The sequence below is a fragment of the Marinifilum breve genome, assembly GCF_003202155.1.
Lineage (GTDB): Bacteria > Bacteroidota > Bacteroidia > Bacteroidales > Marinifilaceae > Marinifilum > Marinifilum breve.
In genome coordinates this window covers 1-57,671 of the sequence record NZ_QFLI01000011.1, presented here as the reverse complement: position 1 = coordinate 57,671, position 57,671 = coordinate 1, and the positions used below count along the sequence as shown (strand labels likewise).

General features: G+C 36.2%; 44 protein-coding genes and 2 riboswitches (1 of these 46 running past the window's edge). Of the genes, 30 read left to right on the top strand and 14 right to left on the bottom strand.

Going from position 1 to position 57,671, the window contains the following annotated elements:
- The 3 genes in view from DF185_RS19470 to DF185_RS19460 are tightly spaced (at most 49 nt apart) and all read left to right on the top strand, a layout consistent with a single transcriptional unit that may run on beyond the window.
- On the top strand, window positions 1-5 hold the final stretch of the coding sequence (locus DF185_RS19470; RefSeq protein WP_110362782.1) for a universal stress protein. 832 nt of this gene lie to the left of the window's left edge; the window shows 5 of its 837 coding nt (coding positions 833-837); its start codon lies beyond the left edge, outside the window; its stop codon occupies window positions 3-5.
- 49 nt (window positions 6-54) lie between these two features.
- Window positions 55-534, top strand: coding sequence for a hypothetical protein (locus tag DF185_RS19465; RefSeq protein ID WP_133250096.1), 480 nt, complete (start codon window positions 55-57; stop codon window positions 532-534).
- Between the two features lie 37 nt (window positions 535-571).
- Window positions 572-2,473 (top strand): amidophosphoribosyltransferase, encoded by a 1,902-nt coding sequence (locus DF185_RS19460; protein WP_110362777.1) that lies wholly within the window; start codon window positions 572-574, stop codon window positions 2,471-2,473.
- A gap of 65 nt (window positions 2,474-2,538) precedes the next feature.
- Here the strand turns inward: DF185_RS19460 and glsB are convergent, their stop codons facing one another.
- A complete protein-coding gene (glsB, locus tag DF185_RS19455; protein ID WP_110362775.1) occupies window positions 2,539-3,519 on the bottom strand; it encodes a glycine N(alpha)-acyltransferase GlsB in 981 nt (326 codons plus the stop codon).
- Between the two features lie 126 nt (window positions 3,520-3,645).
- Window positions 3,646-4,476 (bottom strand): lyso-glycine lipid O-acyltransferase GlsA, encoded by an 831-nt coding sequence (gene glsA / locus DF185_RS19450; RefSeq protein WP_110362773.1) that lies wholly within the window; start codon window positions 4,474-4,476, stop codon window positions 3,646-3,648.
- 207 nt (window positions 4,477-4,683) lie between these two features.
- On the opposite strand from glsA, the gene mraZ reads away from it, so the two are divergent.
- From mraZ to DF185_RS19375, 15 genes are all read left to right on the top strand, one after another.
- Complete coding sequence (gene mraZ / locus DF185_RS19445) at window positions 4,684-5,148, top strand: division/cell wall cluster transcriptional repressor MraZ (RefSeq protein ID WP_110362771.1); 465 nt, start codon at window positions 4,684-4,686, stop codon at window positions 5,146-5,148.
- Between the two features lie 64 nt (window positions 5,149-5,212).
- Window positions 5,213-6,118, top strand: coding sequence for a 16S rRNA (cytosine(1402)-N(4))-methyltransferase RsmH (gene rsmH / locus DF185_RS19440; protein ID WP_110362769.1), 906 nt, complete (start codon window positions 5,213-5,215; stop codon window positions 6,116-6,118).
- Between the two features lies 1 nt (window position 6,119).
- A complete protein-coding gene (locus tag DF185_RS19435) occupies window positions 6,120-6,500 on the top strand; it encodes an FtsL-like putative cell division protein (protein ID WP_110362767.1) in 381 nt (126 codons plus the stop codon).
- On the top strand, window positions 6,500-8,617 hold the full coding sequence (locus tag DF185_RS19430) for a PASTA domain-containing penicillin-binding protein (protein WP_110362765.1): 2,118 nt from the start codon (window positions 6,500-6,502) through the stop codon (window positions 8,615-8,617). Before DF185_RS19435 ends, DF185_RS19430 begins: the two co-directional genes overlap by 1 nt.
- Window positions 8,618-8,627: 10 nt before the next feature.
- Entirely contained in the window at window positions 8,628-10,085 is a 1,458-nt protein-coding gene (locus DF185_RS19425) for a UDP-N-acetylmuramoyl-L-alanyl-D-glutamate--2,6-diaminopimelate ligase (RefSeq protein WP_165836079.1), read from the top strand.
- A gap of 2 nt (window positions 10,086-10,087) precedes the next feature.
- Window positions 10,088-11,341 (top strand): phospho-N-acetylmuramoyl-pentapeptide-transferase, encoded by a 1,254-nt coding sequence (gene mraY, locus DF185_RS19420; protein WP_110362763.1) that lies wholly within the window; start codon window positions 10,088-10,090, stop codon window positions 11,339-11,341.
- A gap of 5 nt (window positions 11,342-11,346) precedes the next feature.
- Window positions 11,347-12,684, top strand: coding sequence for a UDP-N-acetylmuramoyl-L-alanine--D-glutamate ligase (murD, locus tag DF185_RS19415; protein ID WP_110363054.1), 1,338 nt, complete (start codon window positions 11,347-11,349; stop codon window positions 12,682-12,684).
- A 15-nt stretch (window positions 12,685-12,699) separates the two neighbouring features.
- On the top strand, window positions 12,700-13,890 hold the full coding sequence (locus DF185_RS19410) for an FtsW/RodA/SpoVE family cell cycle protein (protein ID WP_243421803.1): 1,191 nt from the start codon (window positions 12,700-12,702) through the stop codon (window positions 13,888-13,890).
- Window positions 13,874-14,974 (top strand): undecaprenyldiphospho-muramoylpentapeptide beta-N-acetylglucosaminyltransferase, encoded by a 1,101-nt coding sequence (gene murG / locus DF185_RS19405; RefSeq protein ID WP_110362761.1) that lies wholly within the window; start codon window positions 13,874-13,876, stop codon window positions 14,972-14,974. The genes DF185_RS19410 and murG overlap by 17 nt, the downstream gene beginning before the upstream one ends.
- A gap of 1 nt (window position 14,975) precedes the next feature.
- Window positions 14,976-16,340, top strand: coding sequence for a UDP-N-acetylmuramate--L-alanine ligase (gene murC / locus DF185_RS19400; protein WP_110362759.1), 1,365 nt, complete (start codon window positions 14,976-14,978; stop codon window positions 16,338-16,340).
- A 4-nt stretch (window positions 16,341-16,344) separates the two neighbouring features.
- Window positions 16,345-17,076 carry a cell division protein FtsQ/DivIB gene (locus tag DF185_RS19395; RefSeq protein ID WP_133250095.1) on the top strand — a complete coding sequence of 244 codons (732 nt, stop codon included), beginning with the start codon at window positions 16,345-16,347 and terminating at the stop codon, window positions 17,074-17,076.
- Between the two features lies 1 nt (window position 17,077).
- A complete protein-coding gene (gene ftsA / locus DF185_RS19390) occupies window positions 17,078-18,340 on the top strand; it encodes a cell division protein FtsA (protein ID WP_110362755.1) in 1,263 nt (420 codons plus the stop codon).
- A 32-nt stretch (window positions 18,341-18,372) separates the two neighbouring features.
- Window positions 18,373-19,680, top strand: a complete 1,308-nt coding sequence (gene ftsZ / locus DF185_RS19385; RefSeq protein ID WP_110362753.1) for a cell division protein FtsZ — start codon at window positions 18,373-18,375, stop codon at window positions 19,678-19,680.
- 54 nt (window positions 19,681-19,734) lie between these two features.
- Complete coding sequence (ftsZ, locus tag DF185_RS19380) at window positions 19,735-20,958, top strand: cell division protein FtsZ (protein ID WP_110362751.1); 1,224 nt, start codon at window positions 19,735-19,737, stop codon at window positions 20,956-20,958.
- A 25-nt stretch (window positions 20,959-20,983) separates the two neighbouring features.
- Entirely contained in the window at window positions 20,984-21,430 is a 447-nt protein-coding gene (locus DF185_RS19375; protein ID WP_110362749.1) for a GatB/YqeY domain-containing protein, read from the top strand.
- 322 nt (window positions 21,431-21,752) lie between these two features.
- On the opposite strand, the gene DF185_RS19370 is transcribed toward DF185_RS19375, so the two are convergent.
- The 5 genes from DF185_RS19370 to DF185_RS19350 all read right to left on the bottom strand — a co-directional run bounded on the left by DF185_RS19370 (window position 21,753) and on the right by DF185_RS19350 (window position 28,531).
- Window positions 21,753-23,876, bottom strand: coding sequence for a peptidylprolyl isomerase (locus DF185_RS19370; RefSeq protein WP_110362747.1), 2,124 nt, complete (start codon window positions 23,874-23,876; stop codon window positions 21,753-21,755).
- A gap of 235 nt (window positions 23,877-24,111) precedes the next feature.
- On the bottom strand, window positions 24,112-25,371 hold the full coding sequence (locus DF185_RS19365) for a hemolysin family protein (RefSeq protein ID WP_110362745.1): 1,260 nt from the start codon (window positions 25,369-25,371) through the stop codon (window positions 24,112-24,114).
- 247 nt (window positions 25,372-25,618) lie between these two features.
- Window positions 25,619-26,203 carry an LPS export ABC transporter periplasmic protein LptC gene (gene lptC / locus DF185_RS19360; RefSeq protein ID WP_110362743.1) on the bottom strand — a complete coding sequence of 195 codons (585 nt, stop codon included), beginning with the start codon at window positions 26,201-26,203 and terminating at the stop codon, window positions 25,619-25,621.
- Window positions 26,196-27,533 (bottom strand): tetratricopeptide repeat protein, encoded by a 1,338-nt coding sequence (locus DF185_RS19355; protein WP_110362741.1) that lies wholly within the window; start codon window positions 27,531-27,533, stop codon window positions 26,196-26,198. The genes lptC and DF185_RS19355 overlap by 8 nt, the downstream gene beginning before the upstream one ends.
- 254 nt (window positions 27,534-27,787) lie before the next feature.
- Window positions 27,788-28,531, bottom strand: coding sequence for a type III pantothenate kinase (locus DF185_RS19350; protein ID WP_165836078.1), 744 nt, complete (start codon window positions 28,529-28,531; stop codon window positions 27,788-27,790).
- A 206-nt stretch (window positions 28,532-28,737) separates the two neighbouring features.
- Between DF185_RS19350 and DF185_RS19345 the strand changes: the two genes are divergently transcribed.
- The gene (locus tag DF185_RS19345) at window positions 28,738-30,204 is read left to right on the top strand and encodes a PAS domain S-box protein (RefSeq protein WP_110362737.1); all 1,467 of its coding nucleotides are present in this window, start codon (window positions 28,738-28,740) and stop codon (window positions 30,202-30,204) included.
- Window positions 30,205-30,270: 66 nt separating this feature from the next.
- On the opposite strand, the gene mfd is transcribed toward DF185_RS19345, so the two are convergent.
- Window positions 30,271-33,621, bottom strand: a complete 3,351-nt coding sequence (gene mfd, locus DF185_RS19340; protein ID WP_110362735.1) for a transcription-repair coupling factor — start codon at window positions 33,619-33,621, stop codon at window positions 30,271-30,273.
- A 344-nt stretch (window positions 33,622-33,965) separates the two neighbouring features.
- Window positions 33,966-34,158: riboswitch (cobalamin riboswitch) on the top strand.
- Between the two features lie 123 nt (window positions 34,159-34,281).
- On the opposite strand from mfd, the gene DF185_RS19335 reads away from it, so the two are divergent.
- Window positions 34,282-35,610 (top strand): DUF5074 domain-containing protein, encoded by a 1,329-nt coding sequence (locus tag DF185_RS19335; protein ID WP_110362733.1) that lies wholly within the window; start codon window positions 34,282-34,284, stop codon window positions 35,608-35,610.
- Window positions 35,611-35,684: 74 nt separating this feature from the next.
- Here DF185_RS19335 and DF185_RS19330 read toward each other — a convergent pair whose 3' ends face one another.
- Complete coding sequence (locus DF185_RS19330) at window positions 35,685-36,257, bottom strand: hypothetical protein (RefSeq protein WP_133250094.1); 573 nt, start codon at window positions 36,255-36,257, stop codon at window positions 35,685-35,687.
- 458 nt (window positions 36,258-36,715) lie between these two features.
- Between DF185_RS19330 and DF185_RS19325 the strand changes: the two genes are divergently transcribed.
- A complete protein-coding gene (locus DF185_RS19325; RefSeq protein ID WP_133250093.1) occupies window positions 36,716-37,381 on the top strand; it encodes a hypothetical protein in 666 nt (221 codons plus the stop codon).
- A gap of 487 nt (window positions 37,382-37,868) precedes the next feature.
- On the opposite strand, the gene fbp is transcribed toward DF185_RS19325, so the two are convergent.
- Window positions 37,869-38,891, bottom strand: a complete 1,023-nt coding sequence (fbp, locus tag DF185_RS19315; protein WP_110362725.1) for a class 1 fructose-bisphosphatase — start codon at window positions 38,889-38,891, stop codon at window positions 37,869-37,871.
- Between the two features lie 289 nt (window positions 38,892-39,180).
- On the opposite strand from fbp, the gene DF185_RS19310 reads away from it, so the two are divergent.
- The 9 genes from DF185_RS19310 to DF185_RS19270 all read left to right on the top strand — a co-directional run bounded on the left by DF185_RS19310 (window position 39,181) and on the right by DF185_RS19270 (window position 52,700).
- On the top strand, window positions 39,181-40,437 hold the full coding sequence (locus DF185_RS19310) for an aspartate kinase (RefSeq protein ID WP_110362723.1): 1,257 nt from the start codon (window positions 39,181-39,183) through the stop codon (window positions 40,435-40,437).
- 326 nt (window positions 40,438-40,763) lie between these two features.
- Window positions 40,764-40,876: riboswitch (SAM riboswitch) on the top strand.
- A 472-nt stretch (window positions 40,877-41,348) separates the two neighbouring features.
- Window positions 41,349-42,668 carry an O-acetylhomoserine aminocarboxypropyltransferase/cysteine synthase family protein gene (locus DF185_RS19305; RefSeq protein ID WP_110362721.1) on the top strand — a complete coding sequence of 440 codons (1,320 nt, stop codon included), beginning with the start codon at window positions 41,349-41,351 and terminating at the stop codon, window positions 42,666-42,668.
- A 282-nt stretch (window positions 42,669-42,950) separates the two neighbouring features.
- Window positions 42,951-43,985, top strand: coding sequence for a homoserine O-acetyltransferase family protein (locus tag DF185_RS19300; protein WP_110362719.1), 1,035 nt, complete (start codon window positions 42,951-42,953; stop codon window positions 43,983-43,985).
- Window positions 43,975-45,165, top strand: coding sequence for a homoserine dehydrogenase (locus DF185_RS19295; protein WP_110362717.1), 1,191 nt, complete (start codon window positions 43,975-43,977; stop codon window positions 45,163-45,165). The genes DF185_RS19300 and DF185_RS19295 overlap by 11 nt, the downstream gene beginning before the upstream one ends.
- A 100-nt stretch (window positions 45,166-45,265) precedes the next feature.
- Window positions 45,266-46,525, top strand: coding sequence for an aspartate kinase (locus DF185_RS19290; RefSeq protein WP_110362715.1), 1,260 nt, complete (start codon window positions 45,266-45,268; stop codon window positions 46,523-46,525).
- A 39-nt stretch (window positions 46,526-46,564) separates the two neighbouring features.
- Window positions 46,565-50,233, top strand: coding sequence for a methionine synthase (metH, locus tag DF185_RS19285; protein WP_110362713.1), 3,669 nt, complete (start codon window positions 46,565-46,567; stop codon window positions 50,231-50,233).
- A 64-nt stretch (window positions 50,234-50,297) separates the two neighbouring features.
- Complete coding sequence (metF, locus tag DF185_RS19280) at window positions 50,298-51,257, top strand: methylenetetrahydrofolate reductase [NAD(P)H] (protein WP_110362711.1); 960 nt, start codon at window positions 50,298-50,300, stop codon at window positions 51,255-51,257.
- A 119-nt stretch (window positions 51,258-51,376) separates the two neighbouring features.
- Window positions 51,377-51,916, top strand: a complete 540-nt coding sequence (locus DF185_RS19275) for a hypothetical protein (RefSeq protein WP_133250092.1) — start codon at window positions 51,377-51,379, stop codon at window positions 51,914-51,916.
- A 145-nt stretch (window positions 51,917-52,061) separates the two neighbouring features.
- Window positions 52,062-52,700, top strand: coding sequence for a hypothetical protein (locus tag DF185_RS19270; protein WP_110362707.1), 639 nt, complete (start codon window positions 52,062-52,064; stop codon window positions 52,698-52,700).
- A 50-nt stretch (window positions 52,701-52,750) separates the two neighbouring features.
- Here the strand turns inward: DF185_RS19270 and DF185_RS19265 are convergent, their stop codons facing one another.
- The 4 genes from DF185_RS19265 to DF185_RS19250 all read right to left on the bottom strand — a co-directional run bounded on the left by DF185_RS19265 (window position 52,751) and on the right by DF185_RS19250 (window position 57,095).
- Window positions 52,751-53,692, bottom strand: a complete 942-nt coding sequence (locus tag DF185_RS19265) for a 2-hydroxyacid dehydrogenase (RefSeq protein WP_110362705.1) — start codon at window positions 53,690-53,692, stop codon at window positions 52,751-52,753.
- 792 nt (window positions 53,693-54,484) lie between these two features.
- Window positions 54,485-54,973 carry a hypothetical protein gene (locus DF185_RS19260; RefSeq protein ID WP_110362703.1) on the bottom strand — a complete coding sequence of 163 codons (489 nt, stop codon included), beginning with the start codon at window positions 54,971-54,973 and terminating at the stop codon, window positions 54,485-54,487.
- Window positions 54,974-54,994: 21 nt separating this feature from the next.
- Window positions 54,995-56,335: a dihydroorotase gene (locus tag DF185_RS19255; protein ID WP_110362701.1), complete on the bottom strand. Its 1,341-nt coding sequence runs from the start codon at window positions 56,333-56,335 to the stop codon at window positions 54,995-54,997.
- Window positions 56,336-56,366: 31 nt separating this feature from the next.
- Window positions 56,367-57,095, bottom strand: coding sequence for a polyprenol monophosphomannose synthase (locus DF185_RS19250; protein WP_243421802.1), 729 nt, complete (start codon window positions 57,093-57,095; stop codon window positions 56,367-56,369).
- Between the last annotated feature and the right edge of the window lie 576 nt (window positions 57,096-57,671).

Sequence of the window (57,671 nt, the reverse complement as noted above, 5' to 3'; positions counted from 1 at the left end):
AATAGGCAATTGGTTATAGATGTAAAAGCTATTTATAATTTTTAAATATACATTATGAAGTATTGTTGGTTTATAGCAATTTTTGTTTTCATGTTGATTGGAGGTTCTGCGAATGCTCAGAATTATGAAATTATTGAAACGAAGAATGATTCAATTGGTACAGTTAATATTCTTCAGGATGAACGAATTGATCAATTGCTTGCAACCGATAGTATTATTAATTCTCAGAAACAGAGTTTCACAGGATATAGAATTCAGATATTTTTTGGAGGGAGTACCGATAGAGAAAAAGCTTTCCAAATAAAAGATGAGTTTTTGGAATTGTTTCCAGAAGAAAGAGCTTATGTAGTGTATACTGCTCCTGATTTTAGAGTTCGTGTAGGTAACTTTAGAACGAAGCTTGAATCGATAGAGTTGTATAAAGCCTGTACTGAATTCTATCCAAATTGTTATCCGGTAAAAACCGAGATAATGTTTTCAGAAATGGAACCATTGAAAGAAGAAGAGCTAATTGTTGATGACAATATAGAATAGCAAAATACATACTAAATAACCATTTAAGAATAAAAGAATGAGTGACCAATTAAAGCATGAGTGCGGGATAGCAATGATCCGACTGCTTAAACCTCTTGAATACTACAAGGAAAAATATGGATCTTGGCAATATGGTATTCAAAAGCTTTATTTGTTGATGGAAAAACAACACAATAGAGGACAAGAAGGTGCAGGTGTTGTTGGTTTGAAGTTAGATCAAACTCCTGGAGAAAAGTACATTTCCAGAGAAAGATCGTGTGGAAACCAACCTATTAAAGAAGTTTTCGAAAACATTTATGGAAGATTGCGTGAAGGAGAAAAGAATAATCCTGAAAGCTTTAAAGATTCTGTGTGGGCAAAGGAAAACTTACCATTTGCAGGTGAATTGTATTTGGGGCATTTGAGATACGGAACTTTCGGGCGTAACAGTATTGATTTTGTTCATCCTGTTATGCGTGAAAACAACTGGAAGTCGAGAAATTTAGTGTTGGCAGGGAATTTTAACCTAACCAATGTTGATGAACTTTTTAATCTTTTGGTTGATTTGGGACAGCATCCTAAAGATTATACTGATACAGTTACAATCTTAGAAAAAGTTGGTCACTATCTGGATGAAGAAAATCAAATGTTGTTCCGTCAGTATAAAAATGATGGATATTCAAATAGAGAGATTTCACCTTTAATTGAGGAGAGTATTGATATTCAAAAAATTCTTTCAAGTGCAAGTAGATCCTGGGATGGAGGTTATGCAGTTGGAGGTATGTTTGGTCATGGCGATTCATTTGTAATGCGCGATCCATGGGGAATTCGTCCAGCATTTTATTATCAGGATGATGAAGTTGTTGTTGTTGCCTCGGAAAGACCAGTAATTCAAACAACATTTAATGTTCGTGCCAATACCATAAAAGAAATTGCTCCTGGTAATGCGGTTATCATCAAGAAAGATGGTAAGATAGAAGAGGTTCCGGTTCGTGTGCCTCAGAAAAGAAGATCTTGTTCATTCGAAAGAATTTATTTCTCGAGAGGTAGCGATAAGGATATCTATTTGGAAAGAAAGAAATTAGGTCAATTGTTGACTCCTGCTATTCTTGATTCGGTAGATCATGACATTAAGAATACAGTATTTTCTTTTATTCCAAATACTGCTGAAACTGCCTTTTATGGTATGATGGAAGGAGTTCGTCAGAAGTTAATGGAAGAGAAAAAAGAGCAAATTCACGACTTAAATGGCAGTTGGACAGAGGAGAAATTGCAAGAGATTATTTCTGTAGAACCTCGTGTTGAGAAGATTGCAATTAAGGATGTTAAACTTAGGACTTTCATTACCAACGACGAAGGAAGAGATGATTTGGTAGGTCATGTTTATGATGTTACTTATGGTGTTGTAAAGAATCAGGAAGATAATCTTGTTGTGATTGATGACTCTATTGTTCGTGGTACTACACTTAAGAAAAGTATTTTAAGAATTTTAGATCGCTTACATCCTAAAAAGATTGTTATTGTTTCTTCGGCTCCACAAATTCGTTACCCAGACTGTTATGGTATAGATATGACAAGAATGGGTGAATTTATTGCCTTTAACGCAACCATTGCTATGCTTAAAGAGCGTGGAATAGAACATATTATTGAGGAGACTTACAAAAAGTGTAAAGCTCAGGAAAATCTTCCAAAAGAAGAGATTGTGAATTACGTAAAGGAAATTTACAAGCCTTTTACTGCGGAGGAAATTTCAGCGAAAATTGCAGAATTACTTACACCGGAAGGTATTGAAGCTGAAGTACAGATTGTGTATCAATCAATTGAAAATCTTCATGAAGCTTGTCCTGAGAATAATGGTGACTGGTATTTTACTGGAAACTATCCAACTCCAGGAGGAAACAAAGTTGTGAATACTTCATTCATTAACTACGTGGAAGGAAACGATAAGAGATCTTATTAATAAGAAAAAATAGAAAAGAAAAGCCGATCAAATCGATCGGCTTTTTTATTTTATAACACTTGGTTTTATTTTTTCTTGAAGATATTCAGATTTGGTTTCTTAGGTAATTTGATCTTTAGAAACGATAAATATGACGATGTGTGTCTGTCTATCTTCTGATCGTAAACATCTGCAATCGTAATCATGATTCCTGTTTCTTCAACATCGCCAAAGTGTGTGTTCACTGCAGTGCCAAAGCATTTCATTGTTGGTGATAAACCCATGTAAGCATTGATAAGCGGAGGAATGTTTTCCCCGTTTTTTCTTACATTTTGTGATAAGATTTTATAATTCTCATCGAAAGTTTCACCGCAAAAATCTTTCGCCAATTGCTCTTCATTCATGTTTGTTTGAAGTGGAGTGGTTGGCCATGCCAATTTTTCTACATCATTAAACATCTTGTTCATGAAATATAAAATGTGATTCCTTGCATCTCTATTGTAATCAGGATACATGGTAACCTTACCAAAGAAATATTTAATTTCAGGATAATCAACAATTAAAGCACCAAGTCCATCCCATAAATTATCTAAAGCATACAAGCTTTTTCTTCCTTTTTTTATTGATTGATAATCTGGCTGAACAAAAGAACGGCCAAGCTCAATCATGTGTGGCATATAATTCTTTTTAAAATCATCTGAGAAGTTAAAAAGTCTCGATGTTGCCAAATAGATATCTCCATTTTCATCAACAGGAGCTTCGCTACACAAAATATAACGATAACCACCTAAAATTTCTTTGGCTTTAGGATCCCAAACAATTAATTGGTGATATGGTTTTTCATCAATGTCGAATTTGTCGATATCAAGTTCTTTCCCGGTTCCACCACCAGCTTTTCTAAAAGTAATTTCTCTTAGTCGACCAACTTCTTTCATTAAGTTTGGCGAATCATGATGAGTAAAGCAATAGATTTCATTAGACCCCTTGTTGGTCTTGCGCACAAATCTCTCTTCTGTTAGCTCTTTTTCAAGCTCTTTTCTTGGTACAGGGGGTATAATTTCTTTCATTTTAAAGTGGTATTAATCCTAAGTAGGATGGTTTTATTTTTGGTTCTAATGGGCAACGAAATTAATCACTAATCGAAACAAATAATATTAATGTTATTTAATTTTTGATAAAAGTAATATTCGTTTTTAGTGGTCTGCAAGTTTGTAAGATTCTCTTTTTATTTTTTCGGCCCACTTATCATACGATAAGCTCTTATCAAAAGTTTTATAAGAAACAGGCTTTCCAATTCTGACAGTAAAGGTTTTTCCTCTTTGCTTAAATAGTTCGTTTGGCAAATATAACATTTCCAAATTAGATTTTAATCCAAAGAATTTTCTCAAATTGGCTAAATTGTAGAAAAAGTTAGAGTTTCTGCCATCCATGTGTATGGGTACAATATCTCTTTTGTGCTTTATTGCTTTTGCAATAAAACTTTTCTTCCATTCCAGATCTTCAATTTTTCCTTTCTGTTTGCGCGAGACCAAACCTGCCGGGAAGGTTATAATAGTGGCTTCGGATTGATATGCACTCTCTAATAAAATTGCAGCAGCTTTTGCTTGTCCTCCATGTTTGTTTATTGGAATAAATACATCGTTTAGGTTTTTGATATTCATTAAGATATCATTTACCAGAAACCTAATGCTGCTAAATTCTTTTCCGAATATGCTAATTAGAATGATTCCATCAGGACCTCCAAGTGGATGATTGGATGCAAATAAATATCTTCCGTTTTTATCGATATTTTCAAGCCCTTCAATTTTGAATTTGATATCAAGCTCTTCTAAAACACTATCCGCAAATTCAATGCCCTGTTTTTGGTAATTTCTAGATAGAAAATCGTTGATTTCATCTTGATGAATGATGCGTTTTAGATATCGCACAATAAAACCAGGAAGAAGCTTTGCCAGTTTTTTGCTTTTACTTGCAAATACTTTTTCGATATCAATTTTCAAATAATTATCTGAATTACTTTCCATAAAAGTTTAGCATAGATTATTTAGACCTGCAAATATCGCAAATTTATTGCATTGTTAGTCTAATTTTAGGGACATAATAGAGCATACCGCATAATAAATAATTGTTGCAGCAAAGAAAAGTTATCAACAATACAATAAAAGTGGGACTATGTGGTTGAAAGTGGGAGTTTTTTTCTCTAATTTTACAAATGTAAATCGATTTTTTTAATGCAAACATTCATAGGTGATTATAAATGCAAATTAGACGCGAAAGGTCGTGTGTTGCTGCCTTCGGCGTTTCGGAAGCTTTTAAATGGAGATTCTGAGAATCGTTGTGTGCTTAGAAAAAATCTGCATGACAAGTGTCTCGATTTGTATCCGATGAAAGAATGGGAAAGGCAAATTGAGATGGTTAGGGCCAGAGTAAATACCTTCAATAAAAAACATGCTGCATTTATGCGTGAATTTTATAGAGGTACTGCAGAGGTACAGATTGATAGTAATGGAAGAATCTTAATTCCCAAAAAGTTTTTTGAGTTTGCGGGTTTTAGAAAGGATATCACTTTAGCCGGGCAGGATGATAAGATCGAAATTTGGAATACTGAAGCCTACGAAAAACCAGCACTGTCAGACGATGATTTTAGCAGTCTGGCAAATGAGATTTTAGGAGGGAGTATTAATCCTGGTTTATAATTGATTTTGAGAAAAACATTGGCTTTCTTCGCGCTTGATTTAAATAGTGATTAAAAGATTAGAAATGAGTGAATATCATATACCAGTTTTGTTGGATGAATGTATTGAGGGGTTGAAAATAAATCCTGAGGGAATCTATGTGGATTTAACCTTTGGTGGAGGTGGTCACTCAAGAGAAATATTGAAGCATTTAACTACTGGAAAATTGATTGGTTTTGACCAGGATGAAGATGCTGAAGCCAATGTTCCAGATGATGAAAATTTTATTTTCGTTCGTCACAATTTCAGATACTTCAAAAACTTTATAAAGTACTTGGGGTATGAGAAAATCGATGGAATTTTAGCTGATTTAGGAGTTTCTTCTCACGAATTTGATGTAGCAGAGCGTGGTTTTTCTTTCCGTTTCGATGGTGATTTAGATATGAGAATGAACCAGAGTTCGGATTTTACGGCAGCTGATATTCTTAATGATTACGATGTTGAAGATTTGTTTAAAATTTTCAAACTGTATGGAGAAGTGAAGAATCCTGGCAAGTTGGTGAAATTGATAGAAAATTATCGCAAAGAGAACAATTTTGAGACCATTCAACAGTTTAAAGAGGTGATCGCTCCATGTGTGCCAAAGTTTAAAGATCATAAATATTTGGCTCAGGTGTTTCAAGCACTAAGAATTGAGGTGAACAAGGAAATGGATGTTCTCAAAGAAATGCTGGAGCAATGTGCGGATGTGTTGAAGCCTGAAGGTAGATTAGTAGTGATAACTTATCACTCGTTGGAGGATCGATTGGTGAAAAATTACATACGTGATGGTAAGTTTGAAGGAGGAGCTGAGAAAGATTTCTTTGGCAATGTTCAAACACCACTGACAAGTGTAAATAGGAAAGTGATTTTGCCAAGCGAAGAAGAAATTGAAAGAAACGGTAGAGCAAGAAGTGCCAAGCTTCGAATTGCAAAACCAAATTTAAAATAGCATGTTCAGATTTAGAAAAAAATACAACGATTTTGTAAGTCCTACCAAAGAACAGAAAGAGATTTCCAGTGCTTCGGTAAAGGATTTTATCGACGGTAGTATTTTGACTAAATCGGCAGTTGTGCAGCAATTGCCATTTGTGCTTTTTTTGGTTTGCCTTGGTATTTTCTATATCAGTAATCGATATAAATCAGAAAAGGTTTATAGAGATATGGTTAGCCTTGAAAAAGAATTAAAAGATTTAAGATTCGAGTCGATTACAACGGCTTCGGATTTAATGTATATGAGTAAGCAATCGGAAGTTTTAAAACGAGTTCAAAAGGAAGGTTTGGGTTTGACTGAATCAACAGAACCTCCTGTTAAAATTTACATCGATAAATAGTGCCAATAAAAAAAGATATCATATGGCGAGTTGGTTTGGTGTATGCAGTTGTAATGCTCTTTGCATTAATGATTGTAGGACGCGTTGTAACCTTACAATTGTTCGAAGGAGATTATTGGAGAGGAAAGGCTCAAAAAATATCACAACGAGATGTGATTGTACGTGCCAATAGAGGAGATATTTGTGCTGAGGATGGACGTATTTTAGCCACTTCTTTGCCATATTATCAAATAAGAATGGACTTTAGAGCTGCAGGTTTAACAGATGAAGTGTTTAAATCGAAAGTTGATTCATTGGCTCTTTGTTTGTCAAGATTTTTTAATGACAAATCGAAGAATGAATATCGTCGACTTTTATGGAACTCAAAGTACAAGAAAAAATCTAACCGATATGTCTTGATAAATCGCCGTAAGGTAAATTACAATGAACTTAAAGTGATTAAAACTTTTCCATTGTTCCGCTTGGGCAAAAACAAAGGCGGTTTAATTTGTGAACAAGAGAATAAACGGCAACAACCTCACAGAAATCTGGCTACAAGAACCATTGGTTATCTGAATAAAGAAGATAACAACAAGTTGATTGGTAGAGTAGGCATGGAGGGTGCATTTGAAAGTGAGCTGAAAGGAGTTGATGGTGTTAGTATCTTGCAAAAAATGTCGGGAAGATGGTTGCCTGTAAACATGGTGGAGCCCAAGGATGGAAATGATCTGATTACAACCATTGATGTCAATTATCAGGATGTGGCAGAGTCGGCTTTGTATCATCAATTGGTGAAATATAATGCGCATCATGGATCAGCCATTTTAATGGAAGTGAAAACAGGTGCCATTAAAGCCATCGCTAACATTGGTTATGACGAGAAGAAAAAAGTGTATCGCGAGTTGTATAACTATGCTATTGGGGAGGCAACCGAACCCGGTTCAACCTTTAAGCTGGCATCTATGATGGCTTTGTTGGAGGATGGTTATGTTGGTCCAATGGATTCGGTTGATACTGGTAACGGAATTTACCGTTTTTACAATGCAAAAATGAGAGATTCTCATCATGGAGGATATGGAAAGATAACTGTTCAGGAAGCTTTTGAAAAATCTTCGAATGTTGGAATTTCGAGATTGGTAGATGAGCACTATAAAAATAAACCAAGAGAATTTATTAATCGATTGTACGATTTTCGTTTAAATGAACCTCTTGGACTAGAAATTAGAGGTGAAGGTACGCCAAAAATAAAATATCCTGATGATCCAACCTGGTCCGGAATTTCATTGCCATGGATGTCCATAGGATATTCGGTGCATCAAACTCCATTACAAACGCTAACTTTTTACAATGCAATTGCCAATGATGGTAAAATGATGAAACCGAAGTTTGTAAAGGAGATTAGATATCATGGTGAAGTGATCTCAAAGTTTGATGAAGAAGTTTTAAAGTCAAAAATTTGTTCAGGACAAACATTGGAAACCATTCAGAATATGTTGGAAGGTGTAGTTTTGAGAGGAACTGCCAGAAACTTGAGAAATTCAAACTATAAGATTGCTGGTAAAACTGGAACGGCGCAAATTGCAGATGGTAAAAAAGGCTATGGTCATAAAGTTTATCAAGCTTCATTTGTAGGCTATTTTCCTGCTGATGATCCTATGTATTCTTGTGTAGTAGTAATTAATCGCCCAAATAAAACGAAAGGGTTTTATGGTAATCAGGTTGCAGGTCCGGTTTTTAAATCCATTTCTGATAAGGTTTATGCAATGAGCTATTCCATGCATCCGGAAAGAAAAAATGAAGAAGAGGAAGGACCTAAAGTGCCAATTTCGCTTAACGGGAGCAAAGAGGATTTAGATTTGGTTTTTGATGATTTGAATATTGATATCACAAACCCGAAAATTCAAACAGAATGGGTCGTTACATCTCGTAAAGACTCTGTGATTGAATACAAATACAGAAGAGTAAAGAACTTTTTGGTTCCGAATGTAAAAGGAATGGGAGTGCAAGACGCATTATATATATTGGAAAATGTAGGGTTGAGAGTTCAAGTACGTGGAGTTGGTTCCGTTTCCAAACAATCTTTGCGTCCTGGTAGCAATTTCCGTTCGGGAGATAGAATAACTATTGATTTATCTTAAAGAATAAGATATGAGTGTGAAGATTAATGAACTTTTTAGTTCGGTTAAAATAGAAAGCCTAAAGGGGATGAGTGATGTTGAGATCAACAACATTCATTTTGATTCCCGAAAGGTAGAGGAAGGAGACCTTTTTGTAGCTTGCAGGGGAACTGTGAGTGATGGACACAAGTATATTGCATCAGTAGAAGAGAAAGGTGTAAAAGTGATTGTTTGTGAAGAATTGCCAGAGGTTACTAACTCTGAAATTACATATATCATTGTTGAAGATTCATTGACTGTATTGTCTGAATTGGCGCATAATTACTATGGAAAACCAACACATGATATTCAACTGGTAGGTGTTACCGGAACAAATGGAAAAACAACAGTTGCTACTTTATTGTATCGACTTTTCAAAAAGTTAGGGTACAAAGTGGGATTGTTATCTACGGTAAGAAATTATGTGGATGAGAAAGAAATTGTTGCTACTCATACCACTCCTGATCCATTGCAATTAAACGCATTGCTTGCAGATATGGTTGCTGAAGGGTGTGAGTTTTGCTTTATGGAAGTAAGTTCTCATGCAATCGATCAGAAACGCATTGGAGCTCTAGATTATAAAGGTGGAATATTTACCAATATTACGCATGATCATTTGGATTATCACAAAACATTTGATGCGTACTTAAAAGTGAAGAAGCGCTTTTTTGATGATTTAGGTAAAACATCTTTTGCCATAACGAATGCTGACGATAAGAATGGGAAATTGATGCTGCAAAATACAGAAGCACATAAGTTTTTGTATTCATCTCGTTCTTTTGCTGATTTCAGATGTAAGATTTTGGAAAAGCATTTTACCGGAATGTTGATGGAGATTGATGGCGTTGAAACCTGGACCAATTTTATTGGTGATTTTAATGCTCACAACTTATTGGCGGTGTATGCTGCAGCAAGGTTATTAAATCAGGATAAGGAAGAAGTACTTCGTGGAATTAGCGAACTAACTTCAGTTGATGGAAGATTTGAGAGTATTATATCACCAGAAGGAGTTATGGCCATTGTTGATTATGCGCATACTCCGGATGCTTTGAAAAATGTTTTGGAAACCATAGAAGCATTACGAACCAGAAACGAGCAGGTGATAACTGTTGTTGGATGTGGTGGAGATAGAGACAAAACCAAGCGACCAACAATGGCAAAAATTAGTGCGAATTTAAGTGATAAGGTGATTTTGACGTCGGATAATCCAAGGTCGGAAGAACCAGATCAGATTATTTCGGATATGAAAGAAGGTGTTGATGCTAGTGACTTGAGAAAAGTTTTAGCAATTACCGATAGAAAAGAGGCCATTCGTACAGCTTGCATGTTGGCACAAAAAGGAGATATCATCCTGGTGGCAGGAAAAGGTCACGAGGATTACCAGGAAATAAAAGGAGTGAAACATCATTTTGATGATAAAGAAGTAATACAAGAAATTTTTAAACTGTAGGTATGTTTTATTATTTGTTCAGATATTTAAATCAGTTAGATTTTCCGGGTGCTGGAATGTTCGATTACATTTCATTTCGTGCGTCAATGGCAATTATGTTGTCCTTGTTTATTTCAACGGTATTTGGGAAGAAAATCATTTTATTGCTTCAAAAACAACAAATTGGGGAGATAGTCCGTGATTTGGGTTTAGCTGGTCAGCTTGAGAAAAAAGGTACTCCTACAATGGGAGGAATTATCATTATCATTTCGATTTTGATTCCTGTTCTACTTTTTGCAAAATTAGAGAATACCTATATCATATTAATGGTAATAACCACAGTTTGGCTTGGTTTTATTGGCTTTGTTGATGATTACATTAAAGTATTCAAGAAAGACAAAGAAGGATTAAAGGGAAGGTTTAAGGTAGCAGGTCAGATTGGGCTTGGTTTAATTGTTGGTCTTACTCTTTATTTGAGTGATGATGTTGTAGTTCGTGAAAAAGCGGATATTGACGAAATTGGTGTAAAAACAGAGTTGGTAGATGAAGGATTTACTTCAGAAGAACCAGGAGCTACCAGACTTACAACTGATGTGAAGTCAACAAAAACTACTATCCCATTCTTTAAAAATAACGAGTTTGACTATGAATATCTTGTAAGTTTTGCGGGAGAACATGCTCCTAAATTGGCTTGGTTGGTGTTTATAATTATCACAATATTTATTGTAACAGCAGTTTCCAATGGTGCAAATATTACCGATGGATTAGATGGTTTAGCAACAGGATCATCAGCAATTATTGGAGCTACATTGGGGATTCTGGCTTATGTGTCGGGGCACGTTGTTTATGCTGACTATTTGAATATCATGTATATTCCAAATTCTGGTGAGCTGGTAGTATTTATAGCTGCATTTATTGGTGCAACCATTGGATTTATGTGGTACAATTCATTCCCTGCACAAGTATTTATGGGAGATACAGGTTCGTTATCACTTGGTGGAATTATTGCAGTATTTGCAATAATTATTCATAAAGAATTGCTGATTCCTATTTTATGTGGAATCTTCCTGGTAGAGAATATTTCGGTAATGATGCAGGTTTCATGGTTTAAATATACTAGGAAGAAGTATGGCGAAGGCCGAAGAATATTTAGAATGGCTCCCTTACATCATCACTACCAAATGAAGGGATATCCGGAACCAAAAATTGTAACTCGTTTCTGGATTATTGGAATTTTCCTTGCGGTGATCACGATTGTAACGCTTAAAATTCGTTAATGTTTATGGCAGAAAGAATTGTCATATTAGGTGCAGGAGAAAGTGGAGTTGGAGCAGCAGTTCTGGCTCAGGCGAAAGGATTCGATGTGTTTGTATCTGATCTTGGAAAAATCAGTGATAAGTACAAAAAAGCTCTTCAAGAGTATAAAATAGATTTTGAAGAGGGAGAACATAGCGAAGACAAAATACTTTCAGCAAATGAAGTAGTGAAAAGCCCTGGAATTCCAGATAAGGCGCCTTTAATTTTAAAGCTGAAGAGTAAAGGTATTCCTGTAATCTCTGAAATTGAATTTGCAGGAAGATATAGTAAAGCAAAGATGATTTGCATTACGGGTAGTAACGGCAAAACCACTACAACATTAATGCTTTATCATATGCTAAAAAAAGCAGGCTTAAATGTTGGTTTAGCTGGTAATGTTGGCGAAAGTTTAGCTTGGCAAGTTGCCGAGAAAAATTTTAATTACTACGTGCTTGAATTGAGCAGTTTTCAGCTGGATGGAATGTATCAGTTCAAAGCGGATATTGCGATATTATTAAATATTACACCTGATCATTTAGATCGGTACGATTATAAAATGCAGAACTATGTCGATTCGAAGTTTCGAATTATACAGAACCTTACAGAAAGTGATGCTTTTGTGTATTGTTGCGATGATGAAATCATCAGTAAAGAAATGGAGAATTGGAACTCTAAGGTTCAACTATTTCCTTTTTCAGTTAAAAAAGAACTGAAAACAGGTGGATGGCTTGAGAAAGAATTGTTAACAATTGATTGTAACGAATACAAAATATCTATGGATAAAAAGGATTTATCATTACCTGGAATACACAACGTATATAACTCATTGGCATCAGGAATTGCCGGAAGTGTACTAGGCATTAGAAAAGATGCAATACGTGAGAGTCTAAGTGATTTTCAGGGTGTAAATCACCGATTGGAAAAAGTTGTGAAAGTACGTGGCATTCAGTTTATCAATGATTCAAAAGCTACAAACATTAATTCAACTTGGTATGCATTGGAGAGTATGGAAGAACCTGTAGTTTGGATTGTTGGTGGTGTTGATAAGGGAAACGACTACTCAGTACTTTTTGACTTGGTGGATGTGAAAGTGAAGGGGATTGTGTGTTTAGGTGTTGACAATGAAAAAATTCATAAAGCTTTTGATGGAAGAGTGAAGACCATCGTTGACGCAGATTCGATGGAAAAGGCTGTTAAATTATCCTATGAAATCGCTAATAAGGATGAGGTAGTATTGTTATCACCTGCATGTGCAAGTTTCGATTTGTTTAAATCGTATGAAGACCGAGGTGATCAATTTAAAGAAGAAGTAAGAAATCTGTAAAAAGAGGAATAGTTTATGCAGAACTGGCTGGCAAGAATGTGGAACTGGATTAAGAATCCTAAACTAAGAGGCGATAAAGTAATTTGGATTGTCATTTTACTATTGTCTTTGGTTTCGTTGCTGGTGGTTTATAGCTCAACGGGAACCTTGGCTTATAAAGTTCGAGGAGGAAACACATCTTATTTCTTGATAAAGCAGTTGGTTTTATTAGGTGGATGTTTTGTCATAATGTACTTTGTACATGCCATGCCACATCGATATTATTCCAGTTTTGCAAACATCATTCTGGTAATATCGGTTGGGATGCTAATATTGGCCAAATTAATTGGAACGAATTTGAATGATGCTTCCCGATGGATAACAATTCCAGGAATTGGATTTAATTTCCAACCCTCTGAATTGGCAAAGCTGGCCTTGATATTGCATGTTTCCAGGACTTTATCGAGGTTTCAAGGAAAGCTCGGATGTAGTAAAGAAGCTTTTATTCATCTGATTATTCCAATAGGAATAGTGTGCTTTCTGATATTTTTAGATGACTTTTCTACCTCTGTGTTATTAGGAGGTATCTGTTATATTTTGATGTTTATAGGTCGTGTAGCTTATAAATATTTGTTTGGTAGTATTGCTGCTGTATTGCTAGTTTTGGTGTTGTTAATTGTATTGGCTCCGGTAATTCCGAGTTTAGGGCGTGTTCAAACGGTTCGAAGTAGAATCGAGAACTTTTTTGATGAGGAACGAAGTATAAATAATAATCAAAACTACCAGGTGGAACAAGCAAAAATTGCAGTTGTTTCAGGTGGTATTTTTGGAAAAATGCCAGGTAATAGTACACAGCGTAATTTTTTACCACATCCATATTCCGATTTTATTTATGCCATAATACTCGAGGAAATGGGATGGGTTGGAGGATTTGGAATTCTTGCCTTATATCTGTTCTTATTGTATCGGGCTGGAATAATAGTCCGGAAATGTAGTAGAACATTTCCCGCATTTTTGGTGATAGGATTAACACTAAGTATCGTTTTTCAGGCCTTGACAAATATGGCTGTTTCGGTAAATTTAATTCCGGTGACTGGTCAACCTTTGCCTTTGGTAAGTATGGGGGGAACATCCTTAATATTTACGAGTGCCGCTTTGGGGATGATATTAAGTATTAGCAATTGGGCAAACGAAGAAGAAAAAAGATTAAATGAAGCAGAAAATTAAAATAATAGTTAGCGGAGGAGGAACCGGAGGACATATCTATCCGGCCATTTCTATTGCCAATGCCTTAAAACAAAAGCATCAGGATTGTGAAATTTTGTTTGTAGGCGCCGAAGGAAAAATGGAAATGGAAAAAGTGCCTGCTGCTGGATATGATATAATTGGTTTGCCTATTCGAGGTTTACAAAGAAGCTTGTCGAAAGAGAACCTGAAATTTTTCTCTCGTTTGCTTAAAAGTATATGGAAAGCAAAAGCAATTGTGAAGGGATTTGAACCTGACGCGGTTGTTGGAGTTGGAGGTTATGCCAGCGGACCATTGTTGCATGTTGCAGCAAAATTAGGTGTGCCTGCATTAATTCAGGAGCAAAACTCCTATGCTGGGATCACCAATAAATTACTAGCTAAAAAGGCTAAAAAGATATGTGTTGCCTATGAAGGAATGGAGCGATTCTTCCCGAAAGAGAAGATTGTGATGACAGGGAATCCTGTTCGTAAGGATTTGCTGGAAATTGAATCGAAAAGAGAGGAAGCCTTAAAGCACTTTGGTTTAAAATTTGATAAAAAAACAATATTGATTGTTGGTGGAAGTCTAGGAGCAAGAACCATAAACAATAGTGTTTTAAATTCGTTGGATGCCATTTCTCAATTGGGAGTTCAGGTGATTTGGCAAACAGGTAAATTTTATATAGAAAAAGTAAAGAAGGAACTGGAGGATTGGGATTTGCCTAATTTAAAGGTTACTGATTTTTTGAGTCGTATGGATTTGGCTTATGCTGCTGCTGATATTGTAATTTCAAGAGCTGGAGCAGGAACCATTTCTGAATTGTGCTTGGTAGAGAAAGCATGTATTTTGGTGCCATCTCCTAATGTTTCGGAAGATCACCAAACCAAAAATGCAATGGCATTGGTAAATAAAGATGCCGCAGTAATGGTAAAGGATGCTGAAGCTGAAGTGGATTTAATTCCAAAAGCTTTAGACCTAATCAATAAGGAAGAAAGATGTGCTCAGTTGGCAAAGAATTGTAAGTTACTTGCCAAACCTGATGCAGCAGACGATATAGCAGAACACATTCTAGCAATGATATAATATGAAGTTAGAAGATTTTAAAAATATTTATTTCGTTGGTATCGGAGGAATTGGAATGAGTGCAATTGCACGCTACTTCCATTCCATTGGTAAGAATGTGTTTGGATATGACAGAACATCTACCAAACTGACGGGAGAACTTTTGGAGGAAGGTATTAGCATTACTTTTGAAGATGATTTGGATACAATACCAAATGAATTTCTGAATAAAGAAAATACATTGGTTGTGTTTACACCTGCCATTCCAAAAGATCATCAGCAATTGAGCTATTTTAAATTGAATAGCTATACCATTATGAAACGATCTCAGGTTTTGGGATTGCTTTCGGATGATTTAAATGGAATTGGAATTGCGGGTACTCATGGAAAAACTACGGTTTCAACCATAACAGCTCATATTTTTAACAATTCAAAATTGGGATGTAATGCTTTTTTGGGAGGTATATCAAGAAACTATCAATCTAATCTTTTATTGAGTAAAGATAGTCCATGGGTAATTTTGGAAGCCGACGAGTTTGATCGTTCTTTTTTGCAATTGCATCCTAAAATAGCTTTGATTACCTCAATGGATGCTGACCATTTGGATATTTATGGAGATAAATCTGAACTTGAAAAGAGTTTTCAGGAATATGCTGGTCAAATAAAGCAGGATGGAATACTAGTTCATAAAAAAGGTTTACATCTTGAAAATATCGAGCTTGAAAAGTATACCTATTCATTGAATGAAGTCGCAGATTTTTATGCAAAAAACTTAACGCTTGTAGAAGGATTCTACGAGTTTGATTTGGTTTATCCGCAAGGAGTATTTAAAAAATTAAAGTTTTCTTATCCGGGGAAAATTAATGTGGAAAATGCAATAGGAGCTTGTAGTGTTGCTATTCTTGGAGGAGTAAAGGAAGAGGAAATCAGATCTGCATTGTCATCATTCGAGGGTGTCCGAAGAAGGTTCGATTATCAAATTAGACAAGACAATTTGGTTTTTATTGATGATTATGCACATCACCCAAAGGAGTTGAAAGAAAGTATATCATCAGTTAGAGATATTTATCCGAACAAGAAAATAACGGGAGTTTTTCAACCGCATTTGTATACCAGAACAAGAGATTTTGCAGAAGGATTTGCTGAGAGTTTAAGCTTGTTGGATGAAGTTATTCTGCTGGATATTTATCCGGCTAGAGAATTGCCAATTGCAGGGGTAAACTCTAAGATGATCATGAAAAATATTACAGTTCCTGTGTGTATTTGTTCAAAAGAGGAGTTAATTGGTTTGTTAGAACAAAAAGATTTGGAAGTTCTTTTAACCCTAGGTGCTGGGGATATAGATAAATTGGTTGAGCCAATTAAAAATATGTTGATAGAAAAATAATAACATGCTTAGAAAAATTACTGTCATATTAATTTGGATATCGATGCTTGGATATTTGTTGGTAAGCTTCTCGTTTGTTGGCGAGAAGAGAGATGCCATTATCCTAAGCGATATAAAAGTTAAAGTGAAAGATAGCATTGACAGTGGTTTTGTTAGTAATAAGGATGTTGAGAAGATTGTAAAAAAACAGTATCCAGATTGGGAAGGAAACTCTGTTTATGCGATTAACAAAGAAGTTTTGGAGGATAAGATCAATCAGGTTCCATATGTGAAAAAGTCAGAAATTTATTCTTCTCTTTCAGGAAATTTGATTGTTGAGATTCATCAGAGAAATCCAATTGTTCGTATTTTACAGGGAAGAGGATATTATATTGATGAGGAAGGAAAGAAAATGCCTTTATCGCCTAAATTTACATCAAGGGTTTTGGTGGTTTCGGGGGCAGTAAATGAGCAGTTGATAAAAGAAGAGCTTTTTGATTTGGTAAAATTTATTACAAATGATGAATTTTGGAAGTCACAAATAACTCAAGTGCATGTAACACGCGGGAAAGAGTATATTTTAGTACCTCGTGTAGGAGCACATAAAATTGAGTTGGGAAGCATTGAAAATTATCAGAAGAAATTCGAAAAATTGTATGCTTTGTACACCGATGGTTTTACAAAAACTGGGTGGAACAGATACAAAAGAATCAACCTGAAATACGAAAATCAGGTGGTTTGTACAAAAAAGAACTAGAATGGTTGGGACGAATAATATAATAGCCGCAATTGACATAGGAACAACAAAAATTGTTGCCATACTTGGTGAGATTTCCCATGATGGAAAGCTTAATATTTTGGGTATGGAGCGTACTGTTTCTAAGGGTGTAAAGCGTGGAGTAATTCATGACATTGAACTTACAATCGAGGCTATTAATGAAGCTGTGGCTCGTTTGAAAGAGAAAACCAATAAGGAATTTTCTACAGTTTATGTAGGAATCGCCGGACAGCATATTCGCATAGTTAAAGAGAGGAAGTTTAAGTATATAGAGAATTCGGTTGAAGAAATTACAAAGGAAGATATTGAGCAAATTACCAATGAAAATTACAAACATCCTGTTGAAATTGGTGAGCAAATCTTACATGTAATTCCTCAAGAATTTGTGGTTGATAAAGAGGTTGGAATTAAGAATCCTCTTGGAATGGCTGGGCGTAGATTAGATGGTCATTTTAATATTATAATCGGACGAACTGCATCAGCCAGAAATATTGAAAAATGTGTTCGAGAAGTAGGCTTGGATGTAGAAGAATTGGTTCTTGAACCCTTGGCATCATCCTTGGCCGTTTTAACTAAAGAAGAAAAAGAGGCTGGAGTTGTACTTGTTGATATAGGTGGAGGTACCACTGATGTTACCCTTTATTTTGATGGCGTTTTAAAACATACTTCGGTTATTCCTTTTGGAGGTGATCATGTAACCAAAGATATAAAAGAGGCATGTTCGGTGTTTTTAAAACAGGCCGAGGCATTAAAAGTGCAATTTGGTGAGGCTGTTGCTGATATGACTTCGGATGATAAAGTAGTTACGATTCCTGCAACCGGAGGATGGGACGAGAAGGACATATCCTTCAAGTTTCTTGCTCAAATTATTCAGTGTCGAATGGAAGAAATCATTGATTCTGTAAAATTTCAGGTTGAATCAACAGGTTTGAAAGATAAAATTGGAGCTGGAATTGTGTTAACCGGAGGAGGAGGTTTACTTACCAACCTTGATGTTTTGACACAGCAAAGAACGAATTTGGATGTTAGAATTGGTTTCCCTAGAAACTCAAAAGTGAATTTGGAAGAAAATATTGATCATCCAATGTACTCAACCTCTATTGGTCTTTTACTAAAAGGCATGGAAAAACCCAAGCCAAAACCTTTAGAAAAGACCGATTTAAATGGAAATAAACCAAAAAAGAAAAAAGGATTTACAGCATTCCTTGGATCTTTATTTGATACCCAAGATGTGGATATGTAAAAAAGATATTGTAACCCTAATACTGTGAGATCATGATTGACGAATTATTACCGGTTAATTTTGAACCAAAAGAAAAATCCATAATTAAAGTAATTGGTGTGGGAGGCGGAGGAGGAAACGCTGTCAACCACATGTTAAAAGAAGGAATTACGGGGGTTGATTTTGTAATTTGTAATACTGATTCACAAGCACTCGAAAATAGTCCTGTACCCATTAAAGTTCAGTTGGGAAAATCGCTAACCGAAGGAAGAGGAGCAGGGAATAAGCCTGAGAGAGGCAGAGAATCTGCAATCGAAAGTTTAGACGATATCAATAAAGTTTTGAGTGAAAAAACCAAAATGGTTTTTGTAACTGCCGGAATGGGTGGAGGAACCGGTACCGGTGCTGCACCTATTATTGCAGAAGCGGCTCGCCAGCAAGATGTACTTACAGTAGGGATTGTTACAATACCATTTAGATTTGAAGGGAAGAAAAGAATTCAACAAGCTATGGAAGGAATTGAAAACCTTGAAAAGCATGTTGATGCATTGTTGATTATCAACAATGAAAAGTTGCGGTTAATGTATGGCGATTTAAAACTTTCCGATGCATTTGCCGAAGCAGATAGTGTTCTTTCTGTAGCTGCAAAAAGTATTGCTGAAATCATAACGGTTGCTGGCTATGTAAATGTCGATTTTGCGGATGTTGAAACAGTAATGAGAAATAGTGGTGTGGCGGTAATGGGATCAGCTACAGCTTCAGGACCAGATAGATCAATTCGAGCCATTGAAGAAGCTTTAACATCACCTCTTTTAAATAGCAATAATATTGTTGGTGCTCGAAATATTCTTTTGAATATCATTTCGGGTGATGAGGAAGTTACCATGCAAGAGGTGAGTCAGATTACCGATTATGTGCAAGATGTTGTTGGAGATGATGTGAGCGTGATTTGGGGAAATGGTTACAATGAAAAAATGGGAGAAGAGTTAAGTGTTACCATTATTGCAACTGGCTTTTCTGAAAATCCTATTCCTGAATTGATGATTGAACCTCGAAAAAGAGATGAGGATGCTCCAAAATTGGAACTAATCATTGAAAACCCAGCTGCTGAAGAGGAAAAAGCCGCAGCAAAAAGAAGAGAAGAAATTCAGCGTCGCGAAGAGTTAATGCGCAAACGCTCTGAAGAAGAAAAAGAAGAAATTTTCGAAGTAAAAACTAAGAATACCAAGCCAGAGTCCAAACCAATTTCTCAGGTCGAAATCAATGAAGTGGAAGATCATGAGGAAGAACAGGAGAGTTTAAATGGTTGGTTTAAGAAAAGTTTCTCAAATATATTTGATAACAAGGATACTCCTATGTAAGATCAATAATTTGATTGTATGATTATTAATTAGGAGAGATTAGAAGTATAAAAAATGGCAGAAGATTTAATTGATTTTAGCTTACCCGAGAATGAATCATCAATTATAAAAGTAATTGGTGTTGGTGGCGGTGGTGGTAATGCTGTAAATTATATGTTTCAGCAAGGCATTAAGGATGTAGATTTTGTGATTTGCAATACCGATGCACAAGCTTTGGAGAATAGCGAAATACCTGTTAAAATACAATTGGGAGAATCGTTAACCGAAGGTAGAGGAGCTGGAAATAAACCTGAACGTGGAGCACAATCGGCTATTGAAAATATTGATGATGTTAATGAAGTTTTAGCCGATAACACCAAAATGGTTTTCATTACCGCCGGAATGGGTGGAGGAACTGGAACTGGTGCTGCTCCTGTAATTGCTAAAGCCGCAAAAGAACAAGGAATATTAACTGTAGGTATTGTTACCATTCCTTTTCGTTTTGAAGGCCGCCAGAGGTTAAATCAAGCAATTGAGGGAATCAATAAATTAAAAGAGAATGTAGACTCATTATTGGTGATTAATAATGAGAAATTGAGCGAAATTTACGGAGATTTAAAGCTCTCTACAGCCTTTGCTAAGGCAGATGATGTATTGGCAACAGCAGCCAAAGGAATTGCCGAAATTATTACCTTGCACGGATACATTAACGTGGATTTCGAAGATGTGAAAACCGTAATGACCGATAGTGGTGTTGCTGTAATGGGATCAGCTTCGGCAGAAGGTGAAGATCGATCGGTAAATGCCATTCGCGAAGCTCTTACTTCTCCATTATTGAATAGCAATGATGTTCGTGGAGCAAGAAATATTCTTTTAAATATTAGCTCGGGAGAAGAGGAAGTTACCATGGATGAGGTTGGTCAAATTACCGACTACGTTCAGGAAGCAGTTGGCGACAGTGCATCGATCATTTGGGGTACAGGCCAGGATTTGGCTTTAGGAAATAGAGTCTCTGTTACCATTATTGCTACCGGATTCGAAAATGGAGGAATAACCGAAGAAGTTGAGAAACCTAAAACTACTGCATTTAGAGGGGGAAGAGGTGTAGCTCAACAAACCAAAATGACATTGGAAGAGGAACCAAAAGTAGAAGAGAAAAAAGTAGTTCTTACCGATTTAAAAGATTCAGAAATTGATGAGTTCGAAAGTATACCTGCTTACAAAAGAAAACAACAGAAACTGGATCAAAAGCGTTACCATTCAGGAAATGTGATTAAATTTACTCTGGATGATGAATAAACGAATTTTGATAAAATAAAATATTATGAGCTTACTTGAACAAATTAATGCAGATATGAAATCTGCAATGAAAGCAAAAGAAAAAGATAAGTTACAGGCAATAAGATCTGCAAAAACTGCTTTTACCCTTGAAATGACCAAAACAGGAGCTTCGGAAATTGAAGATTCGGCAGCTGTTAAAATCATTCAGAAGTTGGTGAAGCAACGTAAAGATGCTGCGGATACCTATAAGAGTGGCGGAAGAGAAGATTTGGCTGAAAAGGAATTGCTTGAAATGGGTTTCCTTGAAGTTTATCTGCCAGCTCAAATGAGCGATGAAGAATTGACTACAGCAGTCCAAAAAATTATTGCTGATACAGGAGCTTCTTCAATGAAAGAAATGGGAAAAGTGATGGGAATGGCTACAAAGCAATTGGCAGGTAAGGCCGATGGAAAAGCTGTTGCTGATAAGGTAAAAGAATTGCTTTCGTAAATTCTAATATTGTACGATATTGAAAAGAGTTGTCATTTGTTGACAGCTCTTTTTTTTTCTTATTGGTATTCTCACTTGTAGTGAGATTACCAATAATTCCATATATATCGGTATTACTCCGAGGTGTATTTTTTGTTCCTGCAAGCTGCAGGAAAGAAAATACAGTGTGTAAAAATCATCCTGCAGCGAGAAAAATACAGTATGTACAAAGCATGCTGCAGTCTGCAGGAACAAAAATACACCTTGAAGCTGTACCAACAATTTGACACAAAAAAAGCGAGATGAATGAATCACCTCGCTTTTTTTGTCTGTTTACTATTGTCTAGTAAAACTTATATCTTTTATCAACAACATTAGCATTTTCTCTTAATGCCTGGAATGCTTGATAGTTTGTACGATATTGATATCCTTGCTCTAATCTTGCTTTGAAAGCTTCAACTGTATCTTCAGTAACTTCATCAGTTGCTTCATTGGTAACTAATACCATGTAAACACCTTGGTTACCCTCAATAGGAGCAGAAATCTTTCCTTTTTCAAGAAGAGAAGCTGTACTGATTACATTTGGCTCAATACCTGCACCAGGAATCTGGAATGAAGAGAAGCTAACACCAGTTGCATTCTTTACTTCAAGATTTTCTTTTTGTGCAACAGATAGAAGAGATTGTGCTCCTTGACTGTTTTTCTTGAATTCAGCAATCATTTGCTCAGCTTTCTTTTCTTTTCTAATCTCACGTCTGATAGTAGAAGCAACATCATTGATGTTTGCGAAACCTTCTTCTTTGATATCAGAAAGAACAGCAACAACAAATTTATCTCCGAATTCGAATACTGCAGATTGGTCATTGTTCATCAAAACATTTTCCATTTCTTCAGTTTGATAAGCTGCTCTAACCAATTCTCTTGAGTTTTCAAGACCTGGAATATTCTTTGTATCTCTTCTTAGGTTAGCAGTTCTTCTTTGCAAGTTTTGCTCAGATACGGCTTTTAAGAAAGCTTCTTTGCTTAAGTTGTTACCTGCAAATGTACGAGCTTTAGCGTAAGCAGTCTGAATTGTTTTGTTGCTAGCTTCAACTTTACGGTCAACAATCGCCAACTGTACTTTCTTAACAGATTTTCCTTTGTTGGTTACTTGTAAAACGTGAGCTCCAAATTGAGTTAAAACAACTTTGATTTCGTTTCTTTTTGAATCGAAGGCTGCTTCGCTAAATGGAAGAACCATTTTACCTTGTGTGAACCATCCAAGGTCTCCACCGTTGATAGCTGATCCTTGATCATCAGAATTTGCTTTTGCTAGGTCATCGAAACGAGCACCTTTTTCAAGCAATGTTTTTAAGCTATCCGCTTTAGCTTGTGCAGTAGCATAATCACCGTTTACCGGACGAATTAAGATATGACGTGCTTTAACAGAATCAGGAAGCATTTTAACTTCGTTGATTTTAGCTAATTTGTATGAATCACCTTCTGAGTATACATCAGTAACATCACCTTTCTTAGCTGAGAATGCAAATTCTGCCAAATCAGCATTTGAGATGTCTTCTTTTTTCAAATATAGAGGATTGAAATCTGTATCAGCGTTTAATTCTACAAACTGAACATTGTTAGTTTCAGCTGCAAAATCTGCTTTTAAGTCAGCAACCCACTTTTCTGTAGCTTTATAATCATCAGTCGAAGGCTCAATCAAGAATGGAACGTAATCAATTCTTCTTGATTCAGTTTGTTCGAATAAATCTTTGTGTTCGTTATAATACTCTTTGATTTCAGAATCGCTTACAGTAATTGTACTATCTGGAATCAAGTTGTAATTTTTAACGATATAATTGATATCTACTTTTTTGCTTCCTTTGGTAGCTAAATCTTTAACCATTGCGTTTGGCATGTACAAACCTTTTTGAATTAAAGAATTGTACTTGGTTAAAGTTCTTTGAGTAGTCATTGCATTTTCGATGTTCAACCAATAGTTTTTTTGTGGAGTTCCCTTAGGAGCGTTAATTAACTGTTGAAGAGTTGCAACTACTTGTTCTTTGTTAAAAGTTCCGTCTTGACCCTGGAACATTTGACGAATTGTAGGATCGATATTTCTACCCTGAACCATGTCGAATAATTCATCAGAAGTTACTGAAATTCCTAATTCATCATATTCAACATTCATCACCATTTCTTGAACCATTTGTTGCCAAGTCTGTTCTCTTAATCTATCCATTTGTTCTGATGGAATTGAAGATTGACCAGACATCATTTTTGCTACTTCAATATTATGGTTGAATCGATTCTGAAAGTCACGAATATTCACTGATTCACCTGCAATTTCTGCCATTTCATTTCGTGAATTCGTCAATAAGGAACCACCCGATTTTAGAGCGTCACCAGCAATAAATGCAAACAAAGCTCCCCCAATGATGATCCCAATAAACACACCACGGTTTCTTATTTTCTGTAATGTTGCCATCGAAAAAGATTTAAATATTTCTTAATTAGGCTACGAATATACAAAAAAATGGGAAATGATTGCTTTTTATAGCTATCAGTTTGGTGTCTTTTATAGTAAAGTAAAATTTACTTGATGAATGTTTGAAAAATGATGCTCAGAAGAGGCTTTCTCTTACCAATATCAATAAGAGTTGATGAAGGTTTGTTTTTGTGTAGAAATGGGTTTAATGTGCAGTGAATGAAAAGTAAAAGTCTTAAGTAATAATGGTTAATTTAATTTTCTCAACCCTGGTGTTACTTACTTCTACAATCTTAAAATTAAAGTTATCAATTCTGATTGTTTCGTTGTACTTCGGTATGCTTTCGTGATTAAATAGAATGAATCCATTCAAGGTTTCGAAGTCTTCCGATTCAGGAAGGTTCAAATCATATTTGTCATTCAGGTAATCAATCTCTAATCTACCGGAGAATATAAATTCATTTTCAGATAGAACTTCCTCTTCCAATTCGATATTATCATGTTCATCCTCAATTTCACCAAATATCTCTTCCATGATATCTTCTATGGTAACCATCCCTGCTGTACCACCGAATTCATCAACAACTACGGCAATGCTTTTTTGTTCTTTGGTGAAAAGGTTTAGCAGCTTATGTGCTGCCATGGTTTCAGGCACAAAAATAATTCTACTTAAGGCAGATTTAATACTTTGTGGCTTTTTGAAAATTACCGATGAGTGAACGTAACCAATAATATTATCTATGGACTCTTTGTAGATTAGGATTCTTGAGTAGCCTGTTTCAATGAATCTTTGAGTTAAATCTTCAAGTTCACCATTTAATTCCATGGCTTCTATTTCATTCCTTGGAACGATACATTCACGAAGCTTAACTTTCGAAAAATCAAGTGCATTTCTAAAAATCTTGATATCATGCAATTCATCCTCAGCAATGGCTTGCGTGTCTTGTCCTTCTTGCACCAAATGATCTAGGTCAACTTTACCAAAAGCTTGTGTTTCCGCGTCTTCTGTAATTTTAGTCTTGAATAGTTTGTGAATAATGTTCTTTGAAAGCATCATGGTTATTATTGTAACCGGATAAAATATGATGTAAAAAAACATTACAGGAAGAGCGAAAAAGTTCAGTGCAAAATTAGGATTCAGTCTAAACAATGTTTTTGGAATAAACTCAGCAGTAACCAAAATCAAAATGGTTGAGATTATGGTTTGAATGGTTAAAACCAAAGATTCTGAATCAACCCAAAGTTCGATGGAAGGTTCAAGCATCTTTGCCATAACAATACCATATACTACAAGCGCAATGTTATTACCAACCAACATTGTGCTAATGTAGTGACCTGGATATCGAGAAAAGATGGATATAATTCTGGACGAAACCGTGTTTTTATTTCTATCCAACTCCATGCGCAATTTATTGGCCGCAATAAAAGCAATTTCCATTCCTGAGAAAAAGGCAGAAAGAGCAAGCATGGCAAAAATGATGATCAGATCATTCATTTACTTTTGGGATTGGTTTTTCTCTCGGGTTCGTCTAAGGTATCTACGCGAAGTATACATTAGTGCTGCTAGTATTGCAATAACGTATAATAAAATGTTCTCCGAGAAATTGGTTTGCATGGTCCTGTATACGGCAAGACTAGCACTGCCGATCATTACAATTAACCAAACGATTTCTAATACAAAAGGTAGTTTTTGATTCACTTTAATCAGGTTTTGTTGTATGCAAGATAACAAGCTTTATTGATTATTGCTCATTTTTGTCCTCAAAATATACTTTTCCTGAGCCTTGTTTCAGTCTTAAATCATTCATGTCTTCATCAATTGAAAAGCTCGAGCCTTCCAATACTTGACCATCAGCTGTAATAATTCTGGTATACTGATCTGAATAAATTAACTGTTTGGTGTGATCCCAAAACATCAGTTCAGAACTAATTGTTTTGCCATCTGCACTTTTGGCAACCACATTATTTCTTAGCTCCCAAAGTTCATCCTTAGGATAGTGTTTTGCATAGTTGGCTTTAATTTCCCAAGCTACACTTTCATCCTTATCGTACGAAATAATTTTACCCCCTTTAGGGAATTCCTGAAGCATTCCACTTTCTTCCGAATCGGTTTCAATAAATTCTACGGCAAAAGCTCTGTATTGAATTTTAGTTGAATCGGTGAAAATAAATTCAACTTCTTTTCCCTGTTGCAACGGAAGATTCTCGTTGGTTGTAAGACTTTGCACCTCTTTCATGCTGTTCTCACAAGACAAAAGCATCGCAATCCCCGAAAGGATTACAATGCTTTTGATAATATTGTATTTATTTTTTGGCGTACTATTCATTAAGTCTAGCCTTTGTAGTTTCGTTAACCCAACCACCTACTGTGATTACATCTCCATCCTTAATACCTTCGAAGAATGCATTTTCTTTATTTGGGAAATGCTTAGAATAAGTAGCGATTTGTTTTCTTGCTTCTTCTCCACACTCTGGATCAATTGCTTTAGCTTTTTTGAATTTATCAACAGCTAACCAATACAGATATTTTTTCTCGATTGGTTTAGAACCGTATTTTGGAGCATATGCAGCGTAAGCTTTACCAATTAGAATGTATGGCTCACCCCATCCTGATCTAAATTTAGCAGCTTTTAAAGCATTTGTTCTACAAGCGCTAAGTTTACTCTGACTTAGTTGAATGTATGCTAATTTGTAATGTAGGTCAGCTTTGATATCAGCATCTTCTTCCAATTCAATTGCTTGCTCTAAGTAACCGATACTTTTACCAAACTCTTTTTTCTTGATAAACATTTTAGCCAAGTTGTGAGCAGCATCAGCATTTGGTTCTAACTCATATTTTCTTTCAGCAACCATTGCATATAAAGCACCATCTTCACATTCCTGGCGATTCAACATGCGAAGGATTTTGTTGATCAAAACCATATCGTCTTTGTTAGCTTCAAATTTAGGAGTAAAGATATTACTTAATGTTTCACAATCAGCAACACCAGCTTTGAAGAAGATTTGCTCTACATTTTTACGAGCGTTATCTAGGTTTTCTTTTTTCTTTTCATTGGTTTCAGCATCAATTTGTTTTTTTGCCATGTCCATGAAAAGAAGGTAGTTGTCGATAACTTCTTCTGGCTCAATTTCACCAGCTTTAACCAAAATACCTGAAGCTTCCATAGTGTAATTAATTACAGTAGCTTCTGATTTTAATTGTTGCATTTCGATAGATTTCTTCAAAATACTATAAGCTTCCTTAACTGAAGGAATGTGTTTTTTCTTGTACTTGAACAAGTCACCACCTTTACGTCCAAGAATCCATCCTTCAGGATATTTGCGATCTTTTCCGAAGTATTTGATACGCTGATCGTAAACCATCATCAAAGTGTCAACATACTTTGGATTTTTGGTTTTGCGTAGCATACCACGCATAATTGTTACACCTTTAATGTAAGTTGTTTTTTGGAAAGCAGGAGCATTATTGTAAACGTATCTCCAACCTGGAAGAGCCTCTTCATAATTTTTTTGCTTCACCATCTCAACATATAGAGAGGCGTTCAATACAGTCTGAGCACTATCCAATCCATATTTTGATTCCAAAGTCTGTGCCTTAAGGGTAAACATACTTGAAAGCAAAAGAACCACAGTTGCGATTGTAAATCTTGTTTTCATGTTATTAAATTTTTTATAATCAAGTTTAATTGTTGCAAAACTATAAAAATGGGCTTTAGGATATCCTGAAAAATGTCATATCTATTAAGTCAGAATAAATATAACGAAAGTTTTAGTTTTGTCGGAACTAAAACTGCAAAACTCATACCAAAGTCTCAGTATAAGTTTTGAATTCGTTCTAAATAACCATTTGAAAGCTCTAAAATTAGCTTCTTGCAAAACTATAAATAAATTGGAAATCAACAAAAACTTTGTTAATTATTAGAGCGTTCCAAAATATTAAATTCGAGGATATGGTTTAGACCAATTGCAAGTACATTCATTTCGAGAGTTGAAGTATTTGCAATACTCTTATATAAAAACGGAGCATCGCCACCTGTTAGTATTACTTTAAGATCATCATATTTCTCTTTCAATTGGTTGATGTACGCATCCACCTCGAAAACAATTCCGTTTTGTACTCCACCAGTTATTGCTTCGTTGGTGTTTTTCCCAATTAATGGATAATCTTCATTTACAGAAAGCAGAGGTAGTTTCTTCGTGAAATGATTCAAAGCTTTGTAACGCATACTTAAACCGGGAGAAATGCATCCTCCTATGTATTGTCCTTTCTTATTTAAGAAATCGAAGGTAATTGCAGTTCCAGCATCAATTACCAAAGTGTTCTGATTGGGATTCATTGCATATGCTCCAATACAGGCAGCTAATCTATCGTAACCCAATGTCTTTTTAGATTCATATAAATTTTCTACTGGAATGGGAAGGTTAGAATCAAAAAAGAAAACATGTTGAGTTTTTGTTTTAAGAAAAGTGATCAAATCAATTGGATATTCTCGAACCGAAGAGATGATTACCTTTTCGATTGTTGGGAACTCACTTAGTAATTCCTTGGCAAATTCGACATCCACTTTTTCAGAAGCTTTGGTAGTATTGAATTCTCCTTTTAGGAAAATACTAGCTTTAATTTTTGTGTTGCCTATGTCAATTATAAGATTCAATGGAAAATAATTGATGTGTATTATTATAAATAGCTTGTAAAATCGCTTAAAATTAGTAAACTTTAGGCATATAAATTAGGTGCCCAACAGGTTTTTCGAAAGGAATTAATGAAGATGAATCCTCTTCGTTTGTTTTGTAAGAAGAATAACCCATGCTCTAGGTATTAAATGGTATTAGTATCGGTCAAATTTTCAATTACTGCTTGATGAAAAAAAAGATTTTAATCGTTGAGGACGACAACTTAATTTCGACCATTTTTAGAATGTTCTTAAAGGAATTAGGTTATGATTTGTTAGGAATTGTTGAGGATGGTAAAGAAGCCATTCGTTTGTGTGAAAAATTAAATCCGGATATTGTTCTTATGGATGTTCACTTGGGAGGAGATCTGGATGGTATTCAAACAACCGAATTGATAAAATCTAAATTTGATATTCCTGTTATTTTTCTTTCCAGCGATACTGAAGAATCGACCATTCAAAGAGTAATCAATACCCATTCATACGGATACCTGGTTAAACCAATTGATAAAAAAGAATTGGGCATATCAATTGAGTTGGCATTCTATAAACATCAGTTTGATTTAGACCAAAAGATGAGAGAAAAGCGATTCCGTAATTTTATTACCGATTCGCCAGAGGCTATTTTGGTGATTAATGAGGCAGGTGGAATTGAATATCTAAATTGTTTGGGATTAAAATTATTCAGGACCGCATATATCGAAGACCTTATGGGACTTCAACTTCTTTCCTATATCAGTGACGAGTATCAAGAAGAATTTAAAGAAAAGTTCGACCGAGCCGTTCAAATGGGACAAGGAATTGAATACACACATCTTAAATTTAAAACCATACATGGTGATCCGTTCGACGTTGGCTTGACTGCAGCTCATATTGAGTTCAATGGTAAGAACAATCTTCAATTTATTATTCGTGATGTCACCCAAGAATATGCTTACCGTGAAATGCTAGCTGAAAAGGCAGACATTATCAATCATTTTCATGATGGAGTGGTAACCTTCGATTTGAATGGAATGGTAAAATCATGGAATAACGGATGTGAAAGAATTTTTGGCAAAAGCGAGTCCGATATGATTGGCAAGCCATACAGTGATTTGTCATTATCGGGAAGAGAAAAGTCATTTGCTGAAGACTTGTTGATTCCAACCGAAAAAAATAGCAATTATGAAGTTGAACTTCTATTTGATATTGATGGAAAAGAAACCTATCTGAAGTTATACTCTTCGATGCTAAAAAATGAGAAGGGAATCGACAAAGGAATAGTATGCTATGTAAGAGACGTAACGGTTCGCAAAAAAAGTCAGTTGATGCTTGAGGAAAGCGAACGCAGAAACAAAGATTTAATCAATGCCATTCCTGATTTAATTTTTGTAGTGAACAAAGAAGGGATTTTTGAAGATTACAAGATGGATGATGATTCTGTTTTAGCTCTTCCGAAAGGTGAAATAATAGGTGCACACCTGGATAAAGTTTTTTCAGGCGAAGCTTTAAAATTGGCCGAAGAGAAAATTGAGAAAGTTTTGAATGTTGGTTTTATGGAGAAATTTAAATACGAAATGAAAACCACAAAAGGAGAACATTGGTACGAAGCTCGCATCACCAATTTAGGAAATGATAAGGTTATGGTTTTGGTGAGAGAATTACACGAAGATTAAATATTGATACCGATATAATATTGAGAAAGATCGCTGAGTTTTAAACTGAGCGATCTTTATTTATCATTATTCTTGATTTATTTTCTTTAATATGTCTGTTGCAGCAATAATATTCGAGACTTTTTCGAAGCTTAAGCTCAGTCTGTTTTTTGCTTCCTTCATTTTGCAAGGAATGGTTTGAGCTTGCAAGAATTGAAGCACTTTGCTGAATTGTGCCGACTGATAGAATGGTGAATCCTGATCGGAAATGAAATAAAGAACCAACTTGTTACTCTTCAAGATTAGTTTTTCTATACCAAGATCCAATGCCAACCATCTTAATCGAACAACATTCAATAGCTCAATACTTGGTTCAGGCAAATCGCCAAAGCGGTCTTTCAGTTGAGCCTCGAATTTTTCAATTTCTTCATCAGTTTGGATGTTATCCAATTCGCGATACAGACGAACTCTCTCCGAAATGCTTTCCACATATTCTTCAGGGAATAAAATTTCAAGATCGGTATCAATCTGGCAATCGTTAATAAATCGGATTACTTCTTTCTCTTCCTCTTTCTTTTCGTCCGCAAATACATCCTTGAATTCATTTTCCTTCAATTCAAGCATTGCTTCGTTTAAGATGCGCTGATAGGTTTCGTATCCTATATCAGTAATGAAACCAGATTGCTCGCCACCCAACAAGTTTCCAGCTCCACGAATGTCCAAATCTTGCATGGCAATGTTGAATCCACTTCCCAATTCAGAAAAGTTTTCGATGGCTTGCAGTCTTTGTCTTGCTTCCTGGGTCATCGATTCCATAGGAGGAGTCAACAAATAGCAGAAAGCTTTTTTGTTGGAACGACCAACTCTGCCTCGCAGCTGATGCAATTCACTCAAACCAAAATTCTGACCATTGTTAATGATAATGGTATTGGCATTCGGAATATCCAAGCCCGATTCGATAATGGTTGTTGCAATCAGCACATCGTAATCGCCACGGATAAACTCGAGCATGATTTTCTCCAATTTTGGGCCATCCATCTGACCATGGGCAACAACCGTTGAAACACCAGGAACCGTTCTGTGGATCATATCCTGAACTTCCTTAATGTTCTGAACTCGGTTGTGAATAAAGAAAACCTGCCCGTTGCGTTCCACTTCGTATGAGATGGCTTCGCGAATAATATCTTCGTTAAAATTGTGGACTTCGGTTACAATTGGATAACGGTTTGGCGGCGGCGTATTGATAATCGACAAATCGCGCGCACCCATTAATGAAAATTGCAGAGTTCTTGGAATTGGAGTAGCCGTAAGCGTTAAAGTATCCACATTTACTTTCAATTGCTTCAACTTTTCTTTCACCGATACGCCAAACTTTTGCTCTTCATCAACAATCAGTAAACCCAAATCCTTAAAGTCGATGTCTTTTCCAATAATGCGATGTGTTCCTATTAATATATCGATTTGACCAGCCTTAAGATCTTTCAAAATTTCTCTTTGATCTTTTGCTTTTCGCATGCGGCTGATGTAATCAACACGACATGGGAAATTCTTTAATCGTTCGCTGAAAGTTTTAAAATGCTGAAATGCCAAAATGGTTGTTGGCACCAAAACCGCTACCTGTTTGTTATCGGCCACAGCCTTAAAAGCAGCACGAATGGCAATTTCGGTTTTCCCGAAACCAACATCACCACAAACCAATCGGTCCATTGGGAATGGCGATTCCATTCCTTCCTTGGTAGCCTTTGTAGCTTTTACCTGGTCTGGAGTATCTTCGTATATAAATGAAGCCTCCAACTCTTGTTGCATGTAAGAATCGGGACTGAACTGAAATCCTCTTTCGGCTTTACGCTTGGCATAAAGGGCGATCAACTCTTTGGCTATGTCTTTAACCTTGCTCTTGGTTTTCTCTTTCAGTTTTTGCCATGCTCCGGTTCCCAACTTGTAAATTTTTGGAGCCGAACCATCCTTGCCTTTGTATTTAGAGATTTTGTGCAGCGAGTGCAAACTCACAAACAAAATGTCGTTGTCTTTGTAAACCAAACGGATTGCTTCCTGGTCTTTTCCGTTCACATCAATCTTCTGCAAACCACCAAAACGTCCAATACCATGATCGGCATGCACGATATAATCGCCAGGATGAAGTCGGTTGATCTCCTTTAAGGTAACCGATTCCTTGGCCTTGTGTACCGTAGCTGTTTTTAGTCGGAATTTGTGGTAACGATCGAAAATCTGATGATCGGTAAAAACAGAAATTCTCAAATCCCGATCGGAAAAACCTTCGTGTAAGGTTTGATCTACAGATTGGAACTCTACTTCTATGCCTTTATCGTCGAAAATATTTTGAATACGCTCAATCTGCTTGGCGTTATCCGATAAAATGAAATTGCTTTCGGCCCTTGCATTGTTATTCAGCAAGTGCTCGCCTAACAAATCGAAATTTTTGTTGAAAGCCGGTTGTGGTGCTTGGTTGAACTGAATTTCGTTCTGGGTTGGGAAAAAGAATTTTTGCCCAAACTCAATACACGAATATTGATTCAACTGATCGATAAAATCCAAACCTTTTATCAGGTAATCTTTTGTGGCCACCGTATCTTCTCCCAATTCCAAAGTAGGAACTTTCTCGATGGTGTTTTCATAGATTGCCTGAATTCTATCGCTGATAAACTGTACATTCTTACACCAAAACACCGATTGGTCCGGAGCAAAGTTCAGAAATGAGATTCTGGAATTCTTCAAAAGATTTTCCTGAATGTTCGGAATGATATCTACCGTATCCAGCTTTTTAATCGAAAGTTGATTTTCCACATCGAACACACGAATGGAATCTACCTCTTCACCAAAGAAATCGATTCTGTATGGATGTTCATCCGAAAAAGAAAAGATATCGATAATACTACCACGAATGGAAAACTGACCCGGTTCCACCACAAAATCGGCACGCTCGAATTCGTAATCTACCAAAACTTCCTCAACAAACTCGGGAGATAGTTTTTCACCCACCTTAATTTTAAGTGTGTTTTCGGTCAGCTGATCCTGACTGATTACCTTCTCGACAATTGCCTCGGGAAAAGTAACAATGTAGCTTGCCTGGTGATTAGAATTTAATCGGTTTAAAGTTTCGGCGCGTAGAATAATGTTGGAGTTATCCGTTTTTTCGTATTGCACCGAACGCTTGTACGACGATGGAAAGAAAAGAACCGAACTTTCGTCAATCAAGTTGCACAAATCATTATAAAAATAGGCAGCTTCCTCCTTATCGTTTAAAATAAACAGTTGAGGTTTCGCCTGCTTTTCTATTGATGAAACCATCACGGGCAAAGCCGATCCTACCAATCCACGCAAGTGTAGGTGAAAATTGCCGTTGCCATGTAAATGATTCTCGATGCTGAAGCGTGCCGGATGTTCAGCAAAAATACTTTTAAGTTCTCTTAATACCATTTATCTCCCTAAATTATACAGGTATTATGCCGATATGCATTTGAAAACCGTTTAGAAACGGAGTGCACTAAATGGATATTCCAAATGATAATCGGTACAGTTCCAATGAATCCCGTTTTATTGATTGAGAGGCAAATTTAGGGAAAATATTTGTTGAGCTGAAAAAAAGAGAAAATGAGTATAAATGACTTACAAAGTATTTATGCATTTCTAGATCATTTATAGGAGTGTATCTAGGGTGAAACAAATGTTTTGAATAGGTTGGATAGAAAATTTAATTCCTAGTTAAATGTTAAAATTTCATTGAAACATTAAAGAATGTTTTTTTATAAATGGGAAAAAATTAATTTTGCCGCCACTTAGGTGACTCCATGAGTTTAAAAGGGAATCCGGTGTGAATCCGGAGCAGTACCCGCTACTGTAAGTTCCATAGCTGATACGCTAAAATGTTTTGTTAAAAAATCCACTGTCTTATAAAGATGGGAAGGAAAACAAAATGGAACAAGTCAGGAAACCTGCCTACGATAATTAAAAAATGAGCTTTCGGGAATAAGAGCTGATGGGATACTACACATGTAAGTTTGTTTACCATCTCTGTATTTTACTGGCTTTATTTTTTATCTGATTAAGTGGATTAATTAACCTTAAATAGATTAAAAAATGAGAATTAAATTTGTAGGGGCTATTTTGGTCTTTTTGTTGGCTGCGTGTTCGGATGATGATCAAGTTGCACCAATTGTTAAAGATGACAGTGTTTATGAAAATGCAGTTGAAGTTTCTGATGACAATGTTAGATTTGAGTTAAACTTGGGTGAAAGTGTAAGTTTAAGTCCAAAAATTCAGAACCTTGAAGAAGGAAGTAGTAAATGGTTCAGAAATGGTGAATTGGTAGCTGAAACCTTAAATTATAGCTATAAAGCTGAAAATGCCGGAGTTGATACACTCGATTTCGTTGTTGAAAACCAAGGAGGAATTGATTCATTAACTTATTTGATGCAAGTTTTTGGTAATTATACCGAAGGAACTTTTATTCTTTGCATGTCTTCTGAAGACAACACAGGTACTGTTGGATTTTTGAAAGATAAAACTTTTACACCTGCAGTTTTTCAAAGTACTAATGAGGAAAAAACATTAGGAGAAAACCTACTGAGCGGTAGATACTACAATGGTAAAATCTGGTTTGTTTCGCAATCAGGACCTACATATGTAAGTATAGTAGATGCACAAACAATGGAATTGGAGTCGCAAATTGAAAATTCTGAAGCATCTGCACCTGGATATATTGCAGTGAGCAAAAACAATGCATACATTGTGAATGCACACAGAAGAGGAAGAACCTTACACGCATTGGAGAATAATACAATTGGCACAGCTTTCGAAGGGGTAGAAGATGTTCCTGGCATTAAATCTTCAGTTCATAGTCTTGAAGACAAAGTGTTGTTTGCTGATGGCAAGACTTTAAAAACTGTTCTTTATGCAGATAACACAATTGAAACCCTTGTAACATTTACTGAAAATGTATCAGGTATTGTTACTGATGATGAAGGTAACGTTTGGGTTGGAACCGAAGGTCGCAATGAATCTGCTAAATTCAGAAAACTGGATGCAAACTTAGACGTAGTTGAAACTATTGAGTTGGATGAAAGTGTGAAATTGTACAGAAATGGAGTATTGACTTCATCAGGTACTAAAAACTTTTACTGGCAAGAGCCTTCAACTGGTAACATTCATTGTTTTAATGTGGAGAGCAAAAAGCAAGAGCAGTTTGCAACTCCTTTCAATTTTGGTTTGTATCTAACTACAGCATTAAAAGAACATCCTGTTACTGGTGATGTATATATTGCAGGTGTTACTGATTTCTTTGATACAAGCAAAAGTAAATTGATTGTATTGAGTGCGGAAGGTGAAGAATTGGAGCAATACGAAAATATTGGAAATTCTCCTCTTGACTTTATCTTTAGCTACAAAGATTTGTACAGAAGTAAATAGATAGAACAGATATAAGAAACGAAGCCGTTTAATTTCAAGTTAAACGGCTTTTTTGTTTTAAATATCTAAACTTCTTAAAATCCATACCCCACAGGACCATGCCCCGGTACACTTACATAACCTCTGGTATTGCCTTGATCGTAATTGCCTGCACTAAACCGGGTCGACCAAAAATTATCGCCGCCACTTCCTTTTCCGCTATAGCCATTTTGCTGTGCGGCCAAGTATAAATTTACGGTAGGGATGGGATTTCCGACATAACCTGCATTTCCCAAATGATCGAACCAATAGTTTCCTGGTTGGATATAATAACCCAATACATAGCTCCAAACCAGCCATTCATTTTGTGGCAATTCCCTGCCATTTACAATCACATTGGTTTTACCATTCGAGGCATTACGCTTTAAGTGGCCCAAGTTGTGATTGGGCAGCATAAACCCAAAGGAAGCATAGCCAACAACACCATACAAACCACTGGTTTTATCGTACCAATAGTTACCCGGCAGAGGTTTGGCACCGTAATATTTTTCAAACTCTTCAATTTGTGTTTGGTTCAACTCAATATTGTTGATGATTACTTTTTCATCTTGCGATAGTGCTGGCAAGGTAAAAATGAGGAAGACTAATAGTAAGCATATCGATTTCATTTCTGTAGGTTTTTAAAGTGAAAAAAGAATGCTGTAAGTAGGTGTGAGATTGGTGTAGCTAAATTACAACAAAGTGAGAGGGATGTCAATAACACTCTTTGGGTTTTGGTATGATTCCCAAAATGTTTGTGATAAATCTTAATGTTTTCGCTGAAGGAATGTAATTATATACTTAACCTGCGACTATCCATCTAGAAAATAAATCGTTTTTTATTCCTGATAAAAGTAGACAAAACACTGATTAATTGATTTTTTAATCAAAAAAAGAGATGATTTCATGTTTGAATTGAAAATAAATGTTAAATTCATAATTGAATAATAAAAATAGATGTGGCGATTTTGTTGTTGAATTACTGATGTTTGCTGGTGTTGAGTGTGGATAGGAATTTATGATTGATTAAACAATTGAAACCGACTAACCCAAATAAATACAAGTAGAATCTTTAAAATTTAAGAAGATGGCAAAATTATTGAACGACAAAATGTCGTCGCAGACTCACATGAGCAATACGAACCGTCATATTCGCTTGTGTAATCAAACTCAGGGAGCTGAGGACTTATCAAAAGCAATAGCTCCAAAGGTAAGCAGTTTGAAAGAGAAGAATGCAGCAACTCTTTCAGCAAAAGAGAATCGTGATGCTGCATACGATGTATTGGTATATAAGGACGCTGTTTTGGATGATATCATTCGAAACATTTCTGATTCGGCCAAGCAGTACGATCGTAGAAATCCGGGCCGCCCTACTTACAACTTGTTGTTCCCTGATGGGAAGTATTCCGATATTATTCGTGCATCTTTTACAAAAGAGGTGGGCTTGGCTATTCAGTTATCGGAACGATTAACTTCTTTGGGAGCAGAACATGAGTTGAATGGGAATGTAGCTTTATTAACTAGTGCAATTACCGATGTTCAAACAGCTCTAACAAATCTGTCTGACGAGGATAATAAGGTGAAAGTTGCAGTAGCAAATGAAGAATTGGCTCAGGCCGATTTGCGCCAACAGTACGAATACAACTATTTGGATGCTACAAAATTGTTTGGCAAGAAATTCGCTGACCGATTGTTCCCTAAAACGGCTCCAAAACCAAAAGAGGTTGAAGAAGAAGTATCAGAAGAAGCATAAATTTGGGTTAGTTTGCTGGAAAATGTGCTTTGCAAGCCTGCAAAGTGCATGCTCCGCAAATTGAATGAGCTTTGCAGACGTGCGAAGCTCATTCTACTACAAAAAAATATGCTTCTCATGCATGAGAAGTACTTTCCACCCAAATCGAATATGCTTTGCACGCGTGCAAAGCATATTTTTTTACGGGAGAACATGCTTTGCAAGCTTGCAAAGTATATTCCACCACAGAAAAATGATCATCACATGCTTGCAAAGAACATTTTTTTTGAGAAAAATATGGTTTGCATGAGTGGGAGGGTGGTTTTACTGGAATAACTAATGATCTGCACATTACATATGCTCTTTGATGCTCTCACTTTGTATTGAGAGTATCAATAAAAATATTGGGAGTCTCAGCTGAAGTGAGAATCTCATGTTTAGATAAACAAAAGCCACTCCCCATACGAGAAGTGGCTTTTCATTTTGGATTTCTGGTTAGTTGTTGAAATCAAATATTGTTGAAGAAGTGTAGAAACTCTTCTGTTTTTTGCACCATTTTGGTTGAACCAGTATAGAAAGGCACACGTTGGTGAATGGAATCTGGTTTAATTTCCAAAATTCTCATGTCGCCGTTGGTAGCCATACCACCAGCTTGCTCGGCAATAAATGCAACAGGGTTACATTCGTAGGTTAAGCGCAATTTACCATCCGGATTTTTATTGGTTTGAGGGTAAATAAAAATACCACCTTTTAAAAGGTTGCGATGGAAATCGGCTACCAAAGAACCAATGTATCGCGAAGTAAATGGTCGTTTGCTGCGAGCATCTTTCTCCTGGCAATACTTAATGTATTTTTTTACTCCTTGTGGGAAATTAATATAGTTCCCCTCGTTAATGGAATAAATGGTTCCCGATTTTGGTGTTTTAATGTTTGGATGCGACAAGCAGAATTCCCCGATCGACGGATCAAGTGTAAATCCGTTTACACCATTACCAGTGGTATACACCAACATGGTTGAGGATCCGTAAATTACATATCCGGCAGCAACTTGCTTGGTTCCTTCTTGCAGGAAGTCTTCCATATTGGCAACTTGTCCGCGAGGTGTAACACGCTCAAAAATCGAAAAAATTGTTCCAATAGAAACATTCACATCAATGTTCGAAGAGCCATCCAATGGATCCATGCAGAAAACATACTTTCCGTTTTTGCACATCTCATCTTCGAAAATAATGATGTCTTCGTTCTCTTCCGAGGCAACAGCAGCACATTCGCCACTTGCTCGTAATGCATCAATAAAGTGTGTATCGGCAAAAACATCTAGCTTTTGCTGATCTTCCCCCTGTACATTCTGATCGCCATGATCGCCAAGAATATCTACCAACCCGGCTTTGTTTACAGCACGGTTTACAATTTTGGCAGCAACTCCTACGTGATGAAGCAAACGAGATAGCTCTCCCTTTGCTCCTGGATGATCAGACTGACGCTCAATAATAAATTGATTCAGGGTTTGAACATTATTGTGTTCAGTCATTTTAAAAAGGCTTTTGGTTTACATTCATTTGGTGGCATAAAGTTATGGTTTTTTATTTAAAGCCAAACCCCTATTTCAAACGTTGACAGAAAAGTTTTTTTCTAATCTAAATAGCATTTCTTACGGTTAAATCGAATTTAAAGGATTTCACACTGATTTTTTATCTTAAAATATGTGAAAAAATCAAAATGTTGAAAAATAATTTTGCTTTGCTCAAGCATTATTTAGTACCTTCAATTTTTATTAAAATCGGCGAAAGCCAAAATCAATAAAACTTAAGCAATTTTCCATGAACATATTTAAATTTGGTGGTGCTTCGGTAAACAGTGCCGAGGGTGTCAAAAATTTTGTAAAGATTGTTCAATCTTATAAAGACGAAACCATAATTGTTCTTTCGGCAATGGGTAAAACTACCAATGCTCTAGAGCAAATTACCGATGATTTTTGTGCAAAATCAGATGCTGTAGAATCAAAGTTTCGTGAGGTGAAGTCTTATCATTTCGACATCATTAATGAGTTGTTTGCAAATAAGGAGGATGCGGTTTATGAAAAAGTAAATCGATTGTTCGAGAAGTTGCATGCCTATTTGCAGGGAGAACCAACTTTGGATTACGATTTTGATTACGATCAGATTGTTTCGTTTGGTGAGTTAATTTCAACTACCATTGTCTCGGAATATCTAGGCAAAAAAGGTTCGCCAAATAAATGGGTGGATATCAGAACTTGTTTAAAAACGGATAATAGCTACCGAGAAGGAAAAATTGATTGGGATCTTTCGCACAAGTTGGTGCATCAAACTTTTAGCTTTAACAGCACTTTTGTGTATGTAACACAAGGTTTTTTGGGCGGAACAACAACCAACCAAACCACTACTTTAGGTCGAGAGGGATCAGACTATACAGCTGCCATTCTTTCCTACATTTTAGATGTTGATAAATTGTCAATTTGGAAAGATGTTCCGGGAATTATGAATGCTGATCCGAAATGGTTAGATGATGCTCAGAAGCTGGATAGAATTTCATATCAGGAAGCCATTGAGTTGGCATTTTATGGAGCAAAAGTAATTCATCCAAAAACCATTCAGCCCATCAAACGAAAGAAGATTCCTTTGCAGGTACGATCATTTATCAACTATAGTGAATCGGGCACTTTAATTAGCACAGCATCAAAGAAGATGGAAAAGCAATTGCCTGTTTATATTCGCAAACAAGATCAGGTGTTGATATCCATTCGTCCTACTGATTTTTCTTTCATTTTAGAGGAGAATTTAAGTTCCTTGTTCGCACTTTTTGCAAAGCATCGAATGAAGGTCAATCTAACTCAAAATTCGGCAATTAGCTTTTCGGTTTGTGTAGATAAAGCCGAAAGAAGATTGAACAATTTACTGGGTGAAATTTCTAAGGATTTTGAAGTGAAATACAACGACGATGTGGAGCTCATTACCATTCGTCATCATGATGATGAGGCGGTGGAAAGAATGACTGCCGGAAGAGAAATTTTATTGGAACAACGCAGTAGAGATACCGCACAATTTGTGATTGTATAAATCAATTTACATAGATATTGTTAGGACATGTCATGGCATGTCCTTTTTTGTATATTCACCTCAACCTATCCTTCTCCTTGAGGAGAAGGAAACGCCTAATTTAAATTTTTGCAGACAACTCCCCTTCACCTTTAGGAGAAGGGGCAGGGGGATGAGGTTTTTAAATTTTTTTTCACAAAAAAATCACCCTTTGCATATATAAGGTATAGTTAGCACATTTTCAGGAGATAAAATTTAAGAGGTTTGTCTCTTTTATTTGGAGATTAAAAAATCATGCCTATATTTGTTGCAGATATTTAAGGTAATACTCGCAGGAGGATATCATTAATTTATACAGAAGAAGTGAGAGAACAGGCTCGATGACCTTCTGACAACCCCGGCAAAAACCAAAAGCTGAAAGGTGTCAAATCCTGACCATTTAATTTGGTGAATATAAATTAAACGATCATGAAGAAGACAGAAATTCACAATCAAAAGCAGGCTCAACAAGAGCAAAACATTCAGTTGCAAACTTTGGCATCTATTACCACTATGATGCGAATGCAGCGAATGATGCGTATGCTGTAACGCATTCTGTCTAAATTTTTTCCCTATTTTTTAGATGCTGGTGCGTATAAAAGAACCTCGAACCAGGGAATTCAAATTCTAATTTATTTTTTCAATTGTTTCTGATTTTCAGAAATAGGAATTGATACAGTCAAAATCGAATTTATCTAACTATTCGATTCGATCGTAAACAAGCTAAATAAAGAATTTGCGACAACCAGAAGCCTTTCGCTTCTAACAATTAACCAATTTTAAAATCAAGGATTAAATCCTAAGCTGCTAATACTTGCAAGACATTTAAGCATCATGTAATTAGCTGTAAGCTGATAGCTTGCGGCTGGCAGCTAAAAAAAAATAGAATCGCCATGTCAATTAATTTAAGATACGAAACACTACAGATACACGCAGGACAAGAAGTTGAAGCAACAACAAACTCACGTGCAGTTCCTTTATATCAAACTACAGCTTACACTTTTAATGATTCAAAACATGCAGCTGATTTGTTTGGGTTGAAAGCGTTTGGAAACATCTATACTCGCTTAATGAACCCAACCAATGATGTATTCGAGAAAAGAATTGCTGCCTTGGAAGGTGGAGTTGCAGCGGTAGCAACAGGATCTGGTCAGGCAGCTCAATTTTTGGCATTAACCAACATTCTGGAAGCAGGTGATAATTTCATCAGTGCTTCACAAATTTACGGAGGAACCTACAACCAGTTTAAAGTACAGTTCAAGCGTTTGGGTATTCAGTGTAAGTTTGTTGATATCGATTACCCTGAAACCATTGTTCCATTAATCGATGAAAATACAAAAGCGATTTATGTAGAGGCATTGCCAAATCCAAAGTTCTCAATTCCTGATTTCGAGAAGGTATCAGCCATTGCAAAAGAACACGATTTGCCTTTGATCGTGGACAACACTTTAGGAGCAGGAGGATATTTGTTCCGTCCATTGGAACATGGAGCTAATGTTGTTGTTGAATCGGCAACCAAATGGATTTGTGGTCACGGTACGGCAGTTGGTGGTGTACTTGTTGATGGAGGAAACTACAATTGGGGCAATGGTAAATTCCCTCAGTTTTCTGAGCCATCAGAAGGATATCATGGTTTGGTTTTCTCAGATGTATTTGGAGTAGATGGGCCATTTGGAAACATTGCTTTTGCAATTCGTGCCAGAGTTGAAGGTTTGAGAGATTATGGATGCAGTCAAAGTCCATTCAATTCATTCTTGCTATTACAAGGTTTGGAAACACTTTCTCTTCGTTTGGATCGCCATGTTGAAAATACTTTAGCACTTGCAGAGTGGTTGCAAGAGCAAGATTGGGTAGAGCAGGTGAATTATCCAGGTTTGCCATCGAGTCCTTACTACGAAAGAGCGAAGAAATATTTCAAGAAAGGTGCTGGTTCGGTTCTTACTTTCAAAGTAAAAGGTGGAAAAGAAGTTGCCGATAAATTGGTAGATGGAGTAGAATTACTTTCACATGTTGCCAACTTAGGAGATGCCAAGACTTTGATTATTCATCCAAGTTCAACAACTCATGAGCAACTGTCTTTGGAAGAACAAAAGGCATCAGGAGTAGAGCCAGGTTTGCTAAGAATATCTGTAGGTATTGAGCACATCGAAGATATCAAAGCTGATATCAAACAATCGGTTGAAAAGGCCATTAATGTAGAGACAATCAATTAGTTCTTATAGCAATCCCGAACGGAATTCTTATTTGTAAAAAATCCGTTCGGGAGACTTTTAACATCCTTACCACAAGGGATTTTCACAAAAACACTAATACCAATTTCATTAAAGGGTGAGCTAATTAAAATTGAATTGTTTTGTGCTAACGCAAGGCAAAAAAGTAAGGCATAGCAGAGTTACGGCGCATCTTTTTTAACGAAGCAGTAGTGCAAAAGAAACAATTTTAAAGATCAACCTTTAGTTAATTTGGTATAGAACAATAATCAAAATTTTTAACCAGTGAATCCAAATTGTTACATCCATAAAGAAGGTTTACAACTTGAATCGGGCGAACGTCTGAAGGAGTTGACCATTGCTTATCACACCTATGGGGAGTACGATCCTTCGCGAAATAATGTGATTTGGGTTTGTCATGCACTTACTGCCAATTCTGATGTTTTTGATTGGTGGGCAGGACTTTTTGGCGAGAATGACTTTTTTAATCCCAAGGATTATTTTATTGTATGTGCCAATTTTCTTGGTTCGTGCTATGGAACTACGGGACCTCTTTCTAAAAATCCGGAGAATGGACAAGCTTACTATCACGATTTTCCGCAACTGACCGTACGCGACTTGGTGGCAGCACACGAAATTTTACGAAAACATTTAAATATAAATCGCATTCATATGATGATTGGTAGCTCACTGGGAGGCATGCAAGCCTTGGAGTGGGCTTATTTGTTGAATGGTAAGTTAGACAATTTGGTGGTTTTGGCATCGAATGCCAAGCATTCACCTTGGGGGATTGCCTTTAACGAATCGCAACGAATGTCGATTGAAGTAGATCCGACCTGGAAGGAATCAAATGATGAGGCCGGGTTGAATGGTATGAGAGTGGCAAGGTCAATAGCCTTATTGAGTTATAGAACCTATGCAACTTACGATCATTCGCAACAAGAAAATGAAGAAGGTAAGACCGACGATTATCGTGCAAGTTCTTATCAAAGATACCAGGGGGAAAAGTTAGCTCGTCGATTTAATGCATACTCATATTGGCACTTGTCAAAAATCATGGACAGTCATGATATGGGAAGAAATAGAGGAGGATTGATTACTGCTTTGAAGGAAATCAAATCACGAACATTAGTTATCGGAGTTGATTCAGATCAGATTTTCCCAATAAATGAACAGAAATTCATAGCGGATCATATTCCGCAAGCTCAATATCTGGAAATTCATTCGCTGTATGGGCATGATGGATTCCTTTTAGAACAAGAACAATTAACCAAAGTATTACAATCATTTTTAATCGAAAACAAAATCAATGAGCAATAAACTTAAAATAGGTGTATTCGGATACGGAGTTGTTGGTTCCGGATTGGCCCACGTTCTGAAAAATAGCAAAGGCTTGGATGCCTCTATTGTAAAGGTATGTGTAAGAGATGGTGAAAAGGAGAGAGATTTGGATTCAGCAGTTTTGACCACAAACCCTGATGATATTTTGAACGATCCTGAAATTAATGTTGTTGCGGAATTGATTGATGATGCGGATGCAGCTTATCAGATTGTAAAGACAGCTTTGAAAAATGGAAAGCATGTGGTTTCGGCCAATAAGAAAATGTTGGCTTACCATATCGAGGAATTAATTCAATTGCAATGGCAGCACAAAGTTTCATTTGTGTATGAAGCATCGGCTTGTGGTAGTATTCCAATTATCAGAAATCTGGAAGAATACTACGATAATGATTTGTTGCAATCGGTAAGTGGAATCCTGAATGGTTCATCGAATTACATTCTTACGAAGATTTTTAACGAAGGCTTAGATTACAATGTTGCTTTAAAGCAAGCACAAGATTTAGGTTTTGCCGAAAGTGATCCAACATCAGATGTTGATGGTTTTGATACATTATATAAGTTGATCATTTTAACGGTTCATGGTTTTGGACTTTTTGTACATCCTGACCAGGTATTCAACTTTGGAATTTCAAACCTATCGCCAAAGGATATCGAATTGGCATCGCAGAAAGGTTATAAAATCAGATTGCTTGGAAAGGTAACCAAGGTGAATGGAAACCATGTGAACCTTTTGGTTGCTCCTAAGTTTGTAAAACCTGAAGAGCATGCATATACTGTAGAGAGCCACTACAATGGAGTGTTGATTCAAGGAAATTTCTACGATAACCAATTCATGTACGGAAAAGGAGCAGGAGCACATCCAACTGGTTCTGCTGTATTGTCGGATATCACTGCTTTGGCTTACGATTATAAATATGAATACAAAAAGCTGAAATATTATGGAGGCTTGGAGTATACCAACGATATGGAAGTTGAGGTTTATCTGAGATATACAAATAAAGATGATTTGTCTCTATTTGAGTTCAAAGATATCAGCGAATCTCTAACAGGAAAAGAATTCAATTATGTGATTGGAACATTGAATCTTTCACAATTGATTAAAATTCGTCAACAAATTCAAGGAAGAGATATTTTCCTTGCCTATTTGGGAGATGAATAATTTTTAAAGTCCCCTCTTGAGAGGGGATATGAGGAGTGTTACACAAACATTCCCACCATAATCCCCCTTCCAAGGGGGAATCAAAAAAGCAACAAGTAAAATGATAATATACAAATTCGGTGGCGTATCAGTAAAAGATGCTGCTGCCATACAAAATATCTGTCAGATAATAGCTAAGGTAAAAAGACCCCTTACTGTTGTGATTTCGGCAATAGGTTCAACCACAAACCTGCTGGAAGAACTGATAGATGCATATTTTTCGGGTAGCGATGAAGCCTGGAAACACTTCGATATACTGAAAAAGAACCACATTTCAGTACTCAACGATTTATTTGAAGAAGTGCCAGAACACATTGCCTCGGAATTAAACGCTCTTTTCGTCGAGCTGGAAACCAAAATTTCAAAACCATCATCTGATCAGTTCAACTTTGAATACGATCAGATGATTGGTTTTGGCGAGTTGCTTTCAACAACCATAATTTCTGCTTACTTGAATGAAACTGGTCAAAAAAACCAATGGGTTGATATCAGAACCTGTTTGGATTCGGATGACAATTATGTAGATGCCAATATCAATAGGGAATCATCTAAAGAAAAAGCAAATGCGAAGTTTGTTAACAACGAGGAGGCACTTTATATCACTCAAGGTTTTATTGCCAGCGATGATAAAGGGTATACAACTTCATTGGGAAGGGAAGGTTCGGATTATACCGCTGCCATTTTGGCTCATTTGCTTGGCGCAGATAAAATGATCATTTGGAAAGATGTGTTGGGAATATTGAATGCTGATCCAGACTATTTCGATACAACAACCAAGTTGGATTTGATTCCATATCATGAAGCAATAGAGTTGTCGTATTATGGCGCAAGAGTAATTCATCCGAAAACCATTAAGCCTTTGCAGGCAAAACAGATTCCTCTTTGGGTGAAATCTTTTATCGATCCATCGCAAAAGGGAACCTTGATTACAAAGGGAGAACAGCCTCAACCCATGTTGCCAAATTATATCGTGAAGAAAAAACAGGTGATGGTGAACTTGAAGCCTTTAAATTTTTCATTTATAGGCGAAAAAGATTTGGTTTTTATCTTTTCTCTCGTGACAAAGTTTAGAATTAAGCTTAATTTTACTCAAAACACCGCTGTTAGTTTTGCATTTTGTGCCAATAGTTCGGCCAGAAATATTAAAGAATTAATAGATGAGTTGTCGAAGAAATATGAGGTAGATCTTAGTGATGATCTGGAATTGATAACAGTTCGACATTATACACCAGCTACGATCGAAGAAATTCAAAACAAACATCACGTTTTGGTAGAGCAAAAAAATACCAATACTGCTATTTATTTAACAGTGGCAAATTGAATTTAAGAATCAAGCTAATTGCTAACAGCTTTAAATAATATGGAGCAAAATTTTACGATAAAAGAAGCATTAAAAAATCAGATTCTGGTTCTGGATGGAGCAATGGGAACCATGATTCAAGCTTATGGATTAAAGGAATCGGATTTTAGAGGAGAAAGATTTGCTAATATTTCAGCTGATCAGAAAGGACACAATGATTTGTTGACGCTGACTCAGCCTGATATCATTAAGAATATTCACCTGGAGTTTTTAAATGCCGGTGCAAATATCATAGAGACCAATACCTTTAATGCAAACGCAATTTCTTTGATTGATTACCAATTGAAGGAGCTTGCTTACGAATTAAATGTTGAGGCGGTGAAGAATGCTCGAAGAGCAATTGAAGAAATTCAAAAAACAGATCCTCATACGCCAAGATGGATTGCAGGAGCAATTGGTCCAACCAATAAAACCACATCCATGTCTCCAAAGGTGGAAGATCCAGGTTATAGAGATGTGAGCTTTGATGATTTGGTAGAGATCTACACAGAACAAATCAAGGGTTTGGTAGATGGAGGTGTTGATGCCTTACTAATTGAAACCATTTTTGATACATTAAATGCAAAAGCTGCTGTTTTTGCTGCAGATCAATTATTGGAAGAAAGAGGATTGGATCTACCAATCATGATTTCAGGAACAATAACCGATAATAGTGGAAGAACCTTATCGGGACAGACTCTGGAAGCCTTTGTAACTTCGATGAAGTGTGACAGATTGTTGAGTATTGGATTGAATTGTGCTTTTGGGGCTAAAGATTTGATTCCATTTATTCAGCAATTGGATACTTTGCTACCAGTGTATGTGAGTGTATATCCTAATGCTGGGTTGCCAAACGAATTGGGGGAGTATGATGAAACTCCTGCAACTATGGTTAGTGATTTAAAGGAGTTGCTGGAAAACAAAAAGGTAAATATTGTAGGTGGTTGTTGTGGAACAAGACCCGACCATATTGCTGCAATTGCAAATGCAGTTAAAAATGCTGAACCAAGAGAAATTCCTGTTGTTGAAACAGAAACTCGCTTGAGCGGATTGGAGATGTTGCGCATTAACTCGATGAGCAACTTTGTAAATGTTGGGGAACGCACCAATGTTGCAGGTTCTCGAAAATTTGCACGATTGATCCGCGAAGAAAAATATGAGGAAGCATTGTCAATTGCTCGATCTCAAGTAGAAAATGGAGCTCAAATTATTGATGTAAACATGGATGATGCCATGTTGGATGCCGAGAAAGAAATGGATGTTTTCCTGAAGCTGTTGGTTTCAGAACCAGAAATTTCAAGAGTTCCTGTCATGATTGACTCTTCGAAATGGTCTGTTCTGGAAGCAGGCTTGAAGTGTGTGCAGGGAAAATCAGTAGTAAATTCCATTTCGTTGAAAGAAGGTGAAGAGGAATTTATTAAATATGCTACCCAAATTAAAAGATATGGAGCTGCTGCAGTAATCATGGCTTTTGATGAAAAAGGTCAGGCTGATACTTACGTGCGCAGAATTGAAATTTGTGGCAGAGCTTATCAAATACTAACAGAAAAAGTGGGTTTCCCACCAGAAGATATCATCTTCGATCCAAATGTATTGGCAATTGCAACAGGGATTGAAGAGCACAATAATTATGCAGTTGATTTTATTAAGACTGTAAAGTGGATCAAAGCGAATCTTCCACATGCAAAAATTAGTGGAGGTATCAGTAACCTGTCTTTCTCTTTCCGTGGAAACAATGTAGTTCGTGAGGCAATGCATTCGGTTTTCTTGTATCATGCCATTAAAGAAGGTTTGGATATGGGAATCGTTAATCCTGGAATGTTGCAGATTTACGATGAGATTGAACCTGAATTATTGGAGAAGGTTGAAGATGTTGTTTTGAATAGAAAGCCAGATGCAACAGAGGTTTTAATTGAATTTGCCGAAGGTTTAAAATCGGCAGGAACTACCCAGGTAAAAGCAGATGCCTGGAGAGAAAAATCGGTAAATGAGAGATTATCCTATTCATTGGTAAAGGGAATTACCGATTACATAGAAGAGGATGCAGAAGAGGCACGTCAAAACTATCCGAAAGCATTAGAGGTAATCGAAAAACCTTTAATGGATGGTATGAATGTGGTTGGTGAACTGTTTGGCGATGGAAAAATGTTTTTGCCTCAGGTAGTGAAATCTGCAAGGGTAATGAAAAAAGCTGTTGCATACCTTCAACCATTTATCGAAGAAGAAAAAAGCAATGCTGCCGATGCCAAAAATGCAGGTAAGATATTAATGGCAACCGTAAAAGGTGATGTTCACGATATCGGTAAAAATATTGTTGATGTTGTTTTGGGCTGTAACAATTTCGAGGTAATCGATTTGGGCGTAATGGTTCCATGTTCGAAGATATTGGAGGTGGCCAAAAAAGAAAATGTTGATGCCATTGGATTAAGTGGTTTGATTACTCCATCTTTGGAAGAGATGTGTTTTGTTGCAGAAGAAATGCAGCGAGAAGGCTTCGATATTCCTTTAGTAGTAGGAGGTGCAACCACATCAGAATTGCATACGGCTGTTAAGATTGAACCTAACTATAAAAATGGAGTAGTGCATGTGAGTGATGCTTCTCAATCAGTTGGGATCTTCAAGAAATTGTGTGATAAAAGCAAACGTGAAGAATATTTAGCTGAAGTAAAAGAGCAATATCAACAGGTACGAGAGAATCATGCCAAGCAGAAATCGGCTGAATATTATTCTTTGGAAGAGGCGAGAGCAAATGCAGAAGCAATTGATTGGACAAAGTCACCAATATACAAGCCAAAGAAAACAGGCTTACAAGTACAGAAAAATTTCTCGATAGGTGAGATCAGAAAATATATCGATTGGACTTTCTTCTTTGTAGCTTGGGAATTGAAGTGCATGTATCCTGAAATCATGGAAGATCCGGATTACAAGGATGAGGCCAAGAAACTTTTCGACGATGCCAATAAAATGTTGGACAAGATCGAGAAAGAGAATCTTCTGGAAGCAAGTGCAGTTTATGGATTGTTCCCAGCGAATGCAGTGGGCGATGATATTGTGATTTATTCTGATGAGGAAAGAAGTTCCGAATTGAAGCGATTCACGCAAATTCGTCAGCAGGAAAAATTCTCAAAAGGCTTAAGTAATTTATGCTTGAGTGACTTTGTGGCTCCTCTTGAGTCGGGAAAAATTGATTATGTAGGTGCATTTGTTGTAACAGCAGGACTAGGAATAGAAGCGAGTCTGCAAAAATATGCCGAGGACAATGATGATTACAACAGCATCATGATTAAGATTTTGGCTGATCGATTGGCAGAAGCCTACACCGAATTGTTGCATGAGCAAATCAGAAAAGTAGATTGGGGATATGCAAATAGAGAAGACTTGAGCGTGGAAGAAATGTTGCGTGAGAAATACCAGGGAATTCGTCCAGCATTTGGATATCCATCACTACCTGAACATTCCGAAAAGAAGGTGCTTTGGGATTTCTTGCAGGTTGAGGAGAATATTGGTGCTACATTAACAGAAAGCTATGCCATGTATCCGGCTGCTTCGGTAAGTGGATTGGTATTGGCTCATCCCGATGCAATCTATTTCTCTATTGATAAGATAAAGGAAGATCAACTGCAGGATTATGCCCAGCGTAAGGAATTATCAGAGGATAAAGCTAAGAAGTTGTTGACAGCAATTCTGTAGAAACATCAAATTAATAGAATACGATTTTTGAGATTTAATAAAATCTCACATCTAAAATTAACCAATGAAAGTAATTGAACATTTAAATCAAGCAATTGAGAATAAAACCACACACTTCTCTTTTGAACTATTGCCTCCATTAAGGGGTAATAGCATATATAAGGTATTTAATACCATCGAAAAACTTAAGGAATTCGACCCAAAATACATTAATATTACAGCACATCGAGATGAGGTGGTTTTCGTTGAATCGGCAAATGGAGCTTTCGAGAAAAAGATTACTCGTAAGCGTCCTGGTACTGTTGCAGTGGCCGGAGCAATTCAGAATAAATACAAAATTACTGTAGTTCCTCATGTAATTTGTAGTGGATTTACTCCCGAAGAAACAGAGAACGCTCTTTTGGATTTGAACTTTTTAGGGATACATGATTTGTTGCTTCTTCAAGGTGATAAATCGCCACGTCATGATTTCATTCCAAGTGAAGGTGAGCACAAATATGCTATCGATCTAATCGGGCAGGTGAACGATGTTAATAAAGGAAACTTTTTGGACGGAACTCATGTTGAGCCATTCGAAACTCCATTTTCTTATGGTACTGCCGGATATCCTGAGAAACATGAAAATGCTCCAAATATGGAATCGGACTTGTATTGGCTGAAGAAAAAAGTGGATGCTGGAGCAGACTATATCGTAACTCAAATGTTTTTCGATAATCAGAAATTCTTTGATTTTGAGAAAAGAGTGCGTGAAGCTGGTATAACTGTTCCTATTGTTCCGGGAATAAAGCCTATTTCAGCTCTTTCGCAATTAAATGTGCTTCCACAGATTTTTAAAACTGAAATACCAGAAGCATTAGCTGCTGAAGTTCGTAAATGTAAATCCAACGATGAGGTAAAACAAGTTGGTGTAGAATGGGGAATTCAACAAAGTAAAGAGTTGATTCAACATGGAGTTCCTTCGCTACATTTCTATACATTAATGGCTTCAAGTTGTGTGCGAGATATCGCAAAAGCGATTTATTAATGATTTCCAAAATAAATCAAGATCCCTTTTCAATTAAGAAGAGGGATTTTTTTATGCAGTAACTGCAATAAAAGGCAGTTTGTCTCAGTTTAAAAATAAAATTGATAATTAATGAACATATGAGAAAGACAATTATTCTATTGCTATTGATGAGTGGGGCTTTTATTGTAAAAGCGCAGGTATTTAATACTTCGGGTATTTTAAAAGGAGGAGAGGCTGCAATTGGTTTTGAACCATCTTTGTTAGTGTACGATGGAGATACCGATTTTATGATGTTTTTTCATGCAGGTGTTGGATTAGGGCAGAATATTGACTTGGGAGCAAAGTTTGGTGTTTTTGGAGATGAGAATTATTATGGGGGAGATGTTGAATTTGGTTTCAGCAAAACACTTTCGCTATCAGCAGGAGCTCACCATTTTCACGATTTTGCATTGGATGGAACGGCAAATGTTACTGTACCCTTGGCACGAGGGACCAAATTGATAACAGGTCTGGATATGGATATAGTTTTTGGTGATGAAACTAAAATTCCTCTTTGGATTCCATTAGGAATAAGAGTTTCGGTTGGTAATGGTTGGTCATTAATAATGGAGACAGAAATTGAGTTGACTGATGAGGCTTACCACTATTTTGGTGTTGGAATGGCGTATGGTTTTTAGATGAAAAAATAGCTTGGTTTAGGTTAAAGTAACATAGTTTGCAAAGTTGCTAACAGTCTGTTAATAATGTGTTTTGATTCTGAATTGAAATTAGAGTATATTAATGTCTAGATAAACTTTAATCTTTAAAAACCACAGCTGCCACATGGAAAAAGAAAAATCTGCTATTGAAAAATTAAAAGATTTTGCTCTCAAAACGCATCGTAAAATTGATTTTAGCGATAAAGCGTATCCTTCTAATGCACTACACCCTGTAAGTTTCCACCGAAGATTTGTAAGCATACCTGGTAATGATTACAAAAGAGTCTTTTACGCTTGTTTTGAAGATTCTCGAAAATTGGATAATTATTCAGTATATAGTGGTGTGTTTTTTCCTATTGATGTTTCCAATGAGACAAAGATCTGTGTTCGAAAAAAACACATGTTCGATAAAATGAGCCTGTTTGGGAAAAAGCAATATTACAAAACAGGTGTTGATTCATTTGATTCTCAAGTAGTATTTGATGAGTTTACAGCAATAGGTACCAATAAGATTTTTACCAATGACAAAATCCAAAATTTAATTTTAAAAGTTTTTGATTTTGATGCCAGATTAAGGGTTGGTATAAATATGTTGAATCTTGATTTTATGCCTGACTTAAGAGGTAGATCATATATAGGAATATATACAACACAAGGTTGGTATACCAATTCATCTGAGATTGAAATTCTGTTTGATTTGACAGAGCAATTGCAAAAGCAATCAGTATTTATAAGAGAACCGGAGTTGGTTGCACAATTTTAAGCAATAATAAAAGCAAGCCTCAATTCATCATGAATTGAGGCTTTTGAATTTTACGATGCAAACTCATCAATTATTTTTTGTGCGGTAACTTCAGAAAGTTTAATGTTCGATTCATGAGTCCATCCACCAACATGCGGACTCAATAAAACATTTTCAGCTTCAATTAAATATTGAAATTCAGCAGGAAGTTCTGATGCGTGCAAATCTTCAAAAGAAGTTTTTTCGTATTCCAGTACATCCAAACAAGCTCCTTTTACTTGTCCTGATTTTAGATTCTTTACCAAATCAGCAATTCGAACTACCTTTCCACGTGCAGTATTAATTAAGAAAATCGGTTTTTTGAATTGATTTAGAAATTCGTCATTCACCATAAACATGGTTTCCTCGGTTTGTGGAACATGCAAACTCAAAATATCGCATTGTTCAAATAAATCTTCCAATTGCTTTTCTTGACAATATTCATCGGTATAGTCAAACTTGTATTTATCGTAGGCAATTACTTTACAACCAAACCCTTTTAGTCTTTGCGCAAAAGCTCCACCCATGTTTCCGTATCCAATAATCCCTACGGTTTTACCCATAATTTCGATGCCTCGATTTTCTTCACGTCTCCACATTCCATTGCGAACTTCCCAATTACAACGGCACAAATTATTGAATAGAGTTAATAGCATACCTACAGCATGTTCACCAACGGCATCGCGGTTTCCTTCCGGAGCATTAAAACATCTTATGCCTTTGCTTTCGGCGTATTCCACATCAATATTTTCTAATCCTGCACCAACTCTACCAATAAACTTCAGATTGGAAGCAATATCAAGTTCTGTTTTGGTCAATTTGAATTTACTTCGAATGATAAAACCATCAAATTCAGGAAATATTTTTAATAACTCCTCTTTGTTTTTTTCAGGAGCGTAAGTGCAGTCGAAGCCCGCAGTTTCAAGCATCTCCAATAAGCGAGGATGTGTAGAATCTATAAATAGTACTTTCATTTTTTTATTTACATATAGTCCCGATTGCTACCGAGAGTAATTGATTAGGTGTTGAGAATGAAACTCTCAAGCGATGCAAAGGTACTTTTTTCACTCTGATTATGCCTTGGAACTTTAGGAAGAAAATGGAAAAAGCAAAAACTTATACCAGTTATAAAAAATAGAGAGCTATTTTAAGCTCTCGCATAGTTTAGTTATAATGCCGATATATAATATTGTTAGGCATTAGAAGTGAAGCGCGCTAATGGTTTATACAAATTAATAATCGGTATAATACTTTTTGTAGTGGATCAAAAGAGCATTTTATCAATGACTGATGAGAATGGAAATGACAAACCGCTGTGGTGAATTGCACTTTCTAAATCCAAAATGGAATTTAATCATGAATTATTGATGAAATTCCTGATTTTATTGACACTTTAGCTTACTTACAGGGGGTGCGGACGAAATTCCGAGGGGTATGTAAGTAACCTACAAGGTGCTCGGACGAAAATACAAGCCCATTTCACAAGTTAGCAATCGGCTCGGATGAAAATACAAAGGCCTTGCATACATTAACAATGGCCTTGGACGAAATTCCGAGGGGTATGTAAGTAACTTACAAGGTGCTCGGACGAAAATACAAGCCCATTGCACAAATTAGCAATCAGCTCGGATGAAAATACAAAGGCCTTGCATAAATTAACAATGGCCTTGGACGAAAATATATACACATTGCATAAGTGAATAATCGTCTCGTAAAATCCTAAGCGATTTTCATATTAAAAAATAGTCAGTAACTCGCTTTAGAATCTACTTTTGTAAGTCAATTACAAAACTGGCTTTATAACCTCTCAGTTTTCCAGTAGTATCGAATATTTCGAAGCCAAACATCAACTTTTTAACTTCCTTTCTTAGTTCTAACTGATCTTTATCCCAATACCAATTTTCTTCAAACTGAATTTTTCCTGTTCTCTCACTCAAATCGTTTTCTTTAATAATTTGCTTGATTTCACTTATGGATAATTCGTGATTGTCGTAATAATCATATGCCTTTAAATTGCCAGCTTTTACTTCTTTTAAAACTTGCTCAATTAGATAAGAACTATTGGTGTTCTCAAGACATTCATTTAGCCATTCATCATCCGGATTTGGATTTTTTACAATCACCTCATAAATAATAGGATCAGCAAGAAGCTCACCTTCAGTATTTGTAGGAGAATTTTCTGGTTTGTTTTGGCAAGAAAATAAAAACAGCCCTGAAATAATCAGAGCTGTTGATGTATAATAGAATTTTTTCATGTTCTATATATAATGTATTTGTTAACGATCGAAACTTAAGCGCATACCTTTCATGCTTTCATCAAACTTACCATTGTCATACACCAAATGTCCATTCACAAAAGTTTTATCAATCATGTATTGGAATTTTTCTCCATCGAAAGGAGTCCAACCACATTTATACAATGTATTCTCTTTGTTGGCAGTCCAATCTTCTTCCTTAACCAATACCAAATCTGCATAATACCCTTTACGGATAAAACCTCTTTTCTCTACTTGGAAAATCTCAGCAGGAGTGTGACACATCTTTTCAATCACTTTTTCAAGACTAATCTTGCCGCGTCGTGCTTGCTCCAACATTGCCACAAGCGAATGTTGAACCAATGGGCCTCCACCAGCTGAATTCAAATAGTTGCCATCCTTCTCTTCTTCAGTATGTGGTGCATGGTCGGTCGCAATTACATCCAACCTGTCATCTAGTAAGGCTTCCCAAAGTTTATCCTGATCAGCCTTAGTTTTAACGGCAGGATTCCAGCGAATTCTAGATTTTTTGGTCAGGTAATCCTGATCATCGAACCATAAGTGATGCACACAAACCTCAGTAGTAATTCTTTTATCTTTCGAAGGGATCAAATTGTCGAATAAATCCATCTCCATTCCAGTAGATAAATGTAGAATGTGCAAGCGAGTGTTGTATTTCTTAGCCAACTCTACAGCTTTCGATGAAGATTTGTAGCAGGCTTCTGCACTTCTAATCACACCATGATATTCCATTGGAATGTCTTCACCATATTTTTCAACGTATTCAGCCTGATTTTTTTCAATGGTTGGAGTATCCTCACAATGTGTAGCAATCAAAAGAGGAGCTTTTTCAAAAATCTGAGAAAGGGTATCAATATCATCTACCAACATATTTCCGGTCGATGATCCCATAAATATCTTAATCCCACAAACCGATTTTGGATCCGTTTTTAAAATTTCCTCCAAATTGTCATTGGTAGCACCCATGTAGAACGAGTAGTTTGCCAACGATTTTTCAGCGCCCAGCTTATATCTTTCAGTAAGCAATTCCTGCGTTACCGTTTGTGGCTTTACATTAGGCATATCCATAAAGGAAGTGGTACCGCCAGCAACAGCTGCTCTCGATTCGGTATACAAATCACCTTTGTGTGGCATGCCTGGATCACGAAAATGTACCTGGTCATCAATCACACCAGGAATTAGTAATTTGCCTCCAGCATCAATTACCTTCCACGATGGATCAATCTTTTCAGGAGCAGAAGTATAAATTTCTTCAATCAATTGATCTTTCACCAGAACACTTCCAGCGAATTTCTTGCCTTCATTAATAATTAAGGCATTTTGTATTAAATAAGTCGACATTTTGGTTGTTTAGTTCTAAGTATTTTAAAATCTATCTTTCGTATTTGGTAAAAAAGCTACGCAGTTTCATTTTAATCACACCCCACACAGCTTCATTAAAAATACCACCACTCATTTTCGAGGTTCCTTGTGTTCTATCTGTAAAAATGATAGGTACTTCAATAATATTAAAGCCAAATTTCCATGTGGTAAATTTCATTTCTATCTGGAAAGCATATCCTTTAAATCTAATTTTATCCAGATTGATGGTTTCAAGTACCTTTTTGGTATAGCATTTAAAGCCAGCAGTTGCATCATGAATTTTCATTCCTGTTACAATTCTTACGTACTTAGATGCAAAATAAGACATCAAAACTCTACCCATAGGCCAATTTACAACATTTACACCAGAAACATAGCGTGAACCAATGGCCATATCACCACCTTGATTAGCGCAAGCCTCATATAAACGAACCAAATCTTCAGGGTTGTGCGAAAAATCGGCATCCATTTCAAATACATATTCGTAATTGTTTTCAAGTGCCCATTTAAAACCAGTAATATAAGCGGTACCTAAACCAAGCTTTCCTTTGCGCTCTATAATGTGTAGTTGAGAAAACTCTTTCTGCAAACTTTTTACAATAGCTGCAGTTCCATCAGGAGAATTGTCTTCAATTACTAGAATATCAAAAGCTGTTTCCAGCGAGAATACCTTTCTTACAATGGCTTCAATATTTTCCTTTTCATTGTAAGTAGGGATAATAACAAGTCTATCTGTCACCTTCAGAGAATTAAAGTGTAAAACATTTTCTAAGCACGAAGATAGTATATCTGTAATAAAACTGTCATTTCCATACGTTAAAAAGAGTGAAATCCGTCATTAATTATGCCGGTTCCCTTCGGGTCGGGCTATCCGCTATATCTTTTTCTCATGCTTCGAAAAAGGATACCGCTTCTATCCCTACCGGATTGTTTCGAATGATTGTGCATGAAAAACTCAGCGAATAGACATTTAAAACAATCGAAAAATACATTCGCTGAAATTTTCTCAAAAATTTTTCCATCGGATCTTCAGTAAGTTAGTCTGTGTTGGTTAAAAAACTTAAAGTTTTGATTTGGAAATTTGTGAAAGTATGCGTTATCTTTGCACCCGCTTTACAAAGGTAGGGCGTTGGAGGAAACATGATGAAAAGGGTGGTTTAGCCACGATTTTGCATGGTGTTTTTTCATTTTGAAATTTTTAAAGTTTTTTTTCGAGAGCATTTGGAGTTGTGAAAATAATTTATTTATCTTTGCAGCCGCTTTTGATGGGGATAGCGATTCTTTGAAGCACTAGTATCTATGAGGCTTTCGAAAG

Coding starts and splice junctions, on each gene's coding strand:
- metH (WP_110362713.1), top strand. CDS start 46,565: ATGGAGCAAAATTTTACGATAAAAGAAGCATTAAAAAATCAGATTCTG.
- DF185_RS19255 (WP_110362701.1), bottom strand. CDS start 56,335: ATGTCGACTTATTTAATACAAAATGCCTTAATTATTAATGAAGGCAAG.
- DF185_RS19310 (WP_110362723.1), top strand. CDS start 39,181: ATGAACATATTTAAATTTGGTGGTGCTTCGGTAAACAGTGCCGAGGGT.
- DF185_RS19275 (WP_133250092.1), top strand. CDS start 51,377: ATGAGAAAGACAATTATTCTATTGCTATTGATGAGTGGGGCTTTTATT.
- DF185_RS19395 (WP_133250095.1), top strand. CDS start 16,345: ATGCTTAGAAAAATTACTGTCATATTAATTTGGATATCGATGCTTGGA.
- metF (WP_110362711.1), top strand. CDS start 50,298: ATGAAAGTAATTGAACATTTAAATCAAGCAATTGAGAATAAAACCACA.
- ftsA (WP_110362755.1), top strand. CDS start 17,078: ATGGTTGGGACGAATAATATAATAGCCGCAATTGACATAGGAACAACA.
- fbp (WP_110362725.1), bottom strand. CDS start 38,891: ATGACTGAACACAATAATGTTCAAACCCTGAATCAATTTATTATTGAG.
- DF185_RS19305 (WP_110362721.1), top strand. CDS start 41,349: ATGTCAATTAATTTAAGATACGAAACACTACAGATACACGCAGGACAA.
- DF185_RS19270 (WP_110362707.1), top strand. CDS start 52,062: ATGGAAAAAGAAAAATCTGCTATTGAAAAATTAAAAGATTTTGCTCTC.
- DF185_RS19465 (WP_133250096.1), top strand. CDS start 55: ATGAAGTATTGTTGGTTTATAGCAATTTTTGTTTTCATGTTGATTGGA.
- DF185_RS19335 (WP_110362733.1), top strand. CDS start 34,282: ATGAGAATTAAATTTGTAGGGGCTATTTTGGTCTTTTTGTTGGCTGCG.
- glsB (WP_110362775.1), bottom strand. CDS start 3,519: ATGAAAGAAATTATACCCCCTGTACCAAGAAAAGAGCTTGAAAAAGAG.
- mraY (WP_110362763.1), top strand. CDS start 10,088: ATGTTTTATTATTTGTTCAGATATTTAAATCAGTTAGATTTTCCGGGT.
- DF185_RS19425 (WP_165836079.1), top strand. CDS start 8,628: ATGAGTGTGAAGATTAATGAACTTTTTAGTTCGGTTAAAATAGAAAGC.
- DF185_RS19330 (WP_133250094.1), bottom strand. CDS start 36,257: ATGAAATCGATATGCTTACTATTAGTCTTCCTCATTTTTACCTTGCCA.
- murD (WP_110363054.1), top strand. CDS start 11,347: ATGGCAGAAAGAATTGTCATATTAGGTGCAGGAGAAAGTGGAGTTGGA.
- rsmH (WP_110362769.1), top strand. CDS start 5,213: ATGAGTGAATATCATATACCAGTTTTGTTGGATGAATGTATTGAGGGG.
- DF185_RS19410 (WP_243421803.1), top strand. CDS start 12,700: ATGCAGAACTGGCTGGCAAGAATGTGGAACTGGATTAAGAATCCTAAA.
- DF185_RS19345 (WP_110362737.1), top strand. CDS start 28,738: ATGAAAAAAAAGATTTTAATCGTTGAGGACGACAACTTAATTTCGACC.
- DF185_RS19260 (WP_110362703.1), bottom strand. CDS start 54,973: ATGAAAAAATTCTATTATACATCAACAGCTCTGATTATTTCAGGGCTG.
- DF185_RS19325 (WP_133250093.1), top strand. CDS start 36,716: ATGGCAAAATTATTGAACGACAAAATGTCGTCGCAGACTCACATGAGC.
- lptC (WP_110362743.1), bottom strand. CDS start 26,203: ATGAATAGTACGCCAAAAAATAAATACAATATTATCAAAAGCATTGTA.
- mraZ (WP_110362771.1), top strand. CDS start 4,684: ATGCAAACATTCATAGGTGATTATAAATGCAAATTAGACGCGAAAGGT.
- DF185_RS19460 (WP_110362777.1), top strand. CDS start 572: ATGAGTGACCAATTAAAGCATGAGTGCGGGATAGCAATGATCCGACTG.
- murG (WP_110362761.1), top strand. CDS start 13,874: ATGAAGCAGAAAATTAAAATAATAGTTAGCGGAGGAGGAACCGGAGGA.
- glsA (WP_110362773.1), bottom strand. CDS start 4,476: ATGGAAAGTAATTCAGATAATTATTTGAAAATTGATATCGAAAAAGTA.
- ftsZ (WP_110362751.1), top strand. CDS start 19,735: ATGGCAGAAGATTTAATTGATTTTAGCTTACCCGAGAATGAATCATCA.
- DF185_RS19435 (WP_110362767.1), top strand. CDS start 6,120: ATGTTCAGATTTAGAAAAAAATACAACGATTTTGTAAGTCCTACCAAA.
- DF185_RS19375 (WP_110362749.1), top strand. CDS start 20,984: ATGAGCTTACTTGAACAAATTAATGCAGATATGAAATCTGCAATGAAA.
- mfd (WP_110362735.1), bottom strand. CDS start 33,621: ATGGTATTAAGAGAACTTAAAAGTATTTTTGCTGAACATCCGGCACGC.
- murC (WP_110362759.1), top strand. CDS start 14,976: ATGAAGTTAGAAGATTTTAAAAATATTTATTTCGTTGGTATCGGAGGA.
- DF185_RS19295 (WP_110362717.1), top strand. CDS start 43,975: ATGAGCAATAAACTTAAAATAGGTGTATTCGGATACGGAGTTGTTGGT.
- DF185_RS19290 (WP_110362715.1), top strand. CDS start 45,266: ATGATAATATACAAATTCGGTGGCGTATCAGTAAAAGATGCTGCTGCC.
- ftsZ (WP_110362753.1), top strand. CDS start 18,373: ATGATTGACGAATTATTACCGGTTAATTTTGAACCAAAAGAAAAATCC.
- DF185_RS19365 (WP_110362745.1), bottom strand. CDS start 25,371: ATGAATGATCTGATCATCATTTTTGCCATGCTTGCTCTTTCTGCCTTT.
- DF185_RS19355 (WP_110362741.1), bottom strand. CDS start 27,533: ATGAAAACAAGATTTACAATCGCAACTGTGGTTCTTTTGCTTTCAAGT.
- DF185_RS19370 (WP_110362747.1), bottom strand. CDS start 23,876: ATGGCAACATTACAGAAAATAAGAAACCGTGGTGTGTTTATTGGGATC.
- DF185_RS19265 (WP_110362705.1), bottom strand. CDS start 53,692: ATGAAAGTACTATTTATAGATTCTACACATCCTCGCTTATTGGAGATG.